The sequence below is a fragment of the Providencia sp. 2023EL-00965 genome (assembly GCF_033550225.1).
In the GTDB taxonomy this organism is placed as follows: Bacteria; Pseudomonadota; Gammaproteobacteria; order Enterobacterales; family Enterobacteriaceae; genus Providencia; species Providencia manganoxydans.
Window position 1 is genome coordinate 1 of record NZ_JAWUEH010000014.1, and the last position, 57,671, is coordinate 57,671.

The window sequence follows — 57,671 nt, forward strand, 5'->3', positions numbered from 1 at the left end:
TACATTACTCACCCGTCCGCCGCTCGTCAGCGAGAAGCAAGCTTCTCCTGTTACCGCTCGACTTGCATGTGTTAGGCCTGCCGCCAGCGTTCAATCTGAGCCATGATCAAACTCTTCAATTAAAAGTGTTTGATGCTCAAAGAATGTCTTACTGACCGTAACGTTCTTTTGTTCGGCTAACTTTGTCAGCTGCACATCGCCTCACCTCGCCGTACCTAAGTACTGTCTCGGCTCATCGCTGCTTGCTTTCGCGTTATCCTTCCAAAATAAGCGTTACTACCTTATTTCATATATATGAATTAACGTGTTAGTCACTCTTCAAGACTTTAAAATCAAATATTTTTTTGATAGTGTCTTGTGAGTGCCCACACAGATTGCCTGATAAATTGTTAAAGAGCGTTGCGACTTTATCTTTCGATATTAACCGTTTAGGTCGTTGTCGCGAGGTGGCGTATAATACGCTTTCCTCATCGAGAGTCAAGCTTTTTTTCGCTTATTCTTTTCAGAATCTCTCGCTGCCTTCGTGATGCCTTTTGGGTTATCCCCTTTGGGCTTGCCATCACATTTCGTGTCGGCTCATCGTCGGTCAGTGGAGGCGCATTATAGGGAGTCAGGAAAATCACGCAACCCCTTTTTTGCATTTTTTTTCTGTTTGCTCAGCATTCCATCAAATTTGAGTTAAATCGCTAGTTTTTCCAGCGAATCAAACCCTTCACCAGCTAATACTGGCTGTAATGCTTGCGCTTCATCGTTCATTAATAAGCAATATGCAAAGTCTTTTTCTTCACTTGAAGTTGTCTCGTCTGCTTGATTGCTGATCAACCAAACTGTACGCCTTGCAATTGCAGCTCCTGAATCAATAAATCTTGTACCACTCGCTAACACCTGTTCAAGTTCTTCAACAAGTAATGGGAAATGAGTGCACCCTAAAATTACGGTATCAGGTGGTTCCGGCATTCTTAGCCATGGTTTCACTGCATTTGCAACTTCAGTTAATGGTATTTTTTCACCATGGAGTTTTCTTTCTGCTAGTTGTACAAGATCTGATGAACCAAGTGAAATTACCTTACAATCCGTTGCAAATCGCGCTATTAACTCTTTTGTATACTCACGATTCACCGTGCCTTTTGTTGCCAACAGTCCTACGACACCATTTCGGGTTAACTTAGTTGCAGGCTTAATCGCTGGCACGACTCCCACAATTGGAAAGGAAAAATGGGCTCTTAAGTTTGGTAAGCTGATCGTACTCGCCGTATTACAGGCAATGATGGTGATCGTCAAAGCATGTTTCTTTGCCACGGCATCTACAATCTGATACACCCTGCCGATAATAAACTCTTCACTTTTTTCACCATAAGGAAATGCTTCATTATCGAATACATATATATAGTGAGCATTAGGAAGTAATTTTTTAACTTCACGGTAAACAGATAACCCGCCCACTCCTGAGTCAAATACAAGAATGGTCGGGCGAATAGATAGATTGTGATTAGAAGTTGTAGGTTCCTGTAAGGAAATATTCTCTTCCAGCGGTGCGATAACCATACGCGGTCTCATAGTCTTTATCTAACATGTTAGCTATTTTACCACGAATTGTGAGATGTGAAGTGAACGGATATGCAGCTGTGATATCCCAAACGCTATATCCGCCTACTTTTAAACGATTTCCTAATGCATCAACATCATAACGCTGTCCCACATATTGATAAGTAATTCCCATATCCATCTGATACATAGTCCAATCAAGCTGATATTTTACTTGCTGCTTTGCTCTTCTTAGCAAAACTTGATCCGTATCTTTATTTCTAGGGTCAATATATTGGTAAGTTAACTGATGTTGGAAAATGCCCGTTTCTATTTCCCCAATCCATTCAATTCCTTTGATTTTCGCTTTATCTATATTTTCGTAGGTAGAAATTGGGTAACCATATTTATATGTAATTAGATTATCAATATCATTATGATAAGCATTGAATTGCCATAATAGTGGGCCCGTTACGCCTTCTAAACCCATTTCCCATTGTTGGCTTTTTTCTGGTTTAAGATTTGGATTACCAAGTGTCGTTCCCCATTCCGAGGAGGAATTCGCATACAACTGCCCTAGATTAGGGGCTTTATACGCTGTGGCATAAGAACCAATAATTTTATATCCATCATAAAATTCCCAACTGAGTCCTGATTGCCATGTCGTGTGCCAATCAAATTCAGAATGATGGTCTGCGCGTACCGCTGCTTCAGCTGTAACAGAGTTAATTGGAGCATATTGGCCGGTTAAATATAACCCTGTTGTCTTTACCGATTCTTTTTTATTCGCCATAGCAGTGCCTGGTTCAATATTTTGATATTGATAATCAACACCACCACTAATATTTCCTTTATCTAAGCGATAGCTATTACCCCATTGCAAATTATATTGCTGGGATTCATCTAAGCTGGAAAATTGACTATATTGTCCATGACGCGGGTCATAATTATAGTCTTTCACCCGACTATAGTTTCCCATTAAAGAGCTGGAGTAATTGCCCTGTTGATATTTTATGCCGGTTTCATAGGTACGGCTATAAAGCTTACGCGTATCAACAAGTGATACCCCATCGTCATAACTATCATAGTTTGCTCTATTATCGTAACCATAAGCACGCGCGTAAGCTAATACCTCAGATGAAAACTGATGTTCCACTCCTAACCATAATGTTTTATTAAGAAAACCATCTTTATCAGGCTGTGGATGCATGCCAGTCATCCCTCTAGCTTCTACATCAAACCCTGTTGTGTGGGTATAAGCACCCGCTGCGGTTACAGTTGTATTGTCGCCAATTTTCTGTTGAGTTGAACCGTTATAATTTTGATAACCATATGAACCAATTCCAGCATTCAATGTTGTTCCATCATTATCACGGCGAGTAATGATATTCACCACGCCACCAACAGCATCTGAACCATAAACAGCAGATCTCGCACCGCGAATATATTCAATTTTTTGGACTAATGAGATAGGAATTTGGCTCAGATCAGATGACCCAGATATTCCTGCTTGGTTTAACCGTACACCATCAATTAAAACCAAAACATGGCGGGATTCTGTTCCCCTGATAAATAAAGAACTTTGTTGTCCCATACCACCACTTTGTGAGATATCGACACCGGGTAGTCGTCGCAATACATCAACCACGGTATTAGATTGCCAATGATCAATTTCTTCACGTGTGACTACAGTTACAGGCGCTAATATCGATGAAATCGGTTGTTCAAAACGGTTAGCTGTCACCACCATTTCGTCAGATTGATTTTTTGCATTTGCCAGAGAGGAAATACCACACAACACTGCCACAGCAGCAACCGAAAACGGTAGCAACTTATTATTATTCATTATGATAACACCCGGAAAATCAATTAAATTAAAATTCCGCGAGGCTGAATATAAGATCCGCGCAAATATTCAACAAAGCGAGGTAAAGGTTGTGGGCAGGTATCGGACTTTTACCGTTGCGCGTCAGTTTTGGACTCACACCAAATTCCCTGCTCACTCTGCATATTATCCTATGAGGAATCGTAATTGGTGTCTACGGATGGATAATGAAAACTGGACATCTTCAGCGCATTCCCTACAATTTCGCTCCTGATCTGAATTTTACTGTTTTATGGAGCCAAGCATGCCAAATTCCTTACATATTGAAGACTACGAGCAGCAACTCGCAGAAAAAACTGATCGTTTAAAGGCTATGATGGCTCCTTTTAACGCACCTGAACCTGAAATTTTTTCATCGCCAAAATCCCATTACCGAATGCGTGCAGAGTTTCGAGTGTGGCATGACGGTGATGACCTGTTTCACATCATGTTTGATAAAGAAACAAAAGAGCGCATTCGAATTGATCAATTTCCTGTCGCAAGTCAGCTCATTAATCATTTTATGGCAAAAATCTTGCCACTAATAAAAGAAAATGAGCTGCTACGCCATAAATTATTTCAGATTGATTACCTTTCAACACTAAGCAATAAACTTATCGTTTCTTTGCTATATCATAAGAAATTAGGCGATGAATGGATTGAAGCTGCTAAGCAATTAAAAGAAAAACTCACTAATGAAGGTTTCGATCTTCAGCTTATCGGCCGTGCATCAAAAACAAAAATTATGTTAGATAATGATTATGTTGATGAGTGTTTGACAATAAACGGTCGCAAGATGATTTATCGCCAAGTAGAAAATAGTTTTACTCAACCGAATGCACAAGTGAACGTTAAGATGCTAGAGTGGGCTATTGCTGCGACAAAAAATTCGACGGGTGATCTACTAGAGCTTTATTGTGGTAATGGTAATTTTTCATTAGCGTTAGCGCAAAACTTTGAACGGGTACTTGCCACTGAAATTGCCAAGCCTTCTGTCACAGCAGCGCAATACAATATCGCAGCTAACCACATTAATAATGTACAAATTATCCGAATGTCAGCTGAAGATTTTACCCAAGCCATGCGCGGTGTACGTGAATTCAAACGACTTGACGGTATCAATCTTAGCGATTACCAATGTAATACAATTTTTGTTGATCCTCCGCGCAGTGGTTTAGATGACAAAACAGTCAAATTAGTACAAGAATATGACAATATTCTCTATATTTCCTGCAACCCAGAAACCTTGTGCGACAATTTAGCTGTTTTAAATGAAACTCATGTAGTGAAAAAGCTAGCGTTGTTTGATCAATTTCCTTACACCCATCATATGGAAAGCGGTGTTTTACTGACTCGCCGTTAATTGTTTAATTTGTACTCTAAAAAATTCAAGTTGTCGTCAGGTAGTCATGTGAAATATAACGAGTATAGATAAACAAACGCCGCAATGTTTTACATTACGGCGTTTTCTATTAAGCTAATTTTTTAACCAAATTAAACTTCAGCTTCATTTTCAGCAGCCAGTTCCTGCTGTTCTTTTTTGCGTGTTTTCCAGCTTGTATATAACCACAAAGCTAGTGCAACAATAATGGTTGCAGGAATAAAGTTAGAACCCACTTCTGGGTGCTGCACACGCAGGATCGCAGCGTACGCAAATAAACCTAAAAAGAAATTACCCACGACAAATTTAGGTAACCCCATTGGCATTGCATGATGTAAGTAACGCTGGTGTAGGCTATAAATTGCTAATATTAAAGTAATAATCGGAAATATAGAAAACTCTACTAAGGAGTTAAACAGAGCAGAGAAAGTTCCGTGAGTCGATAAGCCAACCACTAGTGCGAGTAGTAATGTGCTTTTCTCATAGCGATTGTGTTCCGTCATTGATTCTCCTTTATATTATTTAGTGAGGTCGGGGTCAGTTTGATTTTGTTTTTCTTGTTCACGGCGGTACCAGTAATATGCGCCTTTCGCGATCATACGTAGCTGTAACACTAACCGTTCTTCCAGATGCTGTCTTTTTTCCTCATCGATATCTAGAGCTTCAGCACCTGCGCTAAAAACGATGGTGACCATGGATTCTGCTTGTAGCTCAGTAAAATGTCGTGGCATACGGCTTTCTTGTTCAAGGTAATCGGCAAGTTCTGCGATAAAGTGTTGAATTTCCCGTGCTACCGCAGCACGAAACTCAGCAGAAGTTCCAGAGCGCTCACGTAATAATAACCTAAACGCATTAGGGTTATTACCTATAAACTCCATAAAAGTCGAGATTGATGTGCGGATCACACTACCGCCTTTTGCAATGCGCTGACGCGCTTGGCGCATGAGTTGACGTAACATCAAGCCACTTTCATCAACCATCGTCAGCCCTAATTCATCAACATCTTTGAAATGGCGATAAAATGAAGTGGGTGCGATACCAGCCTCACGTGCAACTTCACGCAAGCTTAGGCTTGTAAAACTACGTTCTGCACTTAATTGGCTAAATGCGGCTTCAATGAGCGAACGACGAGTTTTTTCTTTCTGTTTTGCTCTAACGCCAATAATATTGCTCACGGTGATCCTGATTTCTATGTCATTAAACAGCCATTGATACACTCTAAATAATTCAAAGTGCAGCTACGTGATCAGTGAATGAATCGCTAGGATCATATATAAGTCTATAATCAGTAGCGAGTGAACAACGTTCACCCCATTCTTCACAAAAAGCACTACAACTTGAATTATATGTCGAGTATATCAAAATAATAAAACTTCAGCTCCACTACCATTTAGCATACCTGAAATTTATTAGCCTGTTTGAGTGAAAAGGCGATTTGACCTACAGATTACTGTTTTTCAGACTTTGACCAAATCATTTTTCGGCAATTTTTTACTTTTTTATCAATTAACTGTGTTTTGTTTTACTATGGTTGAATTTGTAAGACATGTCCCCAAAAAGCTTGAAGTTATTTAACATTCAAATCAGCATAATTTCAAAGGTGAGCGGTAAAGCGAGTAAATAATCGACGGATATGCTAACATCATGTTGTCATTTTGTTTTTAGAGCAGGTCTTACCTCATGCAACACATCCATTTTGATGCAATTGTCATTGGTTCCGGACCTGGCGGAGAAGGCGCCGCCATGGGGCTAGTGAAACAAGGGAAAAACGTCGCCGTCATTGAACGCTATAACAGTGTAGGCGGTGGTTGTACCCACTGGGGAACTATCCCTTCAAAAGCACTTCGCCACGCCGTTAGCCGAATTATCGAATTTAACCAAAATCCACTCTACAGTGATAATTCACGCTCCTTACGTTCCTCGTTCTCTGAAATTCTTCAGCATGCTGAAAGTGTCATTAGTCAACAAACACGTATGCGCCAAGGTTTTTATGAACGTAATGGTTGCCAAATGTTCTCTGGCGAAGCAACATTCATTGATGAAAAACATGTTAGCGTACGCTACGCCGATGGTAGCTGTGATGTTCTTAGTGCAGACAATATCGTGATCGCAACAGGCTCTCGTCCTTATTGCCCATCTGATGTTGATTTCAGTCACTCACGTATCTACAACAGCGACACGATCCTGAATTTAACTCACGAACCGCGCCACGTAATTATCTATGGTGCTGGCGTGATCGGTTGTGAATACGCCTCTATCTTTCGAGGCTTAGGTGTCAAAGTTGATTTAATTAATACACGTGATCACCTACTTGCTTTCTTAGATCAAGAAATGTCAGATGCGCTTTCTTATCACTTCTGGAATAGTGGTGTCGTTATTCGTCATAATGAAGAATATGAGAAAATTGAAGGTGTTCCTGATGGCGTTATTGTTCACTTGAAATCAGGTAAAAAGGTGAAAGCTGACTGTTTGCTGTATGCCAACGGACGAACAGGTAATACTGATACACTCGGCTTAGCCAATGTTGGTATCGAAGCAGATGGCCGTGGGCTGATCAAAGTTGATAAAGCTTACCGAACTTCCAATGAAAATATTTATGCAGTTGGTGATGTTATCGGCTATCCAAGCCTTGCTTCTGCGGCTTATGACCAAGGACGCATCGCTGCACGAGCAATCACTGAAGGCTTAGGCAATGCTCACCTCGTTGAAGATATACCAACTGGCATTTATACCATTCCTGAAATTAGCTCTGTTGGTAAAACAGAACAGCAATTAACTGCAATGAAGATCCCATACGAAGTGGGCCGTGCTCAATTTAAACATTTAGCACGCGCACAAATTGCAGGTATGAATGTGGGTAGTTTGAAAATTCTATTCCATCGTGAAACTTTGCAAATTTTGGGTATTCACTGCTTTGGTGAAAGAGCCGCAGAAATTATTCACATTGGGCAAGCTATTATGGAGCAAAAAGGGGAAGGAAATACGATTGAGTATTTTGTGAACACTACGTTCAACTACCCGACAATGGCGGAAGCCTTCCGTGTAGCTGCATTGAATGGTTTAAATCGTCTTTTCTAAACTTCAATGACCATATTGCTGGGGGTCACCCAGCAATATGTCAATATACCAAGTCAATTACATTTTCTTTCTATAATAACTAGTCATTAGATTATAAATAGCTTCTGCTAGCTGCTCATAGCGACCACGTAAAGGTGAGCCAGGGCGGTAAACAAGTACGACTGTACGCTTAGGTTCAGGATGGATACAATTTAAGTAGCATACCCCGTCACGACATGCCTCGTTGGGTACAGCTAAATCAGGCAATAATGTTATTCCACTGCCTGCTGCAACCATATTCCTCAATGTTTCTAAGCTAGTAGCGCGGAAATGTGTATCTTCTTTAGCGCCTGCTTGAAAGCAAAAGCCCATCGCTTGGTCACGCAGACAATGCCCATCTTCCAACATTAATAATTTTTCACCCGATAACTCGCTCATATCAATCGTATTACGATCACGCCATGAGTGTCCTTCATAAATGGCAAGTTTCATCGGCTCTTCAAATAATGGCACAACAATAAAAGGATCAGTTTCTTTGACTTGAGCCAAAATTGCGCAATCAAGTTTACCGCTATCAAGCTGAGCTAATAACTGTTGGGTTTGTGCTTCATGTAAATAAATTTCCAGTTTAGGAAATAATTTATGTAACTCAGGAATAATTAATGGCAGTAAATATGGAGCAATTGTTGGGATCAAACCAATATGCAAAGGCCCCGACATACTCTCCCCTTGTAAAGCAGCCATTTCTTGTAAGACTTTAATTTCTCTTAAAATCGTTCTGGCTTGCTCAACAAGCAATAAACCTTGCTGAGTGAATAAAACTTTACGACTGGTTCTTTCCAACAACATGACGCCAAGTTCTTCTTCTAGCTTACGTATTTGGCCACTCAATGTTGGTTGGCTCACGTGGCAAGAGTCAGCTGCACGGCGAAAATGTTTATGTTCAGCCAATGCCACTAGATATTCCAGATCGCGAATGTTCATTTTGCAGCCCTTATCTTTTATTAATATAAATTGCCAATCAGTATAGCAGGTTTCTGATGCTTTTAACTATCAATTAGAGTTAAATGTTCGAAATTACCTCGTAATTAGTACGTTACGTCGACAATAGGCCTACTTTTTATATGAATTAGCATAGTCATCATACCTTGGTGAAAGGTACGGTAACAAGAAGTATAGCGAATATATTAAAATTCATGGCAAAATAATATACACATAGAACACACGGCATCTTTTATTTATATCTAAATAATAATAACTACTTATCGATAAGTAAAATATCTTCCAACTCCTAAATAAACGAATGAGGCTATAGGACATAGTTTAAATTTAATAATAAAAAACACAGTGTAACATTCAGATACATTATGTTTATCTTATTCATTGGTTTATTAGTTTTCATTAAAAACAAATTGGCAACAGTTATATTTACCCTAGCTAAACGAATTAAAAAAGCCGTATGCCGATTCGAAAATAACAGCATATAAAACCACCAAAAGACATACTGATAGCAACATTAGACACTATGGGCGCATGTGTAAGTGTTATTTTTAGGATCATAACCCAAATAATGCTTAATAGAGGCAGAGCTTAAATACAAATATAACGAATTTTTTAATATATTCCCTCACATTTTCTTTTTAAAATTAACACTCAAAATAAATTTATATCTATATAATCCATTTCGTCAAATACTGAAGGAATAATACAAATCCTTATTACAGAAATAATATATAGGTCTAATGTTATGAATAAGAAAAAAATCATTTCCGCTCTGTCATTTGTTTTGTTAACAGCATCATTATTTTCTACAAACGTACAAGCAAATATAGGTCATGAAAAAATCACATTTAAAGCTGCGATTGTATTTCCTCCGTGCAGCTATAACGTTGCTAATAACGGCGCTAATTTGAATTGCTTTGATGGCGGTACGAGCACTATAAAAACGTCAAATATTCATAATATCCAACAGAGTCAACCAACTGGCTGGCAACAACTTGAGAATAATAGAGGGGTTTATCAATTTCAATGGACAAACAAAGCAAAAAATTTAGCAATGCTCTCAGTAGAATACCTTTAAAAAACACTGAAAATGCAGAATGTGATGAGTCACTATAAATCAACAGCGAGATTGTTTTGTGGAAAACAGATAAAAATGAAATATATTTAAACGTTAACGCGTATACTCGTGGAATTGGGGGCAGAATTCTCTCCCCCCCATGTTTAACTTATTCAATGCTAAAATAACATTATAACCCTAAACGAATTTTAGCTTCTGTAATTGCCTTTTGGACTTGTCCCTTAGATACCCCACCTTTTGCAAGCCGTTTATCTAAGCATGATTGCAATGATAAAATTTCATAGACATCCAATTGGATGGTGTCACTGAATTTTTGCAAATCACTCAAAGCCATCTCTTCTAGTGCCTTACCTTGAGCGATAGCTGCAACCACTGCTTCGCCAACAATATGATGCGCCTCGCGGAATGGAACACCTTTTGCTACAAGATAATCAGCGAGCTCTGTCGCATTTGCATAACCTTGTTTTGCCGCGTCTTCACAACGCCCACGTCGGATTTGAATGCCATCAAGCACTAAAACAGCCATATGCATACAATCTAACCATGTATCAAGTGCATCAAAGAGACCTTCTTTATCTTCTTGCATATCTTTATTGTATGCCAGTGGTAGGCCTTTAAGGGTCATCATCATACCTGTCAATGCACCCTGTACCCGTCCACATTTACCGCGGATCAATTCTAAGGCATCTGGGTTTTTCTTTTGCGGCATCAATGAAGAGCCTGAGGTGACTTTATCTGATAATTCGACAAAACCGGCTTCACCACTGTTAAAGAAGATTAAATCTTCAGCAAAACGTGATAAATGTACCATGCCAATACTGGCATCAGATAATAGTTCAAGGACATGATCCCTATCGGATACCGTATCGAGACTATTACGTGTGGCAGCAGAGAACCCTAACCAATCCGCTAACTGTTCGCGGTCAATATCATAAGCAGTGCCAGCTAATGCGCCACAACCTAATGGGCTCACATCTAAACGTTTCAATGTATCTTTTAAACGGCTTTCATCACGCGCAAGCATCTCACTGTAAGCTAAGCACCAATGTGCAAAAGTGACTGGCTGTGCACGTTGCAAATGAGTGTATCCAGGCATCACCGCATCTTGATTATTTTCAGCCGTGATAACCAAGGCTTTTTGCAGCTCCGAAACCGCCTCTAATAACAAAGCAACCTGATCTTTACACCATAGTTTTAAATCGGTTGCTACTTGGTCGTTGCGACTACGGCCGGTATGCAGTTTTTTTCCTAAATCACCAACTTTATCAATCAGTTTTCCTTCAACCCAACTATGAATATCTTCAGCGTCACTTTGCAGAATACTTTCAGGGTTATCTTGAACCTCTTGTAATAATTCATTCAATGCCTGTTCTAAAGATTGCTGCTCCGCCGCTGATAGCACTCCAACAGTGACCAACGCTTTTGACCATGCAACCGAACCAATAATGTCTTGCTGTGCTAAGCGATAATCAAAGCGCAATGAATCATTAAATTGTTTAAACCGCTGATCGGCTTCTTGACTAAAACGTCCACCCCAAAGTGCCATAATTGATCCCTATCTGATTGATAAAATATACTCTTCATCCATTAAGCTACAGGGATGTTGACTACCTGCAACTTGAATTATTTAGAGTATATATGTCGTACCCGGCAGCCTACCGCTGCCGGGAAAATACTAAAACTATTTCGCTTTATTCTGTTCCTTCAACGCACGAATACGTGAAGACAGTGAATATAGACGGATAAAACCACCAGCATGGCTGTGATCATAAACTTCATCTTCACCGAATGTAGCGAACTCTTCAGAATACAGGCTCTTATCCGCTTTCTTCTGAATTGCCGTCACTTGCCCTTTATACAATTTCAATACCACTTCACCCGTCACATCTTGCGCTAAAGATTCTGCCGCAGCTTGTAGAGATTGACGTAAAGGTGCAAACCAACGACCGTCATAAACCACATAAGACATTTCTAGACCTAATTGCTCACGCCATTTAAAGCTATCACGATCCAGAACCAGCTGCTCAATGCCACGCAGAGCAGCCATCATGATGGTTCCCCCTGGGGTTTCATAACAACCACGTGATTTCATGCCGACTAAACGGTTTTCAACAATATCAATACGGCCCACACCATGCTTCGCACCCAGTACGTTCAGAGTCTCAAGGCAACCCAGTGGTGACAGCGCTTTACCATTAACAAAAACGACTTCACCTTGTTTCACACCAACGGTGACTAATTCAGCTTCATCTGGTGCATCTTTTGGATCAACCGTCCACACCCAGCAGTCCTGATTAGCCGCATTCCATGTGCTTTCTAATACACCCCCTTCCGTTGAGATGTGCCATGCGTTTTCATCACGGCTATAAATTTTCTCAAGGCTTGCTGTCGTTGGGATATTACGCTCTTTTAAGTAATCAAGAAGCGCTTCACGAGAACGTAAATCCCACTCACGCCATGGCGCAACCACTTTTAATTGAGGTGCTAACGCAGTGTATGTACTTTCAAAACGAACTTGGTCGTTGCCTTTACCTGTTGCGCCATGAGCAACAGCATCAGCACCCACTTTCAATGCAATTTCAACTTGCGCTTTAGCAATAATTGGGCGCGCCATTGACGTCCCTAATAGGTAGCTACCTTCATAAAGAGCGCCTGTTTTTAATACTGGGTAAATATATTCTTTGATAAATTCTTCGCGCAGATCGACGACATAGCATTCAGATGCCCCTGATTGCAGCGCTTTTTGTTCAACACCAACCAGATCTTCTCTGTCTTGCCCAACATCAGCAACGAATGCAACTACTTCACAATCATCATAGTTTTCTTTTAACCATGGAATAATTGCTGATGTATCTAAACCACCTGAGTACGCTAATACAATTTTTTTGATGCCCTTTTTCATAACTTATCTATCCCGATTCCGCTTAATTAAGAGTTCATTTGTTTATTTGATTAGCAAAGCTAACCACATGCATCTCACTTACGATGCTAAAATTCGAGTTCCGATGGAGGTACCATTAAATAGTGCAGGTAATTGCTCCGCATGACGCCAACTCGCAATATCAACGGGTCGCTGTAAGGTGGTTGCTGCATCAAGTGCCGCATTGACTTTTACAATCATGCCGTCGGTAATAATGCCTTGTTCAATTAATTTCTGAGCTTTCTCCGTCGTCATTTCATCAATTTTTTGGCCTTTACCATCAAGAATGCCGCTCACATCAGACAATAGAACTAAATCTGCATTCAATGCCTGTGCAATCGCTGTAGCCGCTTGGTCTGCATTGACGTTCATTAATAAACCATCCGATGTCACACCAATTGAACTGATAATTGGTAAATAATCTGCATCTAATAGTAATTGCAGTAATTTCGCATTGCCCGGTTTCGCACTGCCAACATGACCTAGTTCATCATTAAGTTGAGTCACTACCGCACTTTGCCCATCACCTAATGATAGACCAACCGCTTGTAGCTGGTATTTAGTTGCCCACGCCAATAATGTTTTATTAGCAGTCCCCGCTAATGCCCCAGTAATGATGTCAATTTGATCTGCTGGGGTGACGCGTAGCCCTTGCTTTTTAACTACCGGTAATTGCAATTTCTGCATTAACTCATCAACTAAGCAGCCACCACCATGCACAATGACTAATGGTCTTTGATGCGACTGACGATAAGTTTGCAATGCCGTAAACAGCCTCTCTAGCGCTTCTTCGCTGTCGAGTAATACACCACCCAATTTAATCACTAATGGTTGCATGGGGTTGATCCTTAATAAGTTCATTGACCGTGATGGCACTAAAATAATGATTGTGTTTCATTAAAATCGAAACGAATATTCATGCATTGCACTGCCTGTGCAGCTGCGCCTTTTAATAAATTGTCTTCTGTACCCACTAATATCAGATGTTCACCTTTTAGCACAAAGCCGATATCACAAAATGGTGTACCAACCACAGATTTTAGTGCCGGAACGCCTTTGTCATATAAACGCACCAACGGCTTACCCTGATAGGCATCTTTAAATACTTGACGAATTTGCTCATCAGTTACCCCTGCTTTCACCTTACAAGTGATCGTGGCAAGAATACCGCGAGCAAAATTACCTAAATGTGGAGTGAAAATGACTTCACGACCTAAATGCGTTGCAATTTCGGGTTGGTGACGGTGAGTAAAAATGCCATAAGGCTGCAAACTCACCTCACAAAAACTATTAGTCATGGAAGCTTTGCGCCCCGCACCTGAAACACCACTGGTTGCATTAATGACGGGCCACATTTGTTCATCAAGTAATTTAGCCTCAATCAGTGGTTTAAGCGCTAGCTGAGAAACCGTTGGATAGCACCCCGGTACCGCGATCAACTGGGCTTGACGAATTTTATCAGCCTGCCATTCTGCAAGGCCGTAAACGGCTTGATCTAACCATTTACTGTTTGTATGTTCAAAACCATAGTATTGTGGATAGAAAGCAGCATCTTGAACACGATAGGCGCCTGATAAATCAAACACGACACAACCCGCCTCTAAAAATTGAGGGGCGATGTCATGGCTCACTTCATGAGCCGTTGCAAGAAATACGACATCAACGCCTTGTGCTACTGCTGCAACATCGGTCAATGGTTGCACTGGAATATCGATGATGCCTTTATACTGGGGATGTAAATCAGAGAAGCATTTACCTGCATCAGCACTTTGCGCTGACACCATCAACCCTTGAAGATTTATTTCAGGATGACGTTGCAGATAAGCCGCTAATTCCGCTCCAGTATAGCCACTGGCCCCGATAATGAGTGTGTTCAACATATACTTTCTACCTTGTACTCGTGACCCAAACAGTTTAATGTGTATTTTTATTCAAATAAAGTGCATGAATATTGATACTATTATGGATAAAGGCTGTCAACAGTGAATATTAAATTACCTGCATTTATTGAGATTTATCGTCAATTAATTGCCACTCCATCCATCAGTGCAACTGATGCACAACTCGATCAGAGCAATAAAGCATTGGTTGAATTGCTGGGAGGCTGGCTAGAAACACTTGGATTTACGGTTAATATCCAACCCGTACCGGATACCCGTGATAAATACAATCTATTAGCATCAATTGGTGAAGGCAGTGGTGGCCTAATGTTGTGTGGCCACACAGATACCGTCCCCTTTGATGAAGGGCGTTGGAGTAAAGATCCTTTTGCATTGACGGAGCACGACGGTAAGCTCTATGGCTTAGGTACCGCCGACATGAAAGGCTTTTTTGCTTTTATTGTTGATGCGCTGCGTGATATTGATACGAGCAAATTTACTCGTCCACTGCATATTCTTGCAACTGCCGATGAAGAGACCTCAATGGCGGGGGCACGTTATTTTGCGGCGAGTACTCAACTGCGCCCTGACTTTGCCATTATTGGTGAACCTACCTCGTTACAGCCAATACGTGCGCATAAAGGGCACCTTTCAAATGCCATTCGTATTACCGGTCAGTCGGGGCACTCAAGTGATCCTGCCCGAGGTGTTAATGCAATTGAATTAATGCATGAGTCGATTAGCCATTTGATGACGCTACGTAACACATTGAAAGAGCGTTATAACAACCCTGCGTTCGTGATCCCCTACCCAACGATGAATTTCGGTCATATTCATGGTGGTGATGCTGCGAACCGCATTTGTGGTTGCTGTGAATTACACATGGATATTCGTCCTTTACCGGGTCTAACCTTGCAAGATCTCGATGAGCTATTGAATGAAACCCTTGAACCAGTCAAAGCAAAATGGCCGGGTCGTTTAGACATTGAAGCACTGCATCCCCCTATCCCAGGTTATGAATGCCCAACTGATCATAAAATGGTCGCTGTGATTGAACAACTTCTCGGTCAAAAAGCAGATACTGTTAATTACTGTACGGAAGCCCCTTTTATTCAAGAGCTCTGCCCCACTTTAGTTCTTGGCCCCGGCTCAATTGAACAAGCTCATCAGCCTGATGAGTTTATCGATATCGCATTTATTGAACCCACCCGCCAACTGATTGGTCAGCTGATTGAACATTTTTGTCTGACTGAATAAAATTTGATAAGCGCAATAACATCTTGCTGTTGCGCTTTCTTCAACTTGAATTTTTTTCCTATTGCCTCTGAAAAACTCTCACTGTGACTATTTCATTTAAGTGTTGACTCTATTTAAATATTCGGTAATCTTTATTTAGACGTCTAAACGTATAGACGCGTAAATGGATATAATAAACTATCGATACAATTACGATTGCAAGACTTAATGTCACGAGAGGCAGGGTATGAGTTTTTTTCACGCAAATCAGCGCGAGGCGCTAAACCAAAATTTGGCAGAGTTAGATGGGCAGATTAATGTCTCCTTTGAATTTTTTCCGCCGCGTACTGAAGAGATGGAACAAACTCTCTGGAAATCGATTGATCGGTTAAAGAATCTTAAACCTAAGTTTGTCTCTGTGACCTACGGAGCAAACTCAGGCGAACGTGATAGAACCCATAGCATTATTAAAGACATTAAAGAAAAAACAGGTCTCATCGCGGCTCCTCATTTGACTTGTATCGATGCATCACGCGATGAATTAAAAGAGATCGCCCGTGATTATTGGAATAGTGGAATTCGTCAAATCGTGGCACTGCGTGGTGATTTACCCGATAACAGCCGCAAACCCGATATGTATGCAACGGATTTAGTCGAATTACTGAAAACCGAAGCCGACTTTGATATTTCTGTTGCTGCTTACCCTGAAGTCCATCCTGAAGCGAAAAGCGCTCAGGCAGACTTAATTAGCTTAAAAAAGAAAATTGATGCAGGTGCTAACCGCGCGATCACTCAATTCTTTTTTGATGTTGAAAGCTATTTACGCTTTCGCGATCGTTGTGTCGCAACAGGCATTGATGTGGAAATCGTACCGGGTATTCTGCCTGTTTCAAATTTCCGCCAGCTAGAGCGTTTTGCCAAGCTCACCAACGTACGTATTCCATCATGGATGAGCAAAATGTATGAAGGGTTAGATAATGATCCTGAAAGCCGCAATTTAGTTGGCGCATCGATTGCGATGGATATGGTGAAAATTTTAAGCCGAGAAGGCGTGAAGGATTTCCACTTTTATACGTTGAACCGCTCTGAACTGACGTATGCAATTTGCCATACATTGGGTGTAAGACCGTAAATAATGACAGGCAATGAAGCTGTGTCTTTCGGCTTCATTGCTTTTAGCTAAAAAATTTACACCTTCATTAAATTTAGTCGTTCTATTAAAGAAAATCTTACTCTATTTTTTATACTCGCTTTTACCTGTAGGTAATCGCATAAGTTGAGATAACAATGAAAATAGAGACTAATTCCCACTCCCACAATGTTAATGCTATCCACCAACCCAATAGCATTGCAACATCTTCATTTCCTTTAGATTCAATGCGACAACGCGATATTGTGATAATTAATCCTTACCTTGGTGGTCAAGGAGATCACTTTCTAGCCAATAAAATTGCAAACATTGCCTTAAATGAAGACTGCCGAGTATCAATCGTTTCTATCAATGCTGAGGATACAACACAACAGCAATGTCGTAATCTATCACGACAAAATGATGAGTCGCATCATCTGAGCCAACTAAAAGATCCTATTTTTATCGTTGCTCCCGTTAGCCTTCTACCATCTGAAAAACTCCAAGAAAATATCAATCAGCTATGTGAAACACATCATTTTGCTAAACAAAAAATTATGTTGATTGAAGAAATGGATATTTCCCCCGTTGAAGATAAAGTAGATGAATGCTACGACAAATTGAAGACGGCTGGATTTAATAAAGTGACTGCACACCATTTAGGTATAGGACTTGGTATTGGATACCTAGCAACTGACCAACATCAAATTAGAGAGATCAAAAATCGATTTGAATATGAATTAACTAATCTAATAGATAGCTATAATGCGTCATTAGCAAAAGATCACAACTATCATTTAGGCTACATTAGCTCTGATGCCGCTATTTTCGGCACCCAAGTTTTTATTGCTAACACACTGGTCGAAACTCAGCATGATAATAAAGATACCCACTATATTATGGTGCTTCGCAAACTTAATGACCAAGTAAAAGAAGATATTCCTTCCAACCTAATGAAAGTTCTAACTAAAACAAAAAGTGAAAATTACGACTATCCATCCTTGTTTTCAAAAGTCACACTCTACTTTGCCGATCCTCTACAGGGCCATTTAGAAAAAGCTATCGAGTTCACGGGAACAGGGCAACGTCATGTAACTGTCGTGATAACCCAATCACTCCCTAAAAATATATTTGATGATTTTATGCAGTTAGCCCACTCAGGTATTATGAGTGGCGATCAGTCCCTTAGTGAATTCATTTCCTTGAAAGGAACTATTCCTTACTATGATATGCAGCCTTGGAAACAGGGTGTAGCGAAAGGACTCAAAAATGTTTGGAGAGAAAGTGAACGAGCAAGTATGGCTGACCATAAAATTATCGGCTTAAATAGGATGGGGACCCCAATTTATAAATTCCTGCCAAATAAAAACCAACCTGAGCTTTCACCTAAACAAATTACCAGAAAAGCCGAGGTAGAGGAGGAGCTATATTCTATGCAGGCTAATCAATATATTAGCCAACTTATTACTTCTGATATAAAGAAGTAATATTGAAACCTAAATATACTCAAAGTAAACAGATCCAAACTGTCATTATCAATTGGATATGTTTACCGTGAACATGTCACAACATCCGATATACCGTGACATGTCACGTTTTTATCTATCAATTCAACAAACTCATTCATTGAGTTGATAGAAAATAGTTTCTAGCCCGTATTACGCATACCCGCGGCAACACCGGCAATTGTCACCATCAATGCTTGCTCAACGCGCGGATCTGGCTGCTCTTGCTGGCGAGAGCGGTGTAGCAATTCTGCCTGTAAAACGTTTAATGGATCTGTATAAACATTACGTAAGGCAATTGATTCAGCAATCCATGGCAAATCAGCCATCAACGCCTCATCTTTCGAAACAGCTAATACGCTTTTGATATCTTCAGAAAGCTGTTCACGTAGTTTCAGGCCAAGAGGCCAAAGGCGCTCTTCCACCAAACGGTGGTCGTAATATTCAGCGAGCCATAAGTCCGCTTTCGCATACACCATTTCTAACATAGCAATACGTGTATTAAAGAAAGGCCATTGCTGCCACATTTCATCCAATACCGCTTGTTTGCCTTCTTGTTCAATCACATGCTTCAGTGCAGCGCCTGCCCCTAACCATGCAGGGAGCATTAAACGGTTCTGAGTCCACGCAAAAATCCATGGGATAGCACGTAAGGTTTCAACACCCCCCGTTGGGCGACGTTTTGCAGGACGTGAGCCTAGTGGTAATTTACCTAATTCAAGCTCAGGTGTTGCAGCACGGAAGTAAGGCACAAAGTCAGGCTGTTCACGGACATAGTCACGATACATAGCACAAGAAACGTCAGATAGAGAATCCATTACAGATTTCCACTCTTGTTTTGGCTCAGGTGGTGGCAGTAAGTTCGCTTCTAAAATAGCGCTCGCGTATAACGCTAAGCTGCTGATCGCCACCTGTGGTAAACCAAACTTAAAGCGGATCATCTCACCTTGTTCAGTGACACGTAAACCACCTCGTAAGCTTCCCGGCGGTTGAGAGAGCAGTGCAGAATGAGCAGGTGCACCACCTCGGCCAATTGTGCCGCCACGGCCATGGAAGAGTGTTAATGTGACGCCTTCTTTATCACATAACTTAATTAGAGCATCTTGTGCGCGGTATTGTGCCCAAGAAGCGGCCATAACCCCCGCATCTTTTGCTGAGTCAGAATAACCAATCATGACCATCTGACGATCATCAATTAGCTCACGATACCATTCGATACTTAGCAGCTTTTTCATCACGCTTTCAGCGTTGTTTAAGTCTTCAAGTGTTTCAAATAGTGGTGCAACAGGTAAACGCACTGAAGCGCCAGCTTCTTTGAGTAATAGCTTAACCGCAAGTACATCAGAAGGCACTTTTGCCATGGAAATGACATAGGCCGCGACAGAATCATTCTTAGATTCCGCAATCACACGACAGGTTTCGAAGACTTCTGCTGTTTCAGCACTTGGTTGCCAACTACGCGGGATCAACGGACGACGCGATTGCAATTCCGTTAATAAGAAGTCTTGCTTCTCTTCTTCAGACCAAGCTGCGTAATCACCTAATCCTAAGTACTGTGTTAACTCAGACAGTGCTTCTGTATGACGCGTACTTTCTTGCCGAACATCGATACGGACGAGTTGCAAACCGAAGCTACGTACACGACGTAATGTATCCAGTAGTTGTCCATTCGCAATGATACTCATCCCACATGCCATGAGTGATTGATAGCATGCGTACAGCGGTTCCCACAATTGTGCATTGTCGGTCAATAAATCAGCAGGTGGCAGTACTTGCTCACCTTTGACTCGGCGCTCTAAATATTCCAAAGTGGAAAATAGCTGGCCTCGCAGGTTTTTAGCTATTTGTCGATAAGGCTCATCAACATCATCACCGCCTGCTAATGCACGCAGTTCTGGAGTTGCTTCGGTCATCGATAGTTCGGAGACCAAAACTTGAATATCTTTTAAGAATAAGTCCGCCGCTTTCCAACGACTGAGCAATAATACATGACGCGTGACTTCTGAAGTTACATTTGGGTTACCATCACGATCCCCACCCATCCATGAGGTAAAGCGAATTGGGTTGGCTTCAACGGGCAACACTGTACCGATAGATTCTTCAAGCTGTTCATTAAACTCACGTAAAAATGCAGGTACCGCTTCCCACAATGAGTTTTCTACAACTGCAAATCCCCATTTTGCTTCATCGATAGGCGTTGGGCGAATTTTACGAATTTCATCGGTATGCCACGATTGCGCGACTAATTGACGCAAGCGACGCATGATATTGTTGCGCTCGTAATCAGCCAAATCATCATGATCGAGTTGTGATAAACAGGTATTTACTTCAACCAGTTTATGGATCAGGGTACGACGTGCTATCTCTGTGGGATGAGCCGTTAAAACCAATTCGATTGAGAGCTGGTTAACCGCTTTATGAATATCGCCATCAGTAAAACTTTTATCTTTTAAGCGGCTGAATAAGTTTTTGAGTGCAACAGGATTACTCGCTGCTTCACCGTGTGGTGAGATGCTGTGATATTGCTCAGCAACGTTAGTCAGGTTTAAAAACTGGTTAAATGCCCTCGCAACTGGTAGTAGTTCATCATTAGAGAGGTTTTGTAATGTCATTAACAGTTTTTGGCGCTGTACTTCATTACCAGCACGAGATGATTTTGACAATTTACGGATGGATTCCACTTTATCGAGGATGTCCTCACCTAAAGCTTCCTTAATTGTGTCGCCGAGTAGCTTACCCAACATACTGACATTACTACGCATTGCAGAATATTGCTGATTCATGAGACTTTAACCTTGTGCTTCTGGCAGAATGCGGTCCGTTCTAGGTTAGTTAACGGTTAGCAACTGCGTCCAATTTCCTGTAATTAAATTTCAGCAAGCTGCGCTGGAGTTGTAGTTTTGTGATGCAGCCACCAAATTTTACCCTTGCCTCTATATAGATATCAGAAAAAAAGCAATTTGGGGGATTTTTCTGAAATTTAATTACAGCGATATTTTTATTAGTTTTTCTTATTCATGTCTTGCTTTAGCGCAATATATTGTCGATTCAGCACTTTTAAGACATGAATATTGCTTAAGAATTAAATCATCAGAACAAAAACACAAAAATAGATAGGATTAATTGTAAGGAGGTAGGCATTAAAAAAATAATACCTACCTTAAAAATACGTTATAGCAGCTGAGAAAGACGATTAAGATCTGATTGGATAGCCCCCGCAGTTACATCACGACCCGCACCGGGCCCGCGGATCACTAATGGATTATCACGGTACCAACGACTTTCGATGGCAAAAACATTATCGCCCGGTAGTAATGAAGATAGAGGATGATCAGGTTTAACCGCTTCGACACCAACACGAGCACGCCCTTTCACCGCATCAAATCGCGCAACATAGCGCAAAACCATCCCCATTTCTTGGGCTGCTTCTAAGCGTTGTTGCATCTGTTCATTAATCACCGCACTATTTTCAAAAAACTCATCTAATGAGCCGGCTTCTGCTTGCGGAGGAACCAATGATTCAACACGGACATCCGTAGGTTCAATTTCATAACCAGCTTCACGAGCTAAAATAATTAATTTACGCATGACATCTTGCCCCGAGAGGTCAATTCGTGGATCTGGTTCCGTCAAACCTTGTTGCCATGCTTGTTCAACTAATTCGCTGAAAGGTACAGAGCCATCAAACTGTAAAAAAAGCCATGACAAAGTGCCGGAAAAAATACCGCTGATGGCTAAAATAGCATCGCCACTTTCTTTGAGATCACGCACAGTATGATTGATTGGTAAACCTGCTCCTACTGTGGCGTTATACAACCAATGACGCCCAGTTTTACTGAATGCATCACGAATTTGGCGATACTGCTGTGTTTCTGCTGCCCCCGCAATTTTATTAGCGCTGATAACATGGAAGCCATAACTGGCAAAATCAATGTAGCTATTCGCCAGCTCCGCGCTCGCTGTTACATCAAGCACAACGAGATCATCATATGGGTGGGAGCGCATCCATAAAAACAGATTATCGTCCTGATGTTCTATTGCATCATCATCGAAAAAGGCTAAAGCACGACTAGGATCAATACCTTGGTAATTAAGCAAACTGCGGCGGCTATCAACGACACCAGCAAGCACGAAATCAAAATCACTACGCGCAGAAATATTCGGTTGTTCAGCGGCAAATAGCTCTAACCAACGAGCGCCTATATTGCCTTTACCAAATAAAACTAACCCAATACGTTTTTCGGCTCGGAACAGACTTTGATGCATGCCTTGAATTAAATGTTCAGTCTGGTTTGAACGCAATACCGCAACTAAGCTGATCCCATCTTCCGAATGCCAAACAAATTCAACAGGCTGCTCTTTCAATTCTGCGTAGAAGCGATGACTATGCAGTGGGTTTTTACATACCCCTGCCCCCACTAATGCCACCAATGAAAAACCTTCACGTAGTGATAACGTTCCTGGAAGTGCGGCTTCTTCTAAAGTATTCAAGGCACTTTCAACAATTTCAGAGGTATAACAAAATTGCAGTAAATTCCTATCAGGATGAATACCATGCGCGAGTGGACGTAGCTGAGTACGCTTCAATAGTGAATCGATATCCTTATAGATCTGATTAAAATCACGCCCTTGTGCAATTCTGAGTTCAATTAAACATACATCATCATGACTCGTCACAATTTTTGCGCCAGTTCCTGATGCTAAGACACGTTCAATTTTTGTTGAACCTTGCTCAGGCTGATAGCTGCATCTTAATTGCAGGTCGATATTACTCACAGAAACGGGTTGTAAGGTACGTGTATGTAGTACCGGTGCAGCAAGACGGGCGAGTTCGCTTGCTTCATCTAAACGCAGTAAAGGCAATAAACAGGCGTCTTTAATTTTACGTGGGTCAGCGCTATATACCCCCGCTACATCGCTCCAAATAGTGACTTTTTCAGCATCTGCTAATGCACCGACTTGTGTTGCCGAATAATCGCTACCATTACGCCCTAGAAGAACCGTTTCACCCGCTTGGTTACGAGAAATAAACCCTGTCACAACCAGACGATGTTTAGGATACTGCGCTAAAATTTGCTGTAATAATTGGCGTGATTGTGGCTCATCAACCTGCGGCTGAGCTGCTCTTTCTGCCCGCAAAAAAGCCCGAGCATCTAACCAAACACTTTGCATGCCTGATTCTTGCAGCACCTCAGACATCAGGCGCGCTGACCATATTTCACCGTGACCAACGACTTCGGCGTAAGAAGCATCATTAATCGGTTTATCCAGTAAAGCACTTAAGCGCTCTAAATCTTCGATAAATAAACGAGTTAGTTTGCTGGCCTTCTCTTCTGGCAATAGCCCATTAATTAAATCTTGCTGGTAACGACGTAAGTATTGCTGAACTTGATGAGCAGAAATACGATCACTTTGACTTAATTTTAGCCAATTAATTAACTGGTTTGTTGTACTACCCGCAGCTGAAACCACCATTAAGTCACCGGATTGGCTATAGTTAGCCATAATATTGGCGACCCGCTGATAACATTTCGCATCAGCTAAACTACTCCCTCCAAATTTATGTAACTGGCGGTGATGTGGACCCGCCTCAACTGCTGTCAGTGCACTCATCAAATACTCCGCTAACGTTGTGCTGCTACTTTAAATGCATTTTCTAAATCCGCGATCAGATCTTGGCTATCTTCGATCCCGACAGAAATCCGTAATAAGCTATCAGTAATACCCGCCGCCGCTCGTGCTTCCACTGACATTCCTGCATGTGTCATCGTCGCAGTATGTGATATTAAGGTTTCAACGCCCCCTAATGACTCCGCAAGTGTAAAAAGTGTAAGTGAGCTTAGAAAACGACGTAACTGTGATTCATCACCATTAAATTCGAAGCTCAACATCGCACCAAAACCTTTCTGCTGTTTTACGGCGACCTTGTGGCCTGCATGCTCTGTTAATTCAGGATAATATAATTTCTTCACTAACTTCTGAGTTTTAAGATAATTTACTATCTCATGAGCATTACTTTGTTGCTGCTTTATGCGTGGTGATAACGTTCTGATCCCCCTGAGCAATAAATAGCTATCGAAGGCTCCCCCTGTAACACCGATATTATTCGCCCACCATGCTAATTCTATTGCCCACTTTTCCTCTTTGGCAATAACGGCTCCTGCAATAATATCTGAATGACCATTAAGATATTTTGTACAAGAGTGCACAACAAAATCAGCACCTAACGAAATCGGTTGCTGCAATATAGGACTTAAAAAAGTGTTATCAACAATGACTAAAGCCCCTGCATCGTGAGCTAGTTTTGTAATTGTTTCAATATCATAAATAGTTAGTAGTGGATTACTTGGCGTTTCAATCAACACCAATTTAGGTTTTTTAGCCAGGGCAGCGAGTAATTGAGTTTGGTTATTTTGATCAACAAATTGTACTTGATAAGCACCGCGTTGGTGCTGACTATTAAACAAACGATAACTTCCGCCGTAACAATCATGAGGAGCGACAAGTAGATCCCCTGGTTGCAGAAAAACAGTACATAAAAGATGTAACGCGGACATCCCACTGTTTGTCATCACTGCTCCGCTACCGCCTTCAAGCTGTGCGATTGTTCTTTGCACGATATCACGCCCAGGATTGCCCCGACGTGAATAATCATGAACACGAGGCTCATTAAACTCAGTAAAATTATAAGTACTGGATAAATAAATGGGCGGAACAACGCAGCCAAACTGCGAATCTTCGTTTAACCCATTATGAATGGCGATAGTCGACGGTTTAAGGGACATAAACGCTTCTCCTGATAGACGGTAAGCCAAATAATACCCACTAGAAGTATAGACGTCAACATATCTAGACGGCTAAACTTCTTTACGTTTATATCAAGTAATGGAATAATCATCCTTAATGATTATGCGTAAATTGATTGTAATTTATGCAAAACATATCAACTCATTAATTTCAAAAAGAAATTATGACGTTTTATGTTGCTAGTATTTTAACTTATATGTCAGTTAAAAATCTTAGACCATGAATATTTTGTGATTTGAAAGATAACTGATGTATTATTTTTTATTATTAATGAAAATAACCAAGGTAACTCATGGCTGAATGGAACGGTGAATATGTCAGTCCGTATGCTGAGCATGGCAAAAAAAGTGAGCAAGTAAAAAAAATTACAGTATCAATTCCATTGAAGGTACTGAAAATTTTAACTGATGAGCGTACCCGCAGACAAATCAATAACTTACGTCATGCAACCAACAGTGAATTACTGTGTGAAGCTTTTTTGCACGCCTTTACTGGCCAGCCGCTGCCAAATGATGAGGATTTACGCAAAGAGCGTAATGATGAAATCCCAGAGGCCGCTAAAGAGATCATGCGCGAACTCGGCATTGACCCTGAAACTTGGGAATACTGATTGCTGCTACTTCATCTCTGGTTTCAACTACGCCACTCACTGATGACGTAGCGTTTTTTTCCACTCTAAACAATTCGAGTTGCAGTTAGGCGACAAACGAAGGTAGACGAAGAGCATAGATAAACTCTATGATCCGGCTAACTGAGTACAGTCAACCAACACTGCAACTTGAAGGGTTTTGGAGATCTACTTCGGTTTAGATTCCTCTGAATTATTCGCAATTCAGAATCTCCCTCAAGCTTTACACGATCCGTAATTTTACACTCCCAGCATTATTTCCTACTCACAACGAATAACAAAAATCATGAAGGGTAATGTAATGAATCGATATAATCAGGCTTTGATGGGGCTAATTGGTACTGCGTTACTCATTACCGCTGGATGTACAAACTATTCCGCCATAAATTCACAAAAGTACCGAGAAACTCCTGATATTCAATCTTCAGCCAAAAAATTAGGTACTCAATGGGGTGAAGATGTTAATTCTGCTGTAACAACCGTGAATGCATCACGTTTAACCAACTCACCTTTTGATACTGCCACTATCTATTACCGCGGAGAATCAATACCATCGCGCATTCAAACCATGAATTACATCGCACTATCTCCATTGGAAATCAAAGTCACTGACCAACGTGGCTATAAAATGCCAATCTACCGTAATCATCAAGGCCAGTATATTTTACCCGCCAAAGAGGGACAGCGTTATCAATTAACTATCGCCAATACCGATAGAAATAGAACTTATGAAGTGGTCACAACGGTTGATGGTATCGATGTACTCAATGGCCGTGCAGGCTCATATCAAAATAGTGGTTATCTGATCCGCCCAAAGAGTGAGGTAACCATTGAAGGATTCCGTAAAAGCCAAGATCACGTCGCAGCTTTCCGCTTTGCTACCCCTGAGAATTCTTATGTAAATCAAAATATTCAAGGTGATGAACGTAATATTGGTGTCATTGGTTTTGCAATGTTTGAAGTTCGTGAACAGCTCCCTGACTGTGAAGCTAATCCTTTTCCCGCAAATGCACAATATGCCCCAGCGCCATGTAAAAAACGCTAAATGTGATTAAAGCGTATTCTTTAGAGAGTGCGCTTCTATCTGTACTGTGCTCCAGTTATCGCTATTTAGATGTGGGCAAGTGACCGATAAAACCGATATCGACATGGTAAAATCAAACGCGAAGATCAGAAACAATGGTATGTGTTTGGTGTGGGTGACCGTCTTTAACGGTTTATTTCTTCCATAAAAAAAGGGAAAACGTATTTTCCCTTTTTTGCGTCTGTAGGTTTTATTACTTCTTAGAACCTGGGATGCTGAAACGTTGGTTAAAGCGATCAACACGACCACCAGTCGCAACGTCACGCTGTTTACCAGTATAGAACGGGTGGCAGTTACCACAAACGTCCAGGTTCAGTGAGTGACCCGCAGTTGAATTGATTTTCATAACATTACCGCAAGAACAAGTAGCAGTAACTTCTTCGTATTTAGGGTGAATACCTTTTTTCATGGGAGAACCTCTATTAAGGCCGTGTCGCCATTCCAGCCCTAACGCCGGACACCACACGTCGTGTTGATTAAAAATGTTTATTGGCAAAATTAGATACCAAAGGCGGCGGATCATACAGAAAATATGTTTATCGCGCAATGAAAACTGCATATACTCGCCATACTTTAAGATGCAGAGGTATCGACTAACCTCCGCGAGCCGAGCTACATAGTTTGTCTATGCTCCCCGTCTGTCTTACTGGTCTATCACTTGTCGCTTATCTACATCTCGAATTATTTAGAGTAGAGTTTTTTATGATACTCTAACCAGACAATCTTACTATTATCGCACAAAAACTAGACGGAATACTAGATATGATCGTCGTTCAGGTGGCTTTACCTGTTCCTTTAAATCGCGCTTTTGATTATTGCTTAGATGACAATATGCCGATCCCTCCCATTGGCGGTCGTGTCATGGTGCCTTTTGGTAAACGGCAAGCTCTAGGCATTGTGGTTAACCACAGCCATACTAGCGAACTCCCCGAAGACCAACTGAAATCCGTTGAGCTTGTGCTTGATAATGAAACTCTATTCCCTGATGACCTATGGCAATTGCTATTATGGTCAGCGCAGTACTATCACTACCCCATTGGTGAAGTTCTCTTTCATGCGTTACCTATTCTATTACGTCAAGGCAAGGCCGCTGAGTTTTCGCCAATTTGGCAATGGCAGGTAACTGCACTTGGCGAAAGTGTCGATCTTAACGAATTAAAACGTTCGCCAAAACAGCAACAAGCTCTGGCTTTATTGCGTCGTGGTGCAATTTATCGCCACCAAGTCAATGAACTGGAATTGAGCGAAAGCGCGCTTCAGTCGCTGAAAAAGAAAGATTACATTAACCTGTACCCTGTTCAGCCAATAGCAGAAAAATGGCAATCTCAATTTTCTGTCAGTGGAGAACGCTTACGCCTCAATAGCGAACAAGCTACCGCCGTCGGAGCCATCCGTGCTGAAGATGATGCTTTTTCACCTTGGCTCCTTGCGGGTATCACTGGTTCTGGTAAAACCGAAGTGTACCTCAGTGTATTAGAAAATATTTTAGCACAAGGTAAACAGGCATTAGTTTTAGTGCCTGAAATCGGTTTAACACCGCAAACAATTAGTCGTTTTCGCGAACGTTTCAACGCCCCTGTTGATGTGCTGCATTCAGGGCTAAATGACAGTGAACGCCTTGCTGTCTGGTTACGCGCAAAACAGGGTTCGAATGCCATTGTCATTGGTACACGCTCTGCACTATTTACTCCCTTTTCTCGCTTGGGCATTATCATTATCGATGAAGAGCATGATAGTTCCTACAAGCAACAGGATGGCTGGCGCTACCATGCACGCGACCTCGCAGTTTTCCGTGCAAAAAAGGAAAACATTCCTATTATTATGGGAACGGCTACGCCTTCTCTAGAAACATTGTTTAATGTTCAGCAAAAGAAATATCGCCAACTGAACTTAACACTGCGCGCAGGAAACGCACGCCCTGCAACTCAACATCTTATCGACCTTAAAGGCCAACCACTCAAGTTTGGCTTATCACATTTATTGGTTAAACATATTCAAGAGCACTTAGCACAAAACAACCAAGTGATCTTATTTTTAAACCGTCGCGGCTATGCACCTGCACTGATTTGCCATGAATGTGGTTGGATAGCCGAATGCCAACGTTGCGATCACTACTATACTTTGCATCAGAACTTTCATCAGCTACGTTGCCACCATTGTGATAGCCAACGTCCGGTTCCGAAACAATGCCCACATTGTGGCTCCACACACCTCGTTCCTGTGGGGATGGGAACCGAACAGCTCGAAGAAGGGATCACTGAATTATTCCCTAACGTTCCGGTAACACGTATTGATCGTGATACCACTAGCCGTAAAGGTGAATTAGAACAACATTTAAATGAAGTCCATGCGGGTGGTGCACGTATTTTGATTGGCACACAGATGTTGGCCAAAGGACACCACTTTCCAGATGTCACCTTAGTTGCGCTACTTGATGTTGATGGAGCGCTGTTTTCCAGTGATTTCAGAGCCGCTGAACGTTTTGCTCAGCTTTACGTGCAAGTGTCTGGACGAGCTGGCCGTGCGGGCAAGCAAGGTGAGGTGTTTTTACAAACTCACCATCCGGAACATCCATTACTACAGACATTATTAGAAAGTGGTTATGATGCATTCACTAAAGAAGCGATGGAAGAACGCCGAATCGCCATGCTTCCTCCTTTTTCTAGCCATATTTTGATCCGTTCAGAAGATCACAACAACCAAGATTCAAAACAGTTTCTACAGAAAGTACGCCATTATATTTCTGAACACCCACAAAGCGACCCTCGATTATGGATCTTAGGACCCGCCCCAGCAATTCAAGCTAAACGCGGTGGCCGCTTCCGCTGGCAACTGTTACTACAACACCCTTCTCGTGGCTATTTGCAAAAATTTACGGCGCAACTTCTACCTGAGCTACAAAGCCAGCCAGAAAGTCGCAAAGTGAAATGGAATATTGATGTCGATCCTACTGATGCCTAGCCTTATCTATCAAAGATAAATCACTCAAAATACGTTTACGTATCATATTTCTTTTTATGAGAGTAAAAATATCGTAACTAAATCAAATAGCGCAAACAACTCACCGCTATAGAGCCAAATATTTATCATTAAATAAGCTAAAAACGGTTGCCTTATGAATTATTTTCAATATTTGCGAAGCAGCTCTAAAAAATGACTCAAGTCACAGTTTTTATGTAAACTAGGTAACAGATATTATTATTAAACCAATTAGAATAACTCGTAACTTGATGCGATGACGTCTTTACGCCATGCAAAAAAAGCAAACGATTAACTAACGTAAGGAAGGCGTTGTGGAACAAAAACAACAAAATGGTACTGCAACCATGAAAGATGTTGCTAATGCAGCAGGCGTATCAACGGCAACCGTTTCCAGAACTTTAATGAACCCTGAAAAAGTTTCCTTGCAGACACGCCAGAAAGTGGAACAGGCGGTGATGGATGTTGGTTACTATCCACATAACCTTGCAAGAAGCTATAAACGCAATGAATCAAAAACCATTTTGGCGATCGTGCCTGATATCAGTGATCCTTTCTTTAGCGATGTGATCTGCGGTTTAGAAAAAGTCGCTGCTGAAGAAGGTTATTTTGTGCTGATAGGCGATTGCAAGCATCAACAAAAGCAAGAAAATGCGTTTATTAACCTTATTATTACTAAACAAATTGATGGAATGGTCTTATTAGGATCGAACCTCCCCTTTGATGTGTCAACGGAAGAACAAAAGAATCTCCCGCCTATCGTCATGGCTAATGAATTCTCTCCCGACCTTAAATTACCTACCGTCCATATTGATAATTTGACCTCTGCATTTAATGCAACACATTATTTACAAAAATTAGGTCATAAACGGATTGCTTGTATTGCCGGCCCTGAACATATGCCTCATAGCCAATATCGTTTAGAAGGGTATAAAAAAGCCATGCTACGCACAGGTGAAAGATTACGCGAACACTATATTGTGCGAGGCGATTTTAGTCATGAAAGTGGGGCTGAAGCCGCAAAGACATTACTTTCACTACCAGAGCCACCAACAGCGATTTTTTGCCACAGTGATATCATGGCAATCGGTGCCATGTGGCAAGCCAAAAAATTAGGATTAATACTACCAGATGATCTTTCTATCGTTGGGTTTGATAATCTTGAACAAGCAAAATATACCTTGCCACCGCTAACAACCATTAACCATCCACGTGATGAAATAGGCCGCCATGCCATGTTATTGCTGCTTGAACAGCTGCAAGGCAATAGTGTAACCCCTGGTTCACGCCTCTTAGATTCTGATTTAATCATTCGAGAAAGCACTAAAGCGCCTAAAAGCTAGGCAAACTCGTTCAGGTTAAGTAACATATAAAGTGAGATAATAACTGACATACAATAACCTAGTGAAGTAACAGCGTGGCACAAAAAGATTATGTAGCTCGCGGGCGCTCATCTGCCCGCCGTAAAACCAGTAAAGGCAAAGCAAAAAAAGCACAAGGTCTTCCTCTAACGACACTCGTTGTTGCGGTTGGGATTGTTGTTCTATTTGTCGGCGGCCTTTTTTATATCACTCACAACAAACAAGAATCACCTCAAAGTACAGGGACGCATACGCCATCAGCTCCGGTAAATACCTTGCCTCCTAAACCAGAAGAGCGTTGGCGTTATATTAAAGAGCTTGAACGTCGCGGCGTAGATCTCCCTGAGATCCAGCAGCAAAATAAGTCAGGTAGCAATATTATGCGCCAATCTGACCTGACACCAGAACAACGTCAGCTATTAGAGCAAATTGACTCCGATAGACGCGGCCCTGTCACCAACTTACAAGAAGTTCCGTATAACGGACAACCTGTACCACGGTCACAGGTGATCATTAATGAGCCAACGCAACCCGTTAATCCACCGGTGCAGCGTAAACCTGTCACGCCTTCAGAGCCGAAACCTGAGCCAAAACCAGCTCAGCCTGCGCAATCAGCGCCAGCCACGCAAACTGAAAGTAAACCTGCGAATAATCTGCAAAATATGTTGGTACAGTGTGGTTCTTTCCGTACAGCGGAGCAGGCAGAATCTGTTCGTGCAACACTCGCATTTTCTGGTATTGAAAGCCGAGTCACTGTTGGTGGCGGTTGGCACCGCATCATACTTGGTCCATATTCTAAGTCTACCGCTGAAAAAATGCGTGATCGAGCAAGTGGTGTTGGTGTATCAGGATGTATTCTTCGTGCCTCTGGGGGTTGAAAAATATAATCCCCTCCCCCATGTACTGTTTTAACGTACTATCAAGAGTGGCTGTAACAGTATTTTGCATGTTCAAGCTACCAATTTATGAAAGTTGGTAGTTTGAAAATTTATACTCTAAATAATTCGAGGTGCAGCTAGGCGACAAGTGAACGAGTCGCTAGAAGCATAATCAGTATGTGACTGGCGCGAGAGAACGTAGTCAACAACGCTGCAACTTGAAGTATAACGAGTCAATACTCTAAATAATTCGAGGTGCAGCTAGGCGACAAGTGAACAAGTCGTTAGAAGCATAATCAGTATGTGACTGGCGCAAGAGAACGTAGTCAACAACGCTGCAACTTGAAGTATAACGAGTCAATACTCTAAATAATTCGAGGTGCAGCTAGGCGACAAGTGAACGAGTCGCTAGGAGCATACATCAGTATGTGACTGGCGCGAGAGAACGTAGTCAACAACGCTGCAACTTGAAGTATAACGAGTATTTAAGCCGCATATTTTTTCGTCATATAACCAGGGGCTAACTCATGACAACAATCGTAAGTGTTCGCCGTAATGGCCAAGTCGTAATCGGTGGAGATGGGCAGGCGACGATGGGTAATACCGTCATGAAAGGCAATGTCCGCAAAGTTCGTCGTTTATATAACGACAAAGTTATTGCAGGATTTGCTGGTGGCACTGCCGACGCATTTACACTTTTTGAGCTATTCGAACGTAAGCTTGAATTGCACCAAGGCCATTTAACTAAAGCAGCTGTTGAATTAGCAAAAGATTGGCGTACTGACCGCATGTTGCGCAAACTAGAAGCACTGCTTGCTGTCGCTGATGAACATACTTCTCTCATTATTACGGGGAATGGTGATGTTGTTCAGCCAGAAAATGATTTAATTGCTATAGGTTCAGGTGGCCCATATGCGCAATCCGCAGCACGCGCCTTACTTGAAAATACAGATTTAAGCGCACGTGAAATCGCGGAAAAAGCGCTCTCGATCGCCGGTGATATCTGTATCTATACCAACCACAATGTAAACTTTGAAGAAATTTCTTCAAAATCATAAGGATTGCCAGTATGTCCGAAATGACTCCACGCGAAATAGTTAGCGAACTCGATAACCACATCATTGGCCAAAATAATGCGAAACGCTCTGTTGCTATTGCATTACGTAATCGCTGGCGCCGTATGCAGCTGAATGAAACGCTGCGCCATGAAGTGACACCGAAAAATATTTTAATGATTGGACCAACTGGTGTAGGTAAAACAGAAATCGCTCGCCGTCTGGCAAAACTCGCCAACGCACCATTTATTAAAGTTGAAGCGACAAAATTTACTGAAGTCGGTTATGTCGGTAAAGAAGTTGACTCTATCATTCGTGATTTAGCTGATTCAGCAATTAAAATGGTACGCCAGCAATCGATTGAAAAAAATCGCTACCGTGCTGAAGAACTGGCCGAAGAACGTATTCTTGACGTATTAATCCCACCAGCAAAAAATAACTGGGGTCAATCTGAGCCTGTTGATGAGCAATCCCCTGCGCGTCAATCATTCCGTAAGAAATTACGTGAAGGCCAGCTAGATGACAAAGAGATTGAAATTGAAGTTGCAGCGGCACCAATGGGTGTTGAAATCATGGCTCCTCCTGGCATGGAAGAAATGACCAATCAATTACAATCCATGTTCCAGAATCTTGCGGGGCAAAAACAAAAAGCACGCAAGATGAAAATCAAAGAAGCATTTAAGCTATTGATTGAAGAAGAAGCCGCTAAGCTAGTTAACCCGGAAGAGTTAAAAGAGCAAGCGATTGAAGCGGTTGAACAACACGGTATCGTATTTATCGATGAATTCGATAAAATCTGTAAACGTGGTGGGCAATCTTCTGGCCCAGATGTATCCCGTGAAGGTGTTCAGCGTGATTTATTACCATTGATCGAAGGTTGTACTGTTTCCACTAAGCATGGCATGGTAAGAACAGATCATATTCTCTTTATCGCATCAGGTGCCTTCCAAGTTTCTAGTCCATCGGATTTGATCCCTGAATTACAAGGTCGTTTGCCGATCCGTGTTGAACTACAAGCACTGACCACTGAAGATTTTGTACGTATTTTGACTGAACCCAATGCCTCTTTGACTGAGCAATACAAAGCATTGATGGCAACCGAAGGTGTGACTATTGAGTTCACAGAAGATGGTATTCGCCGTATTGCTGAGGCTGCATGGCAAGTCAATGAATCAACAGAGAACATCGGTGCACGTCGTCTACACACGGTGCTAGAGCGTTTAATGGAAGAAATATCCTATGATGCCAGCGAACGTAGCGGCCAAACCATCCAAATCAATGCAGAATATGTTAAACAGCATTTAGATGAGCTGGTGGCTGACGAAGATCTGAGTAGATTTATTTTATAATCTTATTAATTATCAGGTTTTCATGTATCCTTAATATCATGCTCTGAATAATTCGAGGTTCAGCGAGGCGACAAATAAATGAAGTCAATAACGCTGCAACCTGAAATATAACGAGTATACGTCTAATCAAGTACAGCCATTGAACCATGGCTGTACTTTAGAAACTGACAGTTATTTAGCCCATCGCAACTTTATTGATGCGGGGGCTTTTAATCTTATTGAACATAATAGACTCTAAATAATTCGAAGTTCAGCTAGGCGACAAACGAACGAGTCACTAGGAGCATAGAAAACTATGTGGCTAGTACGAGTGAGCGTAGTCAACAACGCTGCAACTTGAAGTATGACGAGTATAAACCTGTGAAATTATTGAATGAGCTCATCTACTTCTATTAGCCGCAAGCAGGCTTGGCTAGAAAGTTTACGTCCTAAGACTCTGCCTTTAGGGGTTATTGCGATTATCACTGGCTCCGCGCTCACCTATTTAACGGGCAATTTTAAGTGGCCTGTCGCGCTATTAGCCCTAATTACCGCAGGTTTGCTGCAAATATTGTCCAATCTTGCCAATGATTACGGTGATGCAGTTAAAGGCTCCGATACAGCAGAACGTATTGGTCCCCTACGTGGGATGCAAAAAGGAGTCATCACTCAGGCTGATATGAAAAAAGCGCTGAAAATTAATATTATTGCAGCTTGCATTTCAGGCATTCTATTAATTATCGTTGCGTGTGAAAAACCTGAAGATGCGATTGGCTTTTTGGTGTTGGGATTGGTGGCCATCGTTGCGGCTATCACTTACACCGTCGGTAAAAAACCTTATGGTTACCTTGGGTTAGGCGATATTTCTGTCCTGATATTCTTCGGTTGGCTCAGCGTCATCGGAACTTATTACTTACAAGCGAATACCTTTAATATTATCACTGTACTACCTGCTACAGCGTGCGGGCTGCTTTCAGTTGCAGTTTTGAATATTAACAATATGCGCGATATCGAAAATGATGTTAAAGCGGGTAAAAATACATTAGCGGTACGTTTAGGGCCTCAAGGCTCTCGAATCTATCACGCAATCATCATTATTATCGCCATTCTATGCTTAACGTTCTTTAACTTGCTCTATATGCATGGCTGGGCGTGTTGGCTATTCCTTCTCGCCGTCCCTATGTTAATGAACCATGTTCGCCGTGTCTTGAGCGATCCAACCCCAGAGGGAATGCGCCCCATGCTAGAAAATATGGTAAAAGCGGCACTATTCACTAACATTCTCTTTTCCATTGGCGTAGTATTGAGCAATTAGTTGTTTATTTTTAAGAGGTGAATTTTGCCAATCACCTCTTAAAAGGGATATACTTTACTTCTCTTGCAGCAAAAAAAGACCATACACTATGAAATATGATACTTCCGAACTCTGTGATATCTACCAAGAAAGCGTTAACGTGGTAGAACCCCTTTTCTCCAATTTTGGTGGACGTACTTCATTTGGCGGTCAAATCATTACAGTCAAGTGCTTTGAAGATAACGGGCTACTGTATGATTTGCTGGAAGAAGACGGCCATGGTCGCATTCTTCTCGTTGATGGCGGTGGTTCCGTACGCAAAGCACTGATTGATGCTGAATTGGCGCGCTTAGCCATGGATAACCACTGGGAAGGCATCGTAGTATATGGTGCGGTACGTCAGGTCGATGCATTGATGGAACTTGATTTAGGGATCCAAGCCATCGCAGCGATGCCAGCAGGTTGCCCAGATGAAGGCATTGGCGAAAGCGATATTCGTGTCAATTTTGGTGGGGTCACTTTTTTCTCTGGCGATTATCTATACGCTGATAATACTGGTATTATTTTGTCAGAAGAGCCGCTTTCCACACAAGATAGCAGTGGTTTTGAAGTTATTGACGAAGAAGATCTCTAACGCTCAATAAACTGATTCGAATTAAAAAAAGAAGGGCTGATTTTGTTATCAGCCCTTCTTTTTATAGAGCCATTTGCAACATTCATAGACTAAGCCCCAGAAAAATTTCCATTGCTATTAATATGTCATCTACAAATACCAAAATCAGCTTAACATCATCAAATACATTACATACCTAAATACCCTAAACAGTTCGTGTTGCAGCTAGGCGACGATTGAAGGCTTTCCGATGAGCACACATAAGTATGCGATTCGAGTAACCGAGAAAAGCCAACAACGCTGCGGCACGAAATATGAAAGATATTTTAGACTTCTTCCATCTTGCCAAGCAACCCACGTAAACGCTCTTGCCACGTTTGCTGCTCTTGTTTCAGCTGTTCATTTTCGCGCACCAGTGATTCAGTGCCTGATTTTGCATTATCTAACTCTTGAGCCAACGCGTTATTTTTATCTTTCAGTTCGTCGATTTCCATTTGTAACAATGTGATGGTATCAATCGCTTGTTGAACTTTTGATTCTAGTTTCTCAAATACTTCAAATGACATTCTTTTGATCTCCCTTGTAAGCTTTACTTACGATTGTAAGTAGCATGATCCTCTGTGTCTAGTAGCTTGACTCCGATTCCCAAGATACCGTATTTTAAAACACTGGTCTGATCACATAGCAAAGGTCGATTGCATCACTATTTTTGGTCGTTTTCTTTCGTTTTGGTGATGTAACACACATATTTCAATTTCGATATTTCTCGTTTGCGCTCATTAACGATAAATTTACACTATAGGTTTTCACTTTGAAAATCTTACTCTGAAAAACATTACAATAATTTTAATTTTCGTAGGATAGAAAGATATGAGCCAAACGACCACAACTACACTCAGCGGTCAGTGCATATCCGAATTTTTAGGTACTGCACTTATCGTCTTTTTCGGTTTAGGCTGCGTAGCAGCTGTCCGTATCGCAGGAGCACAGCTCGGCCTCTGGGAAATTAGTATCATCTGGGGCTTTGGTGTTGCCCTTGCCGTCTACCTCACCGCAGGGATTTCAGGCGCTCACCTAAACCCTGCTGTCACTATTGCACTATGGCTATTCGCAAGTTTCGAAAGACATAAAGTTACCCCTTACATTGTTGCACAAATGTTAGGAGGCTTCTTCGCTGCTGCTTTAGTTTACTTTATGTATTCACCTGTCTTTGTTGATTATGACCAAGTGCATCACATTATCCGAGGTACACAAGAAAGCTTGTTTACTGCGGGGGTGTTCTCAACTTATCCAGCTCCACAGCTGACTGAACTACATGCCTTCTTTATTGAAGTTGTGATTGCAGCCATCCTGCTATGTCTGATTCTAGCATTAACCGATGATGGTAACGGTATCCCTAGAGGGCCTTTAGCACCGCTACTGATCGGTATTTTAATTGCAGTCATTGGCGGTTCATTCGGCCCGTTGACAGGCTTCGCACTAAACCCTGCCCGTGACTTTGGACCAAAAGTCGTGGCATATTTGGCTGGCTGGGGTGATATCGCATTAACTGGCGGCCGTGAAATTCCTTATTTCTTAGTACCACTCATTGCACCTATTGTAGGTGGATTAATTGGTGCATTTGCATATCGCACACTGATCTCTCGTCATTTACCAAGCTTCGTCCATACGAAAAAAGATGAAAAATCAGTAAAAACATCTAGTAAAAACGCTTAATCATTACCGGAACAGGTTTAAATTATGACAACAGAAACCAATATCGAGAAAAAATATATTGTCGCTCTTGATCAGGGAACAACCAGTTCGCGGGCCGTTGTACTTGACCATGACGCCAATATTATTAGTATCTCCCAGCGTGAATTTACCCAAGTCTACCCTAAGCCAGGTTGGGTAGAACACGACCCAATGGAAATTTGGGCATCACAAAGCTCAACATTGGTGGAAGTGCTAGCTAAAGCAGATATTCGTACAGATGAAGTTGCAGGCATTGGTATCACTAACCAACGTGAAACCACGATTGTTTGGGAAAAAGCAACCGGTAAACCGGTTTATAATGCCATTGTTTGGCAATGTCGCCGTACTGCTGACTTCTGTACTCATCTGAAACAGAACGATAAAGAATTAGAGGAATATATCCGTCAAAATACGGGTCTCGTTGTCGACCCATATTTTTCAGGAACCAAAGTTAAATGGATTTTAGATCACGTAGAAGGTGCTCGTGAACGCGCAGAAAAAGGTGAGCTACTGTTTGGAACTGTGGACACATGGCTAGTATGGAAAATGACCCAAGGCCGTGTTCACGTCACAGATTATACCAATGCTTCACGTACTATGCTGTTTAACATTCGTAATCTGGAATGGGATGACAAGATCCTTAAAGCATTAAATATTCCACGTATCATGTTGCCAGAAGTTCGTCCATCGTCTGAAGTTTACGGGCAAACCAATATTGGTGGTAAGGGCGGTACACGTATTCCTATTTCAGGCATTGCCGGTGACCAGCAAGCTGCACTCTATGGTCAATTGTGTGTTAAACAAGGTATGGCAAAAAATACCTATGGTACAGGCTGTTTCTTATTAATGAATACCGGTGAAACCGCGGTTCGTTCAAACCATGGCTTGTTAACCACCATTGCTTGTGGCCCTAAAGGCGAAGTGAATTATGCTCTAGAAGGGGCGGTCTTTGTTGGGGGAGCATCAATTCAATGGCTACGTGATGAGCTGAAACTGATCGACGAATCTACTGACTCTGAATATTTTGCGACTAAAGTAAAAGATAGCAACGGCGTATATGTCGTTCCTGCTTTCACAGGCTTAGGTGCTCCTTATTGGGATCCGTATGCACGTGGCGCTATTTTTGGTTTAACACGTGGTGCTAACCGTAATCACATCATTCGTGCAACACTGGAATCCATCGCTTACCAAACACGTGATGTGCTAGATGCTATGCAAGCAGATGCAGAAACACGTTTAGCAGCATTACGCGTTGACGGCGGTGCTGTTGCCAACAACTTCCTGATGCAATTCCAAGCTGATATTCTAGGAACATCAGTGGAGCGTCCAGAGGTACGTGAGAGTACCGCGCTAGGTGCGGCCTACCTCGCCGGTTTAGCGGTTGGCTTCTGGAATAGCCTTGATGAGTTGCAATCTAAAGCAACGATTGAGCGTGTATTCAAACCAGGTATTGAAACCACAGAACGCAACTACAAATATGAGGGATGGAAAAAAGCGGTGGCTCGAGCACAAGAGTGGGAAGATCGTGCTTAAAATATAACTCATTCATTTTTCAATTTAAAAGCAACGTTAAGACGTTGCTTTTTTTTATTTTTCATCTCAAAAATATAATTATCAATTAAATAACTTAGTCACTATTGTAGTAATAATAAATTAGACGCCAATACTCAATACGTTAAAATAATTAATTATTTTACTAATTTTATTATTTAATCAAGAAATGGATTTATGTTATGGATAACCGGAAGTACCCACCTTCGTCTAAGCAAATAAAAAACATGCATTGCGGCCTACTAGCTCAAGTTTATGATATGAAGGCACCTGATCAGGTAATGCCCCTCATTAAACAAGCAGTTTTAATTTCCGAGCTAAAAGAAAACACAACCTCATTGATGCCAAGAACAACTAAAACCAAATGGGTCTATGAAGGTGTCATCACGGTCCCACAAGATGGTCAATATCTGTTTATGGTTGACCAACACAATAGCAATTTATCGATTGAAATTAATCATCAAAAAATTGAATTGAGCCAGCAACAAAACGCTGACGGTATCACTTTTGAGCATCTTCAAGCAGGTCAACAGTACCCCATTACCTTTACAACAATAACGGATGGAACGGTGCCACGATTTCGTTTTTATTGGGATGCGGGCAATGGCTTTGAAGTGGTTCCTAATGAAGTAATACAGATGACAACCTCCAACAAATCAATACCACAGCCCGAGGTTAAATCTGAGGTACAGCCCAACTTGCAGAATATTGCTATACAGCAAATCGTCACTGATGAGGTCATGCAACATAATCTACAATTAGGCTATTACAAAGATCGGGGGCGTATCGCAGTATTACGCGATAATTCCATCTTGTTCAATGCATTAACGAAGCAAAGCCCCACAGAATCACTAGAAGGAAAATCCGCTTTTCAATTAATCAGTTGGCTGGCTGATAAATCACGGTCATCTGGTGAAAATCAAAAAACCTATGTACTCAGTGCGATCGATGAACACTCTTTTTCAGGTTTTCAAATTCATACTAAACATAATCTGTTCATTGACAGTTTTGATTCACCACACAAATGGCAACAAGGGGATACACGAGCCGCTGCTCAACTTGCGGATGCCCTATTACCAAGCGGTCAGTGGTATCGCCATTATGATATTACCCTACTGCCATCTGATGCCAATGATCAGCAAGTTTCATTAGTTCGCCATTGGATGGAATTAACTGGCGGCAGTGTGATGATTCAGCACAACGATAATAATTTACCAAGTGCTGCCATACAGCAGCTTATTAGCGAAATTCAATCTTCACCAAACCAACAGCAAACAACAGTGCCTATGGCCACTCGTAATAAAGATGGTTTACACCTCACGGTAAATCATTTAGATCCATATACAAACGAAGCGACTTTTATTTTTGAAAATATTATTCCTGCGCATCTACTACAAAATCAACAAACACCATTAGCGCCACGTAAAGCCCCCACTCAGTGGGTTTACAATGGAACAATCTCGGCTTCACGAGATGGAAAAGCTGTACTGATGCTAGAAAAAAGAGGCATGAAGTTTACTATATCCTATACCGTTAATGGTCAAACCATCACGGTTGATGAAAATCAGTCCTTGGGCTGCCTGAGCTTCAACAACCTTCAAGCAGGTAAAATTTACCCTATACAGATCACTGCGACGAATAATGGTGAAGTACCTCAATTTCGCTTAATTTGGGATATTAATAATAATACAGAGCTCGTACCCAACCAGTCTCTTCATCATGGATTAACTGATTTTCAGCTAGAACAGAGTGATATACCTGATATTACAACCCCTTCTTTTATAGATCACAGTTATCAGCAAGTTATCACATTACCTTCTACCTCAATTAATTCTTTGCATTTAACTGAAGAGATGGTGTCTCAAGCTGAATATTTTTCCTTATCGTTAAAAACAAAAGAAAGTGAGCAATCCATCGTTTTGGAAGATATTCTTCTTTCACCCCACACTTCATGGCAATCACTAATACATGAAATAGAAAAAAGTATTAATCAACATCTAGAGACTAAATTCAACGTAAAGTTTACCGTCAAATTTCAAGATAATAATATTATTATTCAAGGTGATGGCTTCGATATAACTCAATTTCAGCTCAAAAAAAATCAGTTAATAAATTACATATCGATTAAATCAGAGTATGCCTCTACCGCTCACTTCAAATCACGAAAAGAGCATGACAATACAGTACATACGATGAATTTACACCCAAATGACTTAAATGAACTGACACACTTATCATTAGTATTAACGGAAGGTACAGGAGAACCTGTTCAACTTATTAAAAAAAAATTTCGCTCACCGTATGTACGCGTAAAATCACCAAAGCAATTTGTTGAAAACTTGCAAAACTATCTACAATCACAAACACCAACCAGATCATTAGTTGTTCACTATGATCAAAATAAAAAACAATTACAGATTACTGATCCGCTGAATCGTACACTTCAAGACCTGAATTTCGGGCTTCAACATCAAACACTGCCATTTGTTATTGCACAAAATGAAGGCAAAAATTCGAATGTTCTTACTGTTGGCGCGATCACCGATAAATTACCAACACATGAAAGTATTATTGAATATCGCCTACTCGAAGCACCTAAATTCGGGACAGTGACGCTTGATCATCAAACTGGTGAGTGGCATTACCAAGCAAATGGCAATAAAACGTTCACTGGCTCGGATCAATTTGATGTTGTTGCCATCATGCGAAATGGACAAAAATCGGCACCTATGTCTATTCAGATCCAATCTGATAGCGCACCAGTCATAAATTATCCAGGTAAGCGGATCTTTACTCTTTCCGACCCTATTTACGATGAGCCAGCAAAGCGCCATTACAGCGTACCAGATGACATGCAAGTTAAAGCAATTCAACTTGCCCAAACTCATTTGCAAGAACCTGACGCACCTTATTTTTTATTAACAGCTAACCGATGGGCATTATTAAAAGTGGATATTACCAGCCAATCATCAGCGGATGCTCCTGATATTACAGCCATCATCACTGACAAACTAGGTAATGAAATTGCTCGAATACGCTTAATCGGCCCTGAAAAACTACCTCAGCAGCTGCCTTCAATACCCAACATTCCCTCAGTAGCTAGCTCGGAGCTGCATAACCATAGCTATACCGCCCCACTAAAAGGTAAATGGGTACAATCTGACATGCAAATTCAGTTGATGGCAGGTGATACCCCGATAATCATGCCTTACACTGATAATAACGGTTTCTTTACGCCTAAAGTCAGTGAAAGCAACGAAATGACATCACGTATTACCAATCATAGCCTTTACCGTACAGGCCATGGCGTATATGCCTATTCACCGCTAAGTTGGGGAATGGAGGCAGCAGCAAAATTACCCACAACAGCATTCACTTTGTACAACTATCCAACTATTTCTCAATCATTACCGCTTGACCCAGCAGTTGTTCATCGTTCAGCTTTATTTATGCCAACCTATGATAGACGAAATGGGCTTTATGACGATAATAGCGAACAAATTTCTTGGGGGTTCCATCGTGGAATACACACCCTTAATGTTAATGGTCTTGATAGCGATTTTAATTATTATGCTCTAACACCAAATAGTGTAATTAACTTGCTAGGTCGTGCTTGGAAAAATCAAGGTGGCGGTGTAGCTCGCCCAGATGTTATGTGGCATGAGCTATATGGTCATGGATTTGGCTTAGAACATACGACTGATCCTAACGCAAAATATCCATTTGGAGCCAAAACAAATGGTCTTCATATTGGCTACGATCAACAAACACAATCCTATATTACCTACAGATATACCCATCCAGGAAACAAAATAGACAAAGAAGTCATTCCCGCCTTATATCCCTATCTAAATAACTCAGGTCATGATCCTTTTAATGCTTTTACACCGCATTCAGATTACTTTACTCAACGAGCCCAACAATTCTTACGCGAAAAATTACGTTGGCAACCAAATACCATCGCGGGTCAAGATAATGAAGATAATGGATTCGCTGGTGAAGGCTATTACCAACGTTGGTCAGAGAAAACTAACCAATGGATTACTTTAAATGAAGATAATTTTTCACAATTTTATCCAAAAGATACCTATCACAACCTAGCTCATCAACGCGATGTACCTATTTATTGGATACAAGCACTGATAGTGAAATCACCAAATAACTACACCCATCCATACAGTTCAATGAAACCATTACGCACCATTGGCAATTTACCAGCCGAATACCATAACCTAAAAACGGGGGCGGGGAGACCGTATAACTATCATATACCCTATGCACTCACTGTCACCTACGCCACAAAACAAGGCTTACTTACTGAGAGTTTACAAGCTATCTCTTTTTTAGAAATTATAAATTTAAATATCCCTGACAAAGGGGATTTAGTTAAAATTGAAATCGCTAAAATTGACGAAAACAGACAGCTGGGTCAACCAATCTATACCTACAAGAATCCAGATTCCTTAGCTAACAGGCTATTCAGTGAATGGAATACGGAAACACATCTTGAGCAACTCACTCTTGATAATTATTGGCATGGTGGAGAACTGTTTTGGTCCGCAACAGATCCTGATCTAATCGATGTTCAAACCGGAAAAATAAATCGCTCCTCACTCACTAAAGACAGCGCAATCTGTGCCACGTGGATTGAAAATGGGCTGCACCACCAGCAATATTTTTCACTCACCGATCCATGGGGAGAGGTCACTCACACCCTAACTAAACAGCCATTTTTGCCGATTAATCACTCCTCTGAATTACAAACACGCCACAACATGGTATCTACAATATATAATATCGAGTCTGCTGTACCGCTACTTGCAGATGTACATATTAATCAACTCATTGATATTTCAGCTCTACCCACAGAGAATTACCGTTATTGGGTAACCCTACTCGTGGAAGATGAATATGGTGTACAGCAAGAACAGACGCCACTGGAAGCGTGGCAGATAACCCGAAAAAAGGGACAATTATCCATTGTTGGTACTATTGATAGCACACCAGAACTAAAAATTAATGGAATAAAAATTCATATTGATAAACATTTACAAGATGGAGTAAAACCATTAACGATTACGCTGACGCAAAATTATACCTCGGCGATCAAAGAAAATACGGCATATCTCGATTATAATCGTCCTATAGTATTTAATAATACAGGATTATCACCTGACTTAATTGCAGCGATGCCGCAAAATGAAGCCTCAATGATAGAGAAGAAAAGCACACCTCAGCAAATGGCTAGCAACATCATCATGGCTCAACCAACAACGATGTAAAACCATCGGAAATGACTCAAAAACGCGGACTAAATTCTATTTTTCCGCGTTCTTTTTAAAATTATACCGTGTGTTCTGTTCTATCCATACGGTGGGCGATTGGCAGCCAACATAGCAGGACTAACAGTGACATCAAGAACATCAATAACCCTAAACTAAACTGGCCATTTTGTGGTAACAATGCGGAAACCCATGTTGCCACCCCCGAGCCAACATTTTGCATACCACCGACTAATGCCCCCGCAGCACCTGCTAAATAAGGGAAAGGTTCCATTGCCCCTGTTGTCGCTAAAGGAAACAACATACCCGCACCAAAGAAAAAGACCGATGCAGGAACGAGCAAAGTCCAAATATTCATAACGCCAAACCATCCAGGGATCCACATCATCAAACCTGCAATCAAGCAGCAGATCACGGATTGCCACATCAAGGTATAAAAGCTTTTCCCATCGCGCCCTGCAAACCATGCGCCAAAAAAGGCGGCTGGGATAGGGATAATAAATAAAATACTGACGGTAATACTATTAAGGCCTAACACTCCCCCCATCAATACGCCGCTACTTGATTCAAAAACCGCAATACCGGCTAGTGCACCAATCAACATCACCAAATAAGAAACAAAAGAGCCACTGGATAATAATTGGCGGAATGACGCGAGCATTTTGTGTTTTTCAGGTGAAACAGGCCGAGTTTCAGGTAACCAGCGATACATACTTAAAAGGACAAAAGCACCTAAGACAAACAAAAAGATATAACATGCATGCCAGCCCCAAAAATGGGCTAATAAGCCGCCGAACATCGGTGCCAATAGCGGGCTAACAAGTACCCCCATATTTAAAAGGCTGTTCGCATAGCGAAGTGATGTCCCTTTATAGAGGTCACGAGGCATAGTACGCACCATTACCCCTGCAACACCAGTCCCTAAGCCCTGTAAACCACTTGCTAATACAAGAACATCCAATGTTGGTGCAAAAATTGCCAACGTCGTCGATAGCAAAAAAATCACCATACCTGCGAGGATCACCGGACGGCGACCAATCTGATCAGACAGAGGTCCATAAACCAGTTGAGAAAAACCGTAAGTAAACAGATATGCCGCCATGACTCGTTGCACCGAACCAGATGGCTCACTAAAGTAAACCGCCATATCAGCAATAACAGGGACATACACTGTTTGCGTCATCTGACCAACTGCCGCTAAGGCAATCAGTAGGATCAATAAATTGAAGTTTTCTATTTTTCTCATTTTATTCTCAAACAAATTTGCCAACCTGAATACACACCAAGCCCGCCTATTTAATAGCAATGGCATGACGATTTAATTTCAGGGCATTATCACAAATAGTTATTGCTTGTTTTTTCTCGATAAAACTACAAAACGCACATGTTCTGTGAGAGCGTGACTAAGATAACAAAATTAAATATTTTTTCGAGGTAGGACAGCATTTTAATTAATGAGCCAACGTCAGCGATATTCGCCAGATATGGCAACAAAACTGTACATTAACTTCAGTTAACATCTATTTTAATAGCATAATTAACTGCGCTTCAAATGATCCCATGCACGATAAAATGACTATTCAGTGAGATTATAAGATTTGCAAAAGTATCTGATGCGTTGAACCAATGAATGCGGCTACACAGCTCAATAGAAGCACTGAGAATCAAAGCATGACCGGTCAGAGACACATTATCGATAAACGTAAATCTCAAACTCACTTAGTATGAACCCCTGATGTACAACAAGGCTAGAAAAGTTCAGAGGTGAAAATTTATGGCAAATTGGGTGACTGGAACCGTTATAGAAGCAAAATTTTGGACAGATTCTTTGTTCAGCCTCATCATCAATGCCCCCATTAAACCTTTTATCGCCGGACAATTTGCGAAACTTGCTTTAGAAATTGAAGGTGAACGTGTACAACGCGCTTACTCTTATGTTAATGCGCCGAGTGATAATCGCCTTGAGTTTTATTTTGTCGTTGTTCCCAACGGTAAACTTAGCCCTAAACTCGCTCAACTGCGCCGTGGAGATACTCTACAAGTAACCGATGAAGCATCTGGTTTTTTTGTACTCGATGAAATTCCTGACTGCAAACATCTGTGGATGTTATCAACAGGTACCGCCATCGGGCCATTCCTATCTATCCTACAAGAAGGTAAAGGGCTTGAACGCTTTGAGAAGATCGTGTTATTGCATGCTGTTCGTTATCAAAAGGATCTGAGTTATTTGCCACTAATGGAGCAATTAGCTAAGCGCTACCCAGAAAAATTACGTTTAATCACCGTGGTTAGCCGTGAGCAATGTGCCGATTCTTTGCATGGTCGAGTACCTGCATTAATAGAAAATCAAGCATTGGAACACGCCGCAGGCATTTCATTAGATGCTGGAAATAGTCATATCATGCTATGTGGCAACCCTGAAATGGTCAGAGATACCCGCGATCTACTGATAAAAACACGCTCCATGAGCAAACATCTGCGTCGCAAGCCTGGCCACATCAGCAGTGAGCAGTATTGGTAATACGCGCTTTTGATCCCCATCGTTGAATGGGGGTCAAGAAAGGCGATCTACCGCTTGCGTTTTCTCACCATATTTATTTTCAGAATCCATCCCTACAAACACACCGCAATCTAATAACATAATCATTGCAATTAATAGCGGTAGAAAACGACCAATTCCCCATTGCCAGAACGGTGCCATATGGCTGACGTCCATGGAGAATAAAGCAAATGCAAGGATCACTAATGCAAACCATCCACCAGGCTTTCCTCTATCATGCAGTCGTTTAGTAAATATTGCCGCTAAAGGATATAACAATAAAATAAATAATATGGCCACAACACTTTCAGGTAATGAAAATGCATTCTGAAATAGCACTATCACGGTCATCAAAATAAAACATGAGACGATACCAGCCCAAAATGGCCGGCGACCGATTCGGCCTTTGAAGGAAAAAGCCCATTGTTGTAATGTCATTACATCCGTTCCTGATATACTTGTGATACTTAAAGGTACAGCGTATTTGCTTTCGGTACTTATTATATTTCCAGATGTAAGGTGGTTGATGCTCCTCAGCTAGTCGAACCACATAGTTGATTTGGGCTCTCTGACTATCTTAGTTTATCGCCTACTTACATCCCGAATTATTGAGAGTATCTATTTATTGCTAACGACCGATTAATTTGTCGCTAACTGCACCTCAAAGTATTTTGAAAACCATAGAATGAGTGGCAAAAACCAATGAAACAACACGCACTCCATCCAATTTACGTCATCATAACCGTTTTTGTGCTCGGTTTGCCACAAATGGTATTCGCACAAAAAGTACCGACGCTACCTGATACCAATTTTGAAGTGGCGTATCTCGCGCCTGATGCTCCTTCATTTGACTTGACTATCCCACAGTTACGAAATCAGTTTAATCAAGCAAATCCGACCTTACCACTTCATGAATACAAGGTGCTCGCAAGCCAAGATATTTCTGCACCTTATATTCGCGCAGCCTCCTCGATTAATCCCTATATCTACTCCTCAGCAGTACTTGAACGGGGAAGTGAGAAAATTAAAAGTTTACAACTCACCTTACTCCCCGCAGATGATGCTAAACGTGCACAGGCTAATAGGGCATTAATTGAGCAGTATATTATTGCCTTGATCCAACAGTTCGATCCGCAAGTTTCTCCTGATAAAGCCCCTGAGCTCACAGAAGCACTGAATAAATTTATGGCAGATAAAAACCCAACACGTGCAGAAGAAGCTCGCTTAGGTGCTCTTCGCTATGTTTTAGTAAAAAGTGATAATAATGTGCTTACTTTTGCTGTTGAACCGATTAAGCTAGAAGCAGAGACACCTTAAGCTGATGTAGATCACAGCAATTATCATCGACGTGATAAAAAGCAAAGCTATAGTTAGGCATTATCTCTATAATATCTAACAAATGCTGATTTTCTCGCTGCATCAAGATGATGCAACGAGCCACTTATTGATAAATCAAACTCTCTGGTTGGAGGAATTAACATGCGACATCCATTGGTTATGGGTAACTGGAAACTTAACGGCAGTACCCATATGGTTAATGACCTGATTGCAGGCCTGCGTAATGAACTGAGCAGCGTTGATGGCTGTGATGTTGCCATCGCACCACCAGCAATCTACCTAAGCCAAGCAAAACATGCTATTGCGGGCAGCCGAATTGCTTTAGGCGCACAAAATGTTGATGTAAACCTTTCTGGTGCATTTACAGGCGAAACATCTGCTGAAATGCTCAAAGATATTGGTGCAAAATACATCATCATTGGTCACTCAGAGCGTCGTACCTATCACCATGAGAGTGATGAATTTATTGCGAAAAAATTTGCCGTATTAAAAGAGCAAGGGCTGATCCCAGTACTTTGTATCGGTGAAACTGAAGCAGAAAATGAAGCAGGTAAAACGGAAGAAGTTTGTGCACGCCAAATTGATGCTGTTCTCAATACATTAGGCGCACAAGCATTCGAAGGCGCAGTGATTGCTTATGAACCAATTTGGGCTATTGGTACTGGTAAGTCAGCAACACCAGCACAGGCACAAGCAATCCATAAATTCATTCGTGATCACATCGCGAAGAAAGATGCCGCAATCGCGGAGCAAGTCATTATTCAATACGGCGGTTCTGTTAATGCAAGTAATGCAGCTGAACTGTTTACTCAGCCAGATATTGATGGTGCCCTTGTTGGTGGCGCATCACTAAAAGCAGATGCATTTGCAGTGATTGTTAAAGCAGCAGCAGAAGCCAAAAAAGCAAAATAATTATTTTGCTAAGTGATACTTTGAATAATTCTAAGTGTCGTTAGACAACATCTACGACAACTTAAAATATAATAAGTATGTGACCGTCAATATTTATTGGCGGTTATCTTATTTATATCGAATAATAAAAACAGACACAGATTACTAATAAATAATTGTCTCCTCTGAATCTAAATTTTAATTTACTTAATCTACTCACAAAATTAAAAATACCTTAACTCAAATTATTCCTTCAATCTTTAATTTATCCCTCATAGAAAACAAATTGAAATCATTGTGATATAAACTTCCCTATCTTATTAATTACAATCATTATTCTCAATCTACCACCCGTGACGAATGCTAGACAGCGCATATTTCTTAATATTATATTTACACGGTTCGTGATTAATCGCCTATCTATTTATTATGAATAAATAGATTATTTCTTTCACTATACACTAAATAGTTCGAGGTGCAGTTAGACGACAAGTCAATTAATCACCAATTACATATACATCATCTAATTAGTGATAATACACTGAGTCAATCATACTGTGGCTTGAAGTATCACAGGTATATATTAATAAACAATAACCACCATCAGTTTTAATTATATTGTTATCAAAATTTATAAAATAAAACATTCGCTATAGGGATGATTATGAAATATCTAAAGGGTTTAATTCTAAGCACTATAATAGTTTTACTCACCGCTACTGTATCTCAAGCAAATAATGACTATTGGCGTATTGATAGCGATATTTATGTAGAGGTTGAGGAGTATCGAGGGCAACGCGATAACCTTGATAATAAAGTATTCGATAAAGCAAGTATGGTCGGTAAACTCGCACTGACAAATCCGGCATCACTATGGAGTTTTTATTTTGATCACCGCGAATCTTTACGCAACTATGGTCGCAATTTTTCCACTTCCCGTGATTCATACATTCGTAACCGCACACAAATCGGTGCTACCCGCCAGCTGTATAAAAGCCATTCCGCAATACTTAATCTCAATGGAACTTACCGAAAAGAATCGAATGATTCTGCACCTAACACGCCATCGCGATCATCAGGCAGTTTATATTGGTTAATGCCAACAGGAAGTTTTTATTTTAATAAAAAATGGTCATTTGATTTTTGGGATGCGATTTTCTACTACAGTAATTTTTTAAGATCAAATAACTATGAATGGGAGGCTGAGCACGGTTTCAGCTACCAACATTCTGAGGCGATTAAAGCAAAAATAACCTTATATACCGATAGAGTGTGGGATAACAACTTCCATAAAATCTTTTCACAAGATCAAATTAGAGGTTACTTCTCGATTAAGCTAAATGAAAAATGGTCAATCTCTCCCTATTTTCGCTACTTTCTTAACGAAAGTGGCTACACTGCTCGTACAAATTTAACCCAAAAAGTCAAAAATGGCTATCGCGTTGGAACACAGATAGCATATAACCTGACCCCAAAGTTGATCTTGTGGGGAGGAGCCGCGATAGAACCCACACAATGGAAATATCCAAAAGATAATTATGCAACATCAGGTAGTAATAATAGACAAACCTTCTATTTAGCCCCATTTGGCATTAAATATATCTGGCAATAGTGAGTAAATATATCTCTAGCCATTATTTTACCGTGTGAAAAAAGTCGCAATCAATAAGCTGCGACTTTTTATTTAACTTCAAATTTAGCCTACTTTAGCAATCTCTAAATCCTATTTTTAAATTTAATTAACATAAAATTTGAGTTTTAGATAATTACTTAGGCGATTAATTCATATGTCTAACTTTACCATTGAGATCACAGAATAGAGTAATTCCAAAATGGAATTATTCTATTGGAATATTAATTATTCCAATAGAATTGATTATTAAAATCATATAGATATATGACATAGCACAATTTGTTAAATTACAAACTATTCTTAAGCACTAGCAAATGAGAATAATCTTATCTGTGACTTGTCTCACTTTATAATTAATTTACCCTACTTATTATTCATCGAAAAATAACCAAGGAATAATGCGATGAAAAACCTTACCCTACTTTCTCTTTGCTTATTAAGTGCCATGTCACTCGCCGACCCGATTTCACAAACACAGCTTGATAATATGTGGAAAGATAAACAAAAATCTGCTGATGATATCGTCAAAAATATGTCTGAGGCAGAAAAAATTGGTCAGCTTTTCATGCTAGATTTTAGATATTGGAATAAAGACAATAATGGCGAGCCAGCGCCATTTCTAGCAATGAATGATGAAGTTGCGAAAGTCATCAATCAGTATCACCTCGGTTCAGTGATCTTATTTCGTGAAAATTTAATTGATACACCACAGACCGTAGAACTTATCAACCAATTACAAGCTGCTCGCAGTAATTTACCCCTATTTATTGGTACCGATCAGGAAGGTGGTTATGTCACTCGTTTACGTGTCGGTACAGAAATGCCGGGAAACATGGCATTAGGTGCGACACGTAACCCTGCGCTAGCAGAGCTAACAGGTATGATCCACGGTTATGAATTATCCAGCTTAGGCTTTAATATCAATTTCGGCCCTGTTGTCGATGTGAATAATAACCAAAACAACCCTGTGATTGGAGTACGTTCATATTCAGATAATAAAGAACTTGTTGAACAACTTGCTACCAATTACATCAAAGGTATTCATAAATATAACTTGTTGACATCATTGAAACATTTCCCAGGTCACGGTAACGTTTCTTCTGATTCTCATGTTGACCTACCTGTTGTAAATTCAGATGAAAAAACATGGCGTTCAACAGAGTTGCCACCTTTCCAATATGCCCTGAACCATGGCGCAGATGCTGTCATGACCGCACATATTATCGTTCCTGCATTGGATAACAGTAAAATTAAAACCCTTAGCGGCAAAGAGGTTGGGACACCTGCTACATTATCAAAGCCTATTCTGCACGATATTTTACGTGATGAGCTAAAATATGATGGTTTAATCGTCACAGATGCGATGGATATGGGCGCTATTGCCGATAACTTCGATATAAACTGGGCAGTAGAGACATCATTACTTGCTGGTTCTGATGTGATCTTAATGCCAATTAAAATGTGGGATACGGAATCAGTTGCACGTTTGGACAACATGTACCGCCATCTTGAAAGTGAGGCTCAAAAAAATCCTGAGCTAAAAAAACGCATTGATGAATCAGCAAAACGTGTCGTGCTGAAAAAATTACAGCAACAGATCACCGCACAGCCAATCAATTTACATAATGCGCAGCAAGTTGTCGCTTCTAAAAGCCATAAAGATCTTGAAAATATGGTCTCAGAACAAGCAATTACGCTAATCAAAAACGATAATGTGCTTCCTTACACCTTAAAATCACAAAATAAGATTTTAGTTGTATCGGATGAAAAACCACGTAATGAATTAATTCAAAAGCACTTAAATGACATCGCTAATGAAACAGGCACAACAATAGAAAGCAAAGAAACCGTTGTTAAACTGACTGAAAATACCCTCAATGCAAAAGATGTTCAGCCTCTTTTGCACGGTCAAGATCTGGTAATTTTAACCACTTATAACCTGAAAGATAATCCTGCTAATGCTCAGCTATTCATTGATGAAGCAAATAAAGCCAATATCCCACTGGTAGTGATTTCTTCACGTAATCCCTATGACATTGCATACCTAAAAGGGGTTAAAGCTAACCTTGCCATCTATGGGATCACAGGATTCGACGTCACTAACAATAACCGTAACTCACTCGAAACCAATATTCGTAGTGGATTACGTACCTTGTTTGCAGACCAACAAGCACAGCCATTAAACCCACCGAAAGGGCTGCTCCCCGTCAATATTAAAAATCCACAAGGTAACAAAATCCTGTTCCCTTATGGTCATGGTGAAACGTACAACACCACTCATTAATTAATTTATAAACTCTCGCACTTTCCGACCTTTATATCCTTTAAGGATATAAAGGCGGGCTATAACACACAAAATTCAACTAATAACGCTACGTTACTGAACAATAATTAAAAATTAAAGGGTCATCATGAAAACATCATTGAATGGTTTACTACTACTTACCGCGATGGGCTTTACTGCTTCGGCACTCTCAACAGAACAAGTGAATAATGACTATTGGCGTATTTCCTCTAACGTCTATATGGAATTGGAAAAATTCGAAGGCCACCATAACACTAGCGGGCGGAAGGTTTACGACAAAACAACCATGGTTGGTCAATTGTTTTTATCAAATCCTGAATCTAAATGGAGCTTCTTTCTTGAGCATAAAGAGTCACTTAGAAGCTATAACCATAATTTTTCAACATCAAAGGACTCATTTATTCGTAACCGAACCCAAATTGGTGTAACACGAAAAATGTACTCCAGTGATGTTGGACAATTCAACCTCAACGTTACCTACCGTAAAGAATCAAATGATTCGGCTCCTGGCACCATGGCTCGTCCATCCAATACCTTGTTTTGGTTAATGCCAAGCGGGACTTATCACTTTAATGATAAGTGGGCATTCAACTTTTGGGATGCGTTCTACCACTACGATAACTTCCATGCGCCAAATAGCTACGAATGGGAATCCGAACACGGTTTGGTATACAAAATCAATGACTCCGCTACAGCGAAAGTTTACATGTACACGGACTGGACATGGGATAAAGATTTCAACAAAACATGGGAGCAGAACCAAATTCGTGGTTACTTCCCTGTGACGTTAAATCAAGACTGGAGCATTATGCCCTACTTCCGCTACTACCTAAACGAACACAACTACGATAATAAGCAGCGCACAACCCAAAAAGTGAAAGATGGCTACCGTGTTGGTACCCAAGTTTTCTATAACCTAACACCGAAACTGACCTTATGGGGTGGATTTGCGGTTGAGCCAAGTACATGGGAAAATCCAAAAGGTGCAGGGATCACCTCTGGCAGCAACAATCGCCAAACGTTCTATTTAGGACAATTGGGTGTGAAATACGTGTGGCAATAAAATCATAGTTATCCAGCTAACCTGCCCCTCACAGGTTAGCTGGAGTGCCATAAATAATAGAGTAATAATATTGTTCGTTAGTCACGACGACTAATCTCATCAAAGACTCCACCATTCGAAAAATGAGTTTCCTGCGCCTTAGTCCAGCCACCAAACTCTTTATCTACCGTCAGTAATTTTAACTGTGGAAAGCGCTGTTGATATTTTTGGGCAATTTCAGCGTTACGTGGCCGATAATAATTTTTTGCTGCGATTTCTTGGCCTTCCGGCGAATAGAGATATTCTAAATAAGCTTGAGCCACTTCACGACGATCTCGCTTATCAACCGTTTTATCTACCACTGCAACTGTGGGTTCCGCTAAAATTGAAATACTTGGGGTAACAATTTCAAATTGACCATTTTCACCAAGCTCATTAATAGCAAGTAATGCTTCATTTTCCCATGCGATCAACACATCACCGATGCCCCGCTCAACAAAACTGTTTGTTGCACCGCGAGCCCCTGAGTCCAGTACTTCAACATTTTGATAAAGTTGCTTCACAAACTGTTTTGCTTTTTCAGGATCTTGCTGCTCCTTTTCTAATGCATACCCCCAAGCAGCCAAGTAATTCCAACGTGCGCCACCTGAAGTTTTCGGATTCGGCGTCACGATAGAAACATCTTTACGTATGAGATCATTCCAATCTTGAATATTTTTAGGATTTCCCTTGCGAACAAGAAAAACAATTGTTGAAGTGTAAGGCGCAGAATTATCAGGAAGACGCTTGATCCACTCTTTATCAATACGTCCACTTTGTGCAATTGCATCAACATCATAAGCCAAAGCAAGAGTCACAACATCCGCTTCTAATCCATTAATGACCGAAGTCGCTTGCTTTCCTGAGCCCCCATGAGATTGACGAACGGTAACGGTATCTCCCGTTTTTTCTTTCCAATGTTGGCTAAACGCTTGGTTATATTGTTGATAAAACTCTCGAGTGGGATCATAAGAAACATTCAACAATTGAATATCTTTCGCCCATGCTCCCGTTGTGAGTATCAGCAACAATGCCGTTGCTACATGCCATTTTTTCGCCATTCCTCTATCCTCATCAATTTAATGTTAAGGCAGGCTGACAGATCTCATCCATAACTTGAAATAATTAAAAATGACAATTTATGCTACAAAAGAATATACAAACAGAAGATAGGTAGGATCAGACTTGCATAACCCGAGCAATCGGGTCATACAAGTGAGATTTGCAATACATAGAGGTGAATTAGTACAGTTTTTTCGCTGTGTCGTACCAATCTTTCTTAAACACACGCTTCATATTCATCACTGCATCAATAATATCATGATGAACCAATTTTTCGTTTTGAATACCAACGCAACGGCTACCATAACCTTCTAACAATAATTGGATTGAATACGCTCCCATGCGCGATGCCAAAATCCGATCATACGCAACAGGCGAGCCACCGCGCTGAATGTGCCCAAGTACTGTAGCACGTGTTTCATGATGGGTTTCCGCTTCAATATATTTGGCTAATTCATCCACATCACAAACATGCTCAGTAATCGCTACGATAGCGTGACGTTTACCCTTTTCAATCCCTTGTTTGATTTCAGATAGTAGCTCTTCACGATCAAATGACATTTCATTTTCAGGTAAAACTAAGAATTCACATCCACCAGCAATCGCTGCTGATAGGGTTAAGTCACCACAATAACGCCCCATGACTTCGACAATAGAAATACGTTTGTGAGAAGTCGATGTATCACGTAAACGGTCAATAGCCTCAACCACGGTTTCCAGCGCAGTGAAGTAACCAATAGTATAGTCCGTTCCTGCGACGTCATTATCGATGGTTCCCGGCAAGCCAATACAAGGGAAACCAGCTTCAGTCAATGCTTTAGCGCCAAGGTAAGACCCATCACCACCAATAACAACCAAGGCATCAATATGATTTTTTTTCAGATTCTCAATGGCAACAGCACGAACTTTTTCATCGCGGAATTGAGGGAAGCGAGCTGAACCTAAGAAGGTACCTCCACGGTTGATCATGTCAGAGACACTATAGCGGTCTAGCTGTTTCATGCGGTTTTCATATAAGCCAAGGTATCCATCATAAATACCCATCACTTCTAAACCTTCACTTAATGCCGCTCGTACAACACCGCGGATTGCAGCATTCATACCGGGTGCATCACCACCACTTGTTAATACCCCAATTCTTTTAATCTGCTTGACCATGATGACCTCTGATTAATGAATATAAATTGCAAATCAATGAAAAACACCGTTCAACACCGTGCTTTTCTAAACCAAATTCTGTTACAAACCGCCAATGCTGAATTGATTCACCTAGCACTATAATACGGTATAGCTAATTGTATATACCTGCTTTCTATCAAGCTTTGATTGTTTATTGTGATCCAGCTTACATAATTTTAGCGCATAAACATGATTACCACAGAATAGCGAACCACTATAGCGGTTGTTACCTTACTTCGAAACAGAAATTAAGTGCTTATACTCTAAATAATAACATTTATAGCTCATGAGGGCTTAACCTTATGAGTGACACAGATATTAGGAACGGGTCGCCTTAACTGATATCCCCTATTAGGGTTAAAAATACAGATAAAAATGCGGGCTCAACTGTGCAAATCACAATGTCAAAATGCAGGAGAAATTCAATTTTGATAGGCTTTCGGTGGGTGCTTGATCCTTTTTGGTTCAAGCAT

42 protein-coding genes, 1 rRNA gene and 1 riboswitch are annotated in these 57,671 nt (G+C 41.0%); of the genes, 24 read left to right on the forward strand and 19 right to left on the reverse strand.

Annotation, left to right across the window (positions count from 1 at the left end):
- From SC428_RS16560 to btuB, 3 genes are all read right to left on the reverse strand, one after another.
- Positions 1 to 122: ribosomal RNA gene (locus tag SC428_RS16560) — 16S ribosomal RNA — on the reverse strand; the annotation flags it as partial.
- A gap of 556 nt (positions 123 to 678) precedes the next feature.
- Entirely contained in the window at positions 679 to 1,545 is an 867-nt protein-coding gene (gene murI, locus SC428_RS16565; protein WP_070927476.1) for a glutamate racemase, read from the reverse strand.
- Positions 1,490 to 3,370, reverse strand: a complete 1,881-nt coding sequence (gene btuB / locus SC428_RS16570; protein ID WP_318708922.1) for a TonB-dependent vitamin B12 receptor BtuB — start codon at positions 3,368 to 3,370, stop codon at positions 1,490 to 1,492. The genes murI and btuB overlap by 56 nt, the downstream gene beginning before the upstream one ends.
- 76 nt (positions 3,371 to 3,446) lie before the next feature.
- Positions 3,447 to 3,569: riboswitch (cobalamin riboswitch) on the reverse strand.
- 84 nt (positions 3,570 to 3,653) lie between these two features.
- Here btuB and trmA point away from each other — a divergent pair.
- A complete protein-coding gene (gene trmA, locus SC428_RS16575; RefSeq protein WP_318708925.1) occupies positions 3,654 to 4,751 on the forward strand; it encodes a tRNA (uridine(54)-C5)-methyltransferase TrmA in 1,098 nt (365 codons plus the stop codon).
- 131 nt (positions 4,752 to 4,882) lie between these two features.
- On the opposite strand, the gene SC428_RS16580 is transcribed toward trmA, so the two are convergent.
- The gene (locus tag SC428_RS16580) at positions 4,883 to 5,272 is read right to left on the reverse strand and encodes a YijD family membrane protein (RefSeq protein WP_070927472.1); all 390 of its coding nucleotides are present in this window, start codon (positions 5,270 to 5,272) and stop codon (positions 4,883 to 4,885) included.
- 15 nt (positions 5,273 to 5,287) lie between these two features.
- Positions 5,288 to 5,944 carry an HTH-type transcriptional repressor FabR gene (gene fabR / locus SC428_RS16585; RefSeq protein ID WP_070927470.1) on the reverse strand — a complete coding sequence of 219 codons (657 nt, stop codon included), beginning with the start codon at positions 5,942 to 5,944 and terminating at the stop codon, positions 5,288 to 5,290.
- A gap of 505 nt (positions 5,945 to 6,449) precedes the next feature.
- Here fabR and sthA point away from each other — a divergent pair.
- Positions 6,450 to 7,847 (forward strand): Si-specific NAD(P)(+) transhydrogenase, encoded by a 1,398-nt coding sequence (gene sthA / locus SC428_RS16590; RefSeq protein WP_283126821.1) that lies wholly within the window; start codon positions 6,450 to 6,452, stop codon positions 7,845 to 7,847.
- 57 nt (positions 7,848 to 7,904) lie between these two features.
- Here sthA and oxyR read toward each other — a convergent pair whose 3' ends face one another.
- The gene (gene oxyR / locus SC428_RS16595; protein WP_283126820.1) at positions 7,905 to 8,810 is read right to left on the reverse strand and encodes a DNA-binding transcriptional regulator OxyR; all 906 of its coding nucleotides are present in this window, start codon (positions 8,808 to 8,810) and stop codon (positions 7,905 to 7,907) included.
- Between the two features lie 763 nt (positions 8,811 to 9,573).
- Here oxyR and SC428_RS16600 point away from each other — a divergent pair.
- Entirely contained in the window at positions 9,574 to 9,906 is a 333-nt protein-coding gene (locus tag SC428_RS16600; RefSeq protein ID WP_070927464.1) for a pilus assembly protein, read from the forward strand.
- 169 nt (positions 9,907 to 10,075) lie between these two features.
- Here the strand turns inward: SC428_RS16600 and argH are convergent, their stop codons facing one another.
- The 4 genes from argH to argC all read right to left on the reverse strand — a co-directional run bounded on the left by argH (position 10,076) and on the right by argC (position 14,706).
- Positions 10,076 to 11,452: an argininosuccinate lyase gene (gene argH / locus SC428_RS16605; protein WP_318708931.1), complete on the reverse strand. Its 1,377-nt coding sequence runs from the start codon at positions 11,450 to 11,452 to the stop codon at positions 10,076 to 10,078.
- Between the two features lie 135 nt (positions 11,453 to 11,587).
- On the reverse strand, positions 11,588 to 12,808 hold the full coding sequence (locus tag SC428_RS16610) for an argininosuccinate synthase (RefSeq protein WP_318708933.1): 1,221 nt from the start codon (positions 12,806 to 12,808) through the stop codon (positions 11,588 to 11,590).
- Between the two features lie 78 nt (positions 12,809 to 12,886).
- Positions 12,887 to 13,663, reverse strand: coding sequence for an acetylglutamate kinase (gene argB / locus SC428_RS16615; RefSeq protein ID WP_070927458.1), 777 nt, complete (start codon positions 13,661 to 13,663; stop codon positions 12,887 to 12,889).
- Positions 13,664 to 13,701: 38 nt separating this feature from the next.
- A complete protein-coding gene (argC, locus tag SC428_RS16620; protein ID WP_283126819.1) occupies positions 13,702 to 14,706 on the reverse strand; it encodes an N-acetyl-gamma-glutamyl-phosphate reductase in 1,005 nt (334 codons plus the stop codon).
- Positions 14,707 to 14,808: 102 nt separating this feature from the next.
- Between argC and argE the strand changes: the two genes are divergently transcribed.
- The 3 genes from argE to SC428_RS16635 all read left to right on the forward strand — a co-directional run bounded on the left by argE (position 14,809) and on the right by SC428_RS16635 (position 18,558).
- Positions 14,809 to 15,963 carry an acetylornithine deacetylase gene (gene argE, locus SC428_RS16625; RefSeq protein ID WP_140183097.1) on the forward strand — a complete coding sequence of 385 codons (1,155 nt, stop codon included), beginning with the start codon at positions 14,809 to 14,811 and terminating at the stop codon, positions 15,961 to 15,963.
- A 226-nt stretch (positions 15,964 to 16,189) separates the two neighbouring features.
- Positions 16,190 to 17,074, forward strand: coding sequence for a methylenetetrahydrofolate reductase (gene metF, locus SC428_RS16630; protein ID WP_140183096.1), 885 nt, complete (start codon positions 16,190 to 16,192; stop codon positions 17,072 to 17,074).
- Between the two features lie 155 nt (positions 17,075 to 17,229).
- Positions 17,230 to 18,558: a hypothetical protein gene (locus SC428_RS16635; RefSeq protein ID WP_318708938.1), complete on the forward strand. Its 1,329-nt coding sequence runs from the start codon at positions 17,230 to 17,232 to the stop codon at positions 18,556 to 18,558.
- Between the two features lie 161 nt (positions 18,559 to 18,719).
- Here SC428_RS16635 and ppc read toward each other — a convergent pair whose 3' ends face one another.
- The 3 genes from ppc to metB form a co-directional block, all read right to left on the reverse strand.
- Positions 18,720 to 21,359, reverse strand: coding sequence for a phosphoenolpyruvate carboxylase (ppc, locus tag SC428_RS16640; RefSeq protein WP_070927450.1), 2,640 nt, complete (start codon positions 21,357 to 21,359; stop codon positions 18,720 to 18,722).
- A gap of 388 nt (positions 21,360 to 21,747) precedes the next feature.
- Positions 21,748 to 24,189, reverse strand: coding sequence for a bifunctional aspartate kinase/homoserine dehydrogenase II (locus SC428_RS16645; protein ID WP_318708941.1), 2,442 nt, complete (start codon positions 24,187 to 24,189; stop codon positions 21,748 to 21,750).
- Between the two features lie 11 nt (positions 24,190 to 24,200).
- Entirely contained in the window at positions 24,201 to 25,361 is a 1,161-nt protein-coding gene (metB, locus tag SC428_RS16650) for a cystathionine gamma-synthase (protein WP_318708944.1), read from the reverse strand.
- A 314-nt stretch (positions 25,362 to 25,675) separates the two neighbouring features.
- Here metB and metJ point away from each other — a divergent pair, with 314 nt between their 5' ends.
- Together metJ and SC428_RS16660 are read left to right on the forward strand one after the other, a co-directional pair.
- On the forward strand, positions 25,676 to 25,993 hold the full coding sequence (gene metJ / locus SC428_RS16655; protein ID WP_004265315.1) for a met regulon transcriptional regulator MetJ: 318 nt from the start codon (positions 25,676 to 25,678) through the stop codon (positions 25,991 to 25,993).
- A gap of 319 nt (positions 25,994 to 26,312) precedes the next feature.
- Entirely contained in the window at positions 26,313 to 27,056 is a 744-nt protein-coding gene (locus SC428_RS16660) for a hypothetical protein (protein WP_070927444.1), read from the forward strand.
- Between the two features lie 232 nt (positions 27,057 to 27,288).
- On the opposite strand, the gene rpmE is transcribed toward SC428_RS16660, so the two are convergent.
- A complete protein-coding gene (gene rpmE / locus SC428_RS16665; RefSeq protein WP_004265313.1) occupies positions 27,289 to 27,504 on the reverse strand; it encodes a 50S ribosomal protein L31 in 216 nt (71 codons plus the stop codon).
- Between the two features lie 353 nt (positions 27,505 to 27,857).
- Between rpmE and priA the strand changes: the two genes are divergently transcribed.
- From priA to rraA, 7 genes are all read left to right on the forward strand, one after another.
- Positions 27,858 to 30,056: a primosomal protein N' gene (priA, locus tag SC428_RS16670; RefSeq protein WP_318708952.1), complete on the forward strand. Its 2,199-nt coding sequence runs from the start codon at positions 27,858 to 27,860 to the stop codon at positions 30,054 to 30,056.
- A 332-nt stretch (positions 30,057 to 30,388) separates the two neighbouring features.
- Positions 30,389 to 31,417, forward strand: coding sequence for a DNA-binding transcriptional regulator CytR (gene cytR / locus SC428_RS16675; protein ID WP_070927442.1), 1,029 nt, complete (start codon positions 30,389 to 30,391; stop codon positions 31,415 to 31,417).
- A gap of 74 nt (positions 31,418 to 31,491) precedes the next feature.
- Positions 31,492 to 32,313, forward strand: coding sequence for a cell division protein FtsN (gene ftsN, locus SC428_RS16680; RefSeq protein WP_070927440.1), 822 nt, complete (start codon positions 31,492 to 31,494; stop codon positions 32,311 to 32,313).
- A 527-nt stretch (positions 32,314 to 32,840) separates the two neighbouring features.
- Positions 32,841 to 33,371, forward strand: a complete 531-nt coding sequence (hslV, locus tag SC428_RS16685) for an ATP-dependent protease subunit HslV (protein WP_070927437.1) — start codon at positions 32,841 to 32,843, stop codon at positions 33,369 to 33,371.
- Between the two features lie 11 nt (positions 33,372 to 33,382).
- Positions 33,383 to 34,717: an HslU--HslV peptidase ATPase subunit gene (gene hslU, locus SC428_RS16690; protein WP_070927435.1), complete on the forward strand. Its 1,335-nt coding sequence runs from the start codon at positions 33,383 to 33,385 to the stop codon at positions 34,715 to 34,717.
- A gap of 373 nt (positions 34,718 to 35,090) precedes the next feature.
- Positions 35,091 to 36,011: a 1,4-dihydroxy-2-naphthoate polyprenyltransferase gene (locus SC428_RS16695; RefSeq protein WP_070927433.1), complete on the forward strand. Its 921-nt coding sequence runs from the start codon at positions 35,091 to 35,093 to the stop codon at positions 36,009 to 36,011.
- Positions 36,012 to 36,099: 88 nt separating this feature from the next.
- A complete protein-coding gene (gene rraA, locus SC428_RS16700; RefSeq protein ID WP_140182914.1) occupies positions 36,100 to 36,624 on the forward strand; it encodes a ribonuclease E activity regulator RraA in 525 nt (174 codons plus the stop codon).
- Positions 36,625 to 36,929: 305 nt separating this feature from the next.
- Here the strand turns inward: rraA and zapB are convergent, their stop codons facing one another.
- Positions 36,930 to 37,169: a cell division protein ZapB gene (gene zapB, locus SC428_RS16705; protein WP_070927431.1), complete on the reverse strand. Its 240-nt coding sequence runs from the start codon at positions 37,167 to 37,169 to the stop codon at positions 36,930 to 36,932.
- A gap of 304 nt (positions 37,170 to 37,473) precedes the next feature.
- On the opposite strand from zapB, the gene SC428_RS16710 reads away from it, so the two are divergent.
- The 3 genes from SC428_RS16710 (at position 37,474) to SC428_RS16720 (ending at position 45,170) form a co-directional block, all read left to right on the forward strand.
- Entirely contained in the window at positions 37,474 to 38,319 is an 846-nt protein-coding gene (locus tag SC428_RS16710; protein ID WP_070927429.1) for an MIP/aquaporin family protein, read from the forward strand.
- A gap of 24 nt (positions 38,320 to 38,343) precedes the next feature.
- Entirely contained in the window at positions 38,344 to 39,870 is a 1,527-nt protein-coding gene (glpK, locus tag SC428_RS16715; protein ID WP_140182912.1) for a glycerol kinase GlpK, read from the forward strand.
- A gap of 200 nt (positions 39,871 to 40,070) precedes the next feature.
- On the forward strand, positions 40,071 to 45,170 hold the full coding sequence (locus SC428_RS16720) for a hypothetical protein (RefSeq protein ID WP_318708958.1): 5,100 nt from the start codon (positions 40,071 to 40,073) through the stop codon (positions 45,168 to 45,170).
- Positions 45,171 to 45,231: 61 nt separating this feature from the next.
- On the opposite strand, the gene emrD is transcribed toward SC428_RS16720, so the two are convergent.
- The gene (emrD, locus tag SC428_RS16725) at positions 45,232 to 46,416 is read right to left on the reverse strand and encodes a multidrug efflux MFS transporter EmrD (protein WP_070927422.1); all 1,185 of its coding nucleotides are present in this window, start codon (positions 46,414 to 46,416) and stop codon (positions 45,232 to 45,234) included.
- Between the two features lie 528 nt (positions 46,417 to 46,944).
- On the opposite strand from emrD, the gene fpr reads away from it, so the two are divergent.
- Complete coding sequence (gene fpr / locus SC428_RS16730) at positions 46,945 to 47,691, forward strand: ferredoxin--NADP(+) reductase (protein WP_283126149.1); 747 nt, start codon at positions 46,945 to 46,947, stop codon at positions 47,689 to 47,691.
- Between the two features lie 33 nt (positions 47,692 to 47,724).
- Here the strand turns inward: fpr and SC428_RS16735 are convergent, their stop codons facing one another.
- Positions 47,725 to 48,147: a DUF805 domain-containing protein gene (locus SC428_RS16735; RefSeq protein ID WP_318708961.1), complete on the reverse strand. Its 423-nt coding sequence runs from the start codon at positions 48,145 to 48,147 to the stop codon at positions 47,725 to 47,727.
- A gap of 264 nt (positions 48,148 to 48,411) precedes the next feature.
- Between SC428_RS16735 and SC428_RS16740 the strand changes: the two genes are divergently transcribed.
- The 5 genes from SC428_RS16740 to SC428_RS16760 all read left to right on the forward strand — a co-directional run bounded on the left by SC428_RS16740 (position 48,412) and on the right by SC428_RS16760 (position 54,939).
- Positions 48,412 to 49,026 carry a DUF1454 family protein gene (locus SC428_RS16740; RefSeq protein WP_140182908.1) on the forward strand — a complete coding sequence of 205 codons (615 nt, stop codon included), beginning with the start codon at positions 48,412 to 48,414 and terminating at the stop codon, positions 49,024 to 49,026.
- A gap of 162 nt (positions 49,027 to 49,188) precedes the next feature.
- The gene (tpiA, locus tag SC428_RS16745; RefSeq protein WP_070927414.1) at positions 49,189 to 49,959 is read left to right on the forward strand and encodes a triose-phosphate isomerase; all 771 of its coding nucleotides are present in this window, start codon (positions 49,189 to 49,191) and stop codon (positions 49,957 to 49,959) included.
- A 643-nt stretch (positions 49,960 to 50,602) separates the two neighbouring features.
- Positions 50,603 to 51,550, forward strand: a complete 948-nt coding sequence (locus SC428_RS16750) for an OmpG family monomeric porin (RefSeq protein ID WP_318708968.1) — start codon at positions 50,603 to 50,605, stop codon at positions 51,548 to 51,550.
- 424 nt (positions 51,551 to 51,974) lie between these two features.
- The gene (locus SC428_RS16755) at positions 51,975 to 53,855 is read left to right on the forward strand and encodes a glycoside hydrolase family 3 N-terminal domain-containing protein (RefSeq protein WP_070927410.1); all 1,881 of its coding nucleotides are present in this window, start codon (positions 51,975 to 51,977) and stop codon (positions 53,853 to 53,855) included.
- Between the two features lie 127 nt (positions 53,856 to 53,982).
- Positions 53,983 to 54,939: an OmpG family monomeric porin gene (locus tag SC428_RS16760; protein WP_070927408.1), complete on the forward strand. Its 957-nt coding sequence runs from the start codon at positions 53,983 to 53,985 to the stop codon at positions 54,937 to 54,939.
- A 77-nt stretch (positions 54,940 to 55,016) separates the two neighbouring features.
- Here SC428_RS16760 and SC428_RS16765 read toward each other — a convergent pair whose 3' ends face one another.
- Together SC428_RS16765 and pfkA are read right to left on the reverse strand one after the other, a co-directional pair.
- Positions 55,017 to 56,018, reverse strand: a complete 1,002-nt coding sequence (locus tag SC428_RS16765; RefSeq protein WP_070927406.1) for a sulfate ABC transporter substrate-binding protein — start codon at positions 56,016 to 56,018, stop codon at positions 55,017 to 55,019.
- A 181-nt stretch (positions 56,019 to 56,199) separates the two neighbouring features.
- On the reverse strand, positions 56,200 to 57,177 hold the full coding sequence (pfkA, locus tag SC428_RS16770) for a 6-phosphofructokinase (RefSeq protein ID WP_070927404.1): 978 nt from the start codon (positions 57,175 to 57,177) through the stop codon (positions 56,200 to 56,202).
- Positions 57,178 to 57,671: the final 494 nt, after the last annotated feature.

Excerpts from the sequence above, each read along its gene's own strand:
- trmA (WP_318708925.1), top strand. The coding sequence starts at position 3,654 with ATGCCAAATTCCTTACATATTGAAGACTACGAGCAGCAACTCGCAGAA.
- SC428_RS16755 (WP_070927410.1), top strand. The coding sequence starts at position 51,975 with ATGAAAAACCTTACCCTACTTTCTCTTTGCTTATTAAGTGCCATGTCA.
- SC428_RS16735 (WP_318708961.1), bottom strand. The coding sequence starts at position 48,147 with ATGACATTACAACAATGGGCTTTTTCCTTCAAAGGCCGAATCGGTCGC.
- tpiA (WP_070927414.1), top strand. The coding sequence starts at position 49,189 with ATGCGACATCCATTGGTTATGGGTAACTGGAAACTTAACGGCAGTACC.
- argC (WP_283126819.1), bottom strand. The coding sequence starts at position 14,706 with ATGTTGAACACACTCATTATCGGGGCCAGTGGCTATACTGGAGCGGAA.
- ppc (WP_070927450.1), bottom strand. The coding sequence starts at position 21,359 with ATGAATCAGCAATATTCTGCAATGCGTAGTAATGTCAGTATGTTGGGT.
- priA (WP_318708952.1), top strand. The coding sequence starts at position 27,858 with ATGATCGTCGTTCAGGTGGCTTTACCTGTTCCTTTAAATCGCGCTTTT.
- SC428_RS16740 (WP_140182908.1), top strand. The coding sequence starts at position 48,412 with ATGAAACAACACGCACTCCATCCAATTTACGTCATCATAACCGTTTTT.
- SC428_RS16720 (WP_318708958.1), top strand. The coding sequence starts at position 40,071 with ATGGATAACCGGAAGTACCCACCTTCGTCTAAGCAAATAAAAAACATG.
- sthA (WP_283126821.1), top strand. The coding sequence starts at position 6,450 with ATGCAACACATCCATTTTGATGCAATTGTCATTGGTTCCGGACCTGGC.
- emrD (WP_070927422.1), bottom strand. The coding sequence starts at position 46,416 with ATGAGAAAAATAGAAAACTTCAATTTATTGATCCTACTGATTGCCTTA.
- metF (WP_140183096.1), top strand. The coding sequence starts at position 16,190 with ATGAGTTTTTTTCACGCAAATCAGCGCGAGGCGCTAAACCAAAATTTG.
- oxyR (WP_283126820.1), bottom strand. The coding sequence starts at position 8,810 with ATGAACATTCGCGATCTGGAATATCTAGTGGCATTGGCTGAACATAAA.
- SC428_RS16710 (WP_070927429.1), top strand. The coding sequence starts at position 37,474 with ATGAGCCAAACGACCACAACTACACTCAGCGGTCAGTGCATATCCGAA.
- SC428_RS16600 (WP_070927464.1), top strand. The coding sequence starts at position 9,574 with ATGAATAAGAAAAAAATCATTTCCGCTCTGTCATTTGTTTTGTTAACA.
- btuB (WP_318708922.1), bottom strand. The coding sequence starts at position 3,370 with ATGAATAATAATAAGTTGCTACCGTTTTCGGTTGCTGCTGTGGCAGTG.
- SC428_RS16580 (WP_070927472.1), bottom strand. The coding sequence starts at position 5,272 with ATGACGGAACACAATCGCTATGAGAAAAGCACATTACTACTCGCACTA.
- argH (WP_318708931.1), bottom strand. The coding sequence starts at position 11,452 with ATGGCACTTTGGGGTGGACGTTTTAGTCAAGAAGCCGATCAGCGGTTT.
- rpmE (WP_004265313.1), bottom strand. The coding sequence starts at position 27,504 with ATGAAAAAAGGTATTCACCCTAAATACGAAGAAGTTACTGCTACTTGT.
- SC428_RS16765 (WP_070927406.1), bottom strand. The coding sequence starts at position 56,018 with ATGGCGAAAAAATGGCATGTAGCAACGGCATTGTTGCTGATACTCACA.
- glpK (WP_140182912.1), top strand. The coding sequence starts at position 38,344 with ATGACAACAGAAACCAATATCGAGAAAAAATATATTGTCGCTCTTGAT.
- argB (WP_070927458.1), bottom strand. The coding sequence starts at position 13,663 with ATGCAACCATTAGTGATTAAATTGGGTGGTGTATTACTCGACAGCGAA.
- SC428_RS16750 (WP_318708968.1), top strand. The coding sequence starts at position 50,603 with ATGAAATATCTAAAGGGTTTAATTCTAAGCACTATAATAGTTTTACTC.
- SC428_RS16645 (WP_318708941.1), bottom strand. The coding sequence starts at position 24,189 with ATGAGTGCACTGACAGCAGTTGAGGCGGGTCCACATCACCGCCAGTTA.
- pfkA (WP_070927404.1), bottom strand. The coding sequence starts at position 57,177 with ATGGTCAAGCAGATTAAAAGAATTGGGGTATTAACAAGTGGTGGTGAT.
- metB (WP_318708944.1), bottom strand. The coding sequence starts at position 25,361 with ATGTCCCTTAAACCGTCGACTATCGCCATTCATAATGGGTTAAACGAA.
- rraA (WP_140182914.1), top strand. The coding sequence starts at position 36,100 with ATGAAATATGATACTTCCGAACTCTGTGATATCTACCAAGAAAGCGTT.
- SC428_RS16695 (WP_070927433.1), top strand. The coding sequence starts at position 35,091 with ATGAGCTCATCTACTTCTATTAGCCGCAAGCAGGCTTGGCTAGAAAGT.
- SC428_RS16635 (WP_318708938.1), top strand. The coding sequence starts at position 17,230 with ATGAAAATAGAGACTAATTCCCACTCCCACAATGTTAATGCTATCCAC.
- metJ (WP_004265315.1), top strand. The coding sequence starts at position 25,676 with ATGGCTGAATGGAACGGTGAATATGTCAGTCCGTATGCTGAGCATGGC.
- hslU (WP_070927435.1), top strand. The coding sequence starts at position 33,383 with ATGTCCGAAATGACTCCACGCGAAATAGTTAGCGAACTCGATAACCAC.
- zapB (WP_070927431.1), bottom strand. The coding sequence starts at position 37,169 with ATGTCATTTGAAGTATTTGAGAAACTAGAATCAAAAGTTCAACAAGCG.
- hslV (WP_070927437.1), top strand. The coding sequence starts at position 32,841 with ATGACAACAATCGTAAGTGTTCGCCGTAATGGCCAAGTCGTAATCGGT.
- SC428_RS16660 (WP_070927444.1), top strand. The coding sequence starts at position 26,313 with ATGAATCGATATAATCAGGCTTTGATGGGGCTAATTGGTACTGCGTTA.
- murI (WP_070927476.1), bottom strand. The coding sequence starts at position 1,545 with ATGGTTATCGCACCGCTGGAAGAGAATATTTCCTTACAGGAACCTACA.
- fpr (WP_283126149.1), top strand. The coding sequence starts at position 46,945 with ATGGCAAATTGGGTGACTGGAACCGTTATAGAAGCAAAATTTTGGACA.
- SC428_RS16760 (WP_070927408.1), top strand. The coding sequence starts at position 53,983 with ATGAAAACATCATTGAATGGTTTACTACTACTTACCGCGATGGGCTTT.
- SC428_RS16610 (WP_318708933.1), bottom strand. The coding sequence starts at position 12,808 with ATGAAAAAGGGCATCAAAAAAATTGTATTAGCGTACTCAGGTGGTTTA.